42 protein-coding genes, 2 tRNA genes, 1 other RNA gene and 1 pseudogene (2 of these 46 only partly in view) are annotated in these 57671 nt (G+C 64.1%); 18 read left to right on the top strand and 28 right to left on the bottom strand.

Annotation, left to right across the window (positions count from 1 at the left end; all coding sequences use genetic code 11):
• Positions 1 to 228, bottom strand: partial view of a sensor histidine kinase gene (locus BE0216_RS08750; protein ID WP_158217247.1) — the 5' portion only. The gene continues 1065 nt to the left of window position 1, outside the view; only the first 228 of its 1293 coding nucleotides appear in the window; the start codon lies at positions 226 to 228; its stop codon lies beyond the left edge, outside the window.
• 139 nt (positions 229 to 367) lie between these two features.
• On the opposite strand from BE0216_RS08750, the gene BE0216_RS08745 reads away from it, so the two are divergent.
• Positions 368 to 934 carry a PH domain-containing protein gene (locus BE0216_RS08745; protein WP_158217246.1) on the top strand — a complete coding sequence of 189 codons (567 nt, stop codon included), beginning with the start codon at positions 368 to 370 and terminating at the stop codon, positions 932 to 934.
• Entirely contained in the window at positions 934 to 2601 is a 1668-nt protein-coding gene (locus BE0216_RS08740) for a PH domain-containing protein (protein WP_094637627.1), read from the top strand. The genes BE0216_RS08745 and BE0216_RS08740 overlap by 1 nt, the downstream gene beginning before the upstream one ends.
• A gap of 120 nt (positions 2602 to 2721) precedes the next feature.
• On the opposite strand, the gene BE0216_RS08735 is transcribed toward BE0216_RS08740, so the two are convergent.
• The 3 genes from BE0216_RS08735 to leuC all read right to left on the bottom strand — a co-directional run bounded on the left by BE0216_RS08735 (position 2722) and on the right by leuC (position 11111).
• Positions 2722 to 8202: a YDG domain-containing protein gene (locus tag BE0216_RS08735; protein ID WP_158217245.1), complete on the bottom strand. Its 5481-nt coding sequence runs from the start codon at positions 8200 to 8202 to the stop codon at positions 2722 to 2724.
• A 796-nt stretch (positions 8203 to 8998) separates the two neighbouring features.
• Complete coding sequence (gene leuD / locus BE0216_RS08730) at positions 8999 to 9679, bottom strand: 3-isopropylmalate dehydratase small subunit (protein ID WP_094637625.1); 681 nt, start codon at positions 9677 to 9679, stop codon at positions 8999 to 9001.
• A 28-nt stretch (positions 9680 to 9707) separates the two neighbouring features.
• Positions 9708 to 11111, bottom strand: coding sequence for a 3-isopropylmalate dehydratase large subunit (gene leuC, locus BE0216_RS08725; protein ID WP_094637624.1), 1404 nt, complete (start codon positions 11109 to 11111; stop codon positions 9708 to 9710).
• 296 nt (positions 11112 to 11407) lie between these two features.
• Between leuC and BE0216_RS08720 the strand changes: the two genes are divergently transcribed.
• Positions 11408 to 12196 (top strand): IclR family transcriptional regulator, encoded by a 789-nt coding sequence (locus BE0216_RS08720; RefSeq protein WP_094637655.1) that lies wholly within the window; start codon positions 11408 to 11410, stop codon positions 12194 to 12196.
• A 3-nt stretch (positions 12197 to 12199) separates the two neighbouring features.
• Here the strand turns inward: BE0216_RS08720 and BE0216_RS08715 are convergent, their stop codons facing one another.
• Positions 12200 to 13537 carry a metallophosphoesterase gene (locus tag BE0216_RS08715; RefSeq protein WP_094637623.1) on the bottom strand — a complete coding sequence of 446 codons (1338 nt, stop codon included), beginning with the start codon at positions 13535 to 13537 and terminating at the stop codon, positions 12200 to 12202.
• A gap of 238 nt (positions 13538 to 13775) precedes the next feature.
• On the opposite strand from BE0216_RS08715, the gene BE0216_RS08710 reads away from it, so the two are divergent.
• The 3 genes from BE0216_RS08710 to nrdF are packed head-to-tail and all read left to right on the top strand — an operon-like array spanning position 13776 to position 17940.
• On the top strand, positions 13776 to 14036 hold the full coding sequence (locus tag BE0216_RS08710) for a glutaredoxin family protein (protein ID WP_094637622.1): 261 nt from the start codon (positions 13776 to 13778) through the stop codon (positions 14034 to 14036).
• Between the two features lies 1 nt (position 14037).
• Positions 14038 to 16908, top strand: a complete 2871-nt coding sequence (gene nrdE / locus BE0216_RS08705) for a class 1b ribonucleoside-diphosphate reductase subunit alpha (RefSeq protein WP_094637621.1) — start codon at positions 14038 to 14040, stop codon at positions 16906 to 16908.
• 39 nt (positions 16909 to 16947) lie between these two features.
• The gene (gene nrdF / locus BE0216_RS08700; RefSeq protein ID WP_094637620.1) at positions 16948 to 17940 is read left to right on the top strand and encodes a class 1b ribonucleoside-diphosphate reductase subunit beta; all 993 of its coding nucleotides are present in this window, start codon (positions 16948 to 16950) and stop codon (positions 17938 to 17940) included.
• A 62-nt stretch (positions 17941 to 18002) separates the two neighbouring features.
• Here nrdF and BE0216_RS08695 read toward each other — a convergent pair.
• The 3 genes from BE0216_RS08695 to gltX all read right to left on the bottom strand — a co-directional run bounded on the left by BE0216_RS08695 (position 18003) and on the right by gltX (position 19899).
• Positions 18003 to 18074 (bottom strand) — tRNA-Gln (locus BE0216_RS08695).
• A gap of 39 nt (positions 18075 to 18113) precedes the next feature.
• Positions 18114 to 18186, bottom strand: a tRNA-Glu gene (locus BE0216_RS08690).
• 192 nt (positions 18187 to 18378) lie between these two features.
• A complete protein-coding gene (gltX, locus tag BE0216_RS08685) occupies positions 18379 to 19899 on the bottom strand; it encodes a glutamate--tRNA ligase (protein ID WP_094637619.1) in 1521 nt (506 codons plus the stop codon).
• Between the two features lie 354 nt (positions 19900 to 20253).
• Here gltX and BE0216_RS08680 point away from each other — a divergent pair, with 354 nt between their 5' ends.
• The 3 genes from BE0216_RS08680 to BE0216_RS08670 all read left to right on the top strand — a co-directional run bounded on the left by BE0216_RS08680 (position 20254) and on the right by BE0216_RS08670 (position 23628).
• A complete protein-coding gene (locus BE0216_RS08680; protein WP_094637618.1) occupies positions 20254 to 21306 on the top strand; it encodes an ABC transporter substrate-binding protein in 1053 nt (350 codons plus the stop codon).
• Between the two features lie 179 nt (positions 21307 to 21485).
• Positions 21486 to 22271 carry an ABC transporter permease gene (locus BE0216_RS08675; RefSeq protein WP_094637617.1) on the top strand — a complete coding sequence of 262 codons (786 nt, stop codon included), beginning with the start codon at positions 21486 to 21488 and terminating at the stop codon, positions 22269 to 22271.
• 97 nt (positions 22272 to 22368) lie between these two features.
• Positions 22369 to 23628 carry a DUF805 domain-containing protein gene (locus BE0216_RS08670; RefSeq protein WP_226805754.1) on the top strand — a complete coding sequence of 420 codons (1260 nt, stop codon included), beginning with the start codon at positions 22369 to 22371 and terminating at the stop codon, positions 23626 to 23628.
• Between the two features lie 89 nt (positions 23629 to 23717).
• Here BE0216_RS08670 and BE0216_RS08665 read toward each other — a convergent pair whose 3' ends face one another.
• Both BE0216_RS08665 and BE0216_RS08660 read right to left on the bottom strand, forming a co-directional pair.
• Positions 23718 to 24608, bottom strand: coding sequence for a hypothetical protein (locus tag BE0216_RS08665; protein ID WP_094637616.1), 891 nt, complete (start codon positions 24606 to 24608; stop codon positions 23718 to 23720).
• A 176-nt stretch (positions 24609 to 24784) separates the two neighbouring features.
• Positions 24785 to 25444, bottom strand: coding sequence for a histidine phosphatase family protein (locus tag BE0216_RS08660; RefSeq protein ID WP_094637615.1), 660 nt, complete (start codon positions 25442 to 25444; stop codon positions 24785 to 24787).
• A gap of 247 nt (positions 25445 to 25691) precedes the next feature.
• On the opposite strand from BE0216_RS08660, the gene BE0216_RS08655 reads away from it, so the two are divergent.
• Positions 25692 to 27116, top strand: coding sequence for an MFS transporter (locus BE0216_RS08655; RefSeq protein ID WP_094637614.1), 1425 nt, complete (start codon positions 25692 to 25694; stop codon positions 27114 to 27116).
• Between the two features lie 248 nt (positions 27117 to 27364).
• Here the strand turns inward: BE0216_RS08655 and BE0216_RS08650 are convergent, their stop codons facing one another.
• The gene (locus tag BE0216_RS08650) at positions 27365 to 27898 is read right to left on the bottom strand and encodes a GtrA family protein (RefSeq protein ID WP_094637613.1); all 534 of its coding nucleotides are present in this window, start codon (positions 27896 to 27898) and stop codon (positions 27365 to 27367) included.
• 205 nt (positions 27899 to 28103) lie between these two features.
• On the opposite strand from BE0216_RS08650, the gene BE0216_RS08645 reads away from it, so the two are divergent.
• Complete coding sequence (locus tag BE0216_RS08645) at positions 28104 to 28454, top strand: phenylpyruvate tautomerase MIF-related protein (RefSeq protein WP_094637612.1); 351 nt, start codon at positions 28104 to 28106, stop codon at positions 28452 to 28454.
• Between the two features lie 79 nt (positions 28455 to 28533).
• Here the strand turns inward: BE0216_RS08645 and BE0216_RS08640 are convergent, their stop codons facing one another.
• The 3 genes from BE0216_RS08640 to BE0216_RS08630 form a co-directional block, all read right to left on the bottom strand.
• The gene (locus BE0216_RS08640; RefSeq protein ID WP_094637611.1) at positions 28534 to 30051 is read right to left on the bottom strand and encodes a formate--tetrahydrofolate ligase; all 1518 of its coding nucleotides are present in this window, start codon (positions 30049 to 30051) and stop codon (positions 28534 to 28536) included.
• A gap of 167 nt (positions 30052 to 30218) precedes the next feature.
• Complete coding sequence (locus tag BE0216_RS08635) at positions 30219 to 31799, bottom strand: C69 family dipeptidase (RefSeq protein WP_094637610.1); 1581 nt, start codon at positions 31797 to 31799, stop codon at positions 30219 to 30221.
• Between the two features lie 72 nt (positions 31800 to 31871).
• Positions 31872 to 32426: a YbhB/YbcL family Raf kinase inhibitor-like protein gene (locus BE0216_RS08630; protein WP_094637609.1), complete on the bottom strand. Its 555-nt coding sequence runs from the start codon at positions 32424 to 32426 to the stop codon at positions 31872 to 31874.
• 132 nt (positions 32427 to 32558) lie between these two features.
• On the opposite strand from BE0216_RS08630, the gene BE0216_RS08625 reads away from it, so the two are divergent.
• Together BE0216_RS08625 and BE0216_RS08620 are read left to right on the top strand one after the other, a co-directional pair.
• Positions 32559 to 32870: a FitA-like ribbon-helix-helix domain-containing protein gene (locus BE0216_RS08625; protein WP_094637608.1), complete on the top strand. Its 312-nt coding sequence runs from the start codon at positions 32559 to 32561 to the stop codon at positions 32868 to 32870.
• Positions 32867 to 33304, top strand: coding sequence for a type II toxin-antitoxin system VapC family toxin (locus BE0216_RS08620; protein ID WP_094637607.1), 438 nt, complete (start codon positions 32867 to 32869; stop codon positions 33302 to 33304). The genes BE0216_RS08625 and BE0216_RS08620 overlap by 4 nt, the downstream gene beginning before the upstream one ends.
• A gap of 10 nt (positions 33305 to 33314) precedes the next feature.
• Here BE0216_RS08620 and ptsP read toward each other — a convergent pair whose 3' ends face one another.
• Positions 33315 to 34964 (bottom strand): phosphoenolpyruvate--protein phosphotransferase, encoded by a 1650-nt coding sequence (gene ptsP / locus BE0216_RS08615; protein WP_094637606.1) that lies wholly within the window; start codon positions 34962 to 34964, stop codon positions 33315 to 33317.
• Between the two features lie 208 nt (positions 34965 to 35172).
• On the opposite strand from ptsP, the gene BE0216_RS08610 reads away from it, so the two are divergent.
• On the top strand, positions 35173 to 35439 hold the full coding sequence (locus BE0216_RS08610; protein ID WP_094637605.1) for an HPr family phosphocarrier protein: 267 nt from the start codon (positions 35173 to 35175) through the stop codon (positions 35437 to 35439).
• 240 nt (positions 35440 to 35679) lie between these two features.
• On the opposite strand, the gene BE0216_RS08605 is transcribed toward BE0216_RS08610, so the two are convergent.
• The 6 genes and pseudogenes from BE0216_RS08605 to ffs form a co-directional block, all read right to left on the bottom strand.
• On the bottom strand, positions 35680 to 36834 hold the full coding sequence (locus BE0216_RS08605) for a DNA polymerase III subunit delta' (protein ID WP_094637604.1): 1155 nt from the start codon (positions 36832 to 36834) through the stop codon (positions 35680 to 35682).
• The gene (gene tmk, locus BE0216_RS08600; protein ID WP_094637603.1) at positions 36831 to 37493 is read right to left on the bottom strand and encodes a dTMP kinase; all 663 of its coding nucleotides are present in this window, start codon (positions 37491 to 37493) and stop codon (positions 36831 to 36833) included. The genes BE0216_RS08605 and tmk overlap by 4 nt, the downstream gene beginning before the upstream one ends.
• A 125-nt stretch (positions 37494 to 37618) precedes the next feature.
• The gene (locus BE0216_RS12225; protein WP_404801830.1) at positions 37619 to 38491 is read right to left on the bottom strand and encodes a topoisomerase C-terminal repeat-containing protein; all 873 of its coding nucleotides are present in this window, start codon (positions 38489 to 38491) and stop codon (positions 37619 to 37621) included.
• Positions 38482 to 40702, bottom strand: a pseudogene (gene topA, locus BE0216_RS08595) (type I DNA topoisomerase); the annotation flags it as partial. The gene BE0216_RS12225 and the pseudogene topA, both read right to left, overlap by 10 nt.
• 150 nt (positions 40703 to 40852) lie before the next feature.
• On the bottom strand, positions 40853 to 41818 hold the full coding sequence (locus BE0216_RS08590) for a phosphatase PAP2 family protein (protein ID WP_094637601.1): 966 nt from the start codon (positions 41816 to 41818) through the stop codon (positions 40853 to 40855).
• 206 nt (positions 41819 to 42024) lie between these two features.
• An RNA gene (gene ffs, locus BE0216_RS08585) (signal recognition particle sRNA small type) lies at positions 42025 to 42121 on the bottom strand.
• Between the two features lie 146 nt (positions 42122 to 42267).
• On the opposite strand from ffs, the gene glf reads away from it, so the two are divergent.
• Entirely contained in the window at positions 42268 to 43440 is a 1173-nt protein-coding gene (gene glf / locus BE0216_RS08580) for a UDP-galactopyranose mutase (RefSeq protein WP_094637653.1), read from the top strand.
• A gap of 164 nt (positions 43441 to 43604) precedes the next feature.
• Positions 43605 to 45950 (top strand): transglycosylase domain-containing protein, encoded by a 2346-nt coding sequence (locus BE0216_RS08575; RefSeq protein ID WP_094637600.1) that lies wholly within the window; start codon positions 43605 to 43607, stop codon positions 45948 to 45950.
• Between the two features lie 190 nt (positions 45951 to 46140).
• On the opposite strand, the gene BE0216_RS08570 is transcribed toward BE0216_RS08575, so the two are convergent.
• The 7 genes from BE0216_RS08570 to BE0216_RS08540 all read right to left on the bottom strand — a co-directional run bounded on the left by BE0216_RS08570 (position 46141) and on the right by BE0216_RS08540 (position 55634).
• Complete coding sequence (locus tag BE0216_RS08570; RefSeq protein ID WP_094637599.1) at positions 46141 to 47205, bottom strand: glycoside hydrolase family 43 protein; 1065 nt, start codon at positions 47203 to 47205, stop codon at positions 46141 to 46143.
• A 216-nt stretch (positions 47206 to 47421) separates the two neighbouring features.
• Positions 47422 to 48339, bottom strand: coding sequence for a carbohydrate ABC transporter permease (locus BE0216_RS08565; RefSeq protein ID WP_094637598.1), 918 nt, complete (start codon positions 48337 to 48339; stop codon positions 47422 to 47424).
• The gene (locus BE0216_RS08560; RefSeq protein WP_094637597.1) at positions 48336 to 49280 is read right to left on the bottom strand and encodes a carbohydrate ABC transporter permease; all 945 of its coding nucleotides are present in this window, start codon (positions 49278 to 49280) and stop codon (positions 48336 to 48338) included. The genes BE0216_RS08565 and BE0216_RS08560 overlap by 4 nt, the downstream gene beginning before the upstream one ends.
• A 148-nt stretch (positions 49281 to 49428) precedes the next feature.
• The gene (locus BE0216_RS08555) at positions 49429 to 50733 is read right to left on the bottom strand and encodes an ABC transporter substrate-binding protein (RefSeq protein WP_094637596.1); all 1305 of its coding nucleotides are present in this window, start codon (positions 50731 to 50733) and stop codon (positions 49429 to 49431) included.
• A 226-nt stretch (positions 50734 to 50959) separates the two neighbouring features.
• A complete protein-coding gene (locus BE0216_RS08550; protein WP_094637595.1) occupies positions 50960 to 52000 on the bottom strand; it encodes a glycoside hydrolase family 43 protein in 1041 nt (346 codons plus the stop codon).
• A gap of 367 nt (positions 52001 to 52367) precedes the next feature.
• Entirely contained in the window at positions 52368 to 53447 is a 1080-nt protein-coding gene (locus tag BE0216_RS08545) for a LacI family DNA-binding transcriptional regulator (RefSeq protein WP_094637594.1), read from the bottom strand.
• Between the two features lie 30 nt (positions 53448 to 53477).
• On the bottom strand, positions 53478 to 55634 hold the full coding sequence (locus tag BE0216_RS08540; RefSeq protein WP_094637593.1) for a family 43 glycosylhydrolase: 2157 nt from the start codon (positions 55632 to 55634) through the stop codon (positions 53478 to 53480).
• A gap of 125 nt (positions 55635 to 55759) precedes the next feature.
• Here BE0216_RS08540 and BE0216_RS08535 point away from each other — a divergent pair, with 125 nt between their 5' ends.
• Complete coding sequence (locus BE0216_RS08535) at positions 55760 to 57343, top strand: glycoside hydrolase family 43 protein (protein WP_094637592.1); 1584 nt, start codon at positions 55760 to 55762, stop codon at positions 57341 to 57343.
• 140 nt (positions 57344 to 57483) lie between these two features.
• Positions 57484 to 57671, top strand: partial view of a family 43 glycosylhydrolase gene (locus BE0216_RS08530; RefSeq protein ID WP_094637591.1) — the beginning only. The gene runs 1582 nt beyond the window's last position; 188 of the gene's 1770 nt are visible here — the first part of the coding sequence; its start codon is at positions 57484 to 57486; the stop codon falls past the right edge of the window.

The following is a 57671-nucleotide window of genomic DNA, read 5'->3' as shown; positions in this document are numbered from 1 at the left end:
GCACAACGGCAGACCGGCCGGCCCCAGCACCCTCGGCGCGTATGGCAGCAGCACGAGCATCACGATGCCGGCGAGCATCACCAGCATGTCGCCGGGCGTCTGCGGCGGCGCGAACACCATCAGCGGCAGCATCGCCACGATGCCGACCGCGCAGGCGTTGGAGAGGAAGCCGGTCTCATGCCACCATCGTTTGAACCGCCGCCAACCGTCCGCCACACGCACATCCATGCCGATCCTCCCGTCCTCGCGGGCGCGACCGCCCGTTCGTTCCCTCCACCTTATCCGCATGATGGGCGGCGGCCGAGCGCTGTACACGTGCGTGTACAACCGTGCAGCCGCGCCTCGGCCCGCACATACAGTGGAACGTATGGAGAACTCATGGAACACCGAGGGCGACGCCATGGAGAGGAACGATATGCAGGGCCCCTTCGCATCGCAGGCGCACCGGGAGACGCGTCAGTGGCGCGCGCTGCCGCCTCGGGTCAAGCGGGTGTGGATGCTCAACCAGGCGATTGCGACGGTTGTGGTATTGGCCTGTTGCGCCGCGGCGGTCGCGGCCTGCCTGGCCAATGATTGGTGGGGATTCTGGCCGGGGCTGATCATCGGTATCGTCGCCGCGCTGGATATCGTCTCGCTGGCCGTGCAGCCGCTGCAGACGGCCTACCAGTACGCATTCAACCGCTTCGCCATCGGCGAGCGCGAGCTGGTGCTCAAGAAGGGCTGGCTGCTGCGTTCGACCACCACGGTGCCGTTCAACCGCGTGCAGCATGTGGACACCAAACAGGGGCCGGTGCTGCGCACCTTCGACCTGATGGCGGTGATCGTGCATACCGCGGTGGGCGAGCACACCATCGAGGCGCTGGATGTCGACGAGGCGCAGCGGGTGGTGGAGCTCATCACCGCGCGCGTGCTCGCCGCGAAGGAGGACCTGTGATGAGCGGGCGGCTCGACTCCGCGTGGTGCCGTCTGCATCCGACCGCGCTGGTTGTGGAATTGGTCGATTCCATAACCACGATGGTGAGTCTGACGCTGTCGTTGCTGGTGGCGATTCGGATCATCGTGCGGGATTTCGGCCCGTGGGTGTGGGCGCTGCTCGCGTTGGCCGCGGTGGCGGTACTCGTCCGTCCGGCGATCATCTGGCTGAGCACGCGCTACCGGCTGGATGCCGACGGCCTGTCGTTCCGGTCCGGACTGTTCGTCCGCAAGCGCCGTGCGATTGGCTACGACCGGATTCACGCGATCAGCGCGACGACCCCATGGTATATGCGCCCGTTCGGCGTGGTGCGGCTCACCGTCGCGTCCGGCGGCTCGGCCGACGTCGACATCACGCTGGACGCGGTGCCCGTGGCGCTGCAACTCGAATTGGAACGGCTGCGCCAGACGGCGACGAACGGGGAGACTGCGTCTGGCGAAACCATCGGCAGTGGATCAATCGCTTCGAGCATCGCGGAAACCCATGTGTCCGATGCTCAGGCGCCCAATCGGCCGGTGTTCCGCGCGTCGGTGCGCGACATCCTCCTGTTCGCGACCACCGATATCGGCGTCTTCGCCGCCGCATTGGTCGTTTTGGGATTCATGCAACAACTGGAGGATCTTGTGCCGTCGCATTGGGTCGACGTGGCCACGGATTCCGTCGGAGGCTTCGTCGCGCGCGGCGCGTTCGCCATCGTGGCGCTGGCCTTGGCGGTGGTCGCGACCTTGCTGGCGGTCAGCATCGTCACCGCAATGCTGCGCTTCTACGGTTTCGAAGTATGGCGGCGCGGCGACGACCTGGTGGTCGCGCGCGGCCTGTTCACCCGCCGAACCATGACCATCCCCGTCAGCCGCATCCAGACCATCACCATCAAACAATCGCTGCCGCGCAAAGCGTTGCACCTGTGCTCGGCGGAGGTGGGGCTCAGCACCAACACCGCGGCGTCCGGCGACGCCGACGCCATGACGGGAACGAACGTGCTGCCCGTCATCAGCGACAAGCGGGTGTGGGACGCGCTGCGCGACATGCTGCCCGAATGGGATGTGCGCGAACCGAACGTCATCCGCACAGGCCGGGGACTGGAACGCTACTATCTGGCCACGCCGGCTGTGGTCGGCACGCTGGTCACGCTGGTGTTCCTCGCCGCCGCGCTGGTCACCTTCCCGGATCTGCCGGCATATGCCAATCCGTGGTGGTGGGCCGTGGCGGCCGGCGTGATCGCAACCGTCTGGTGGCTCGCCTGCCGTTGGCTCAAAGCCCGCACGGAGGGCTATGAGCTGCGGTTCAACGGCACGAGCACGCCGGATGGTGCGGAGAGCCATGCACGTCATGACCCCATGCGCATCACAGTCTCAAACGCACTGGATAGCGAAGTGAGCCACGTACGTCATGATTCCATGCGCATCGCGGTCACCGGCGCGAGCGCACTCAGCGAACGCACGATGTTCACCCGACGATCACGCGTGCAAAGCGTGAGCCGCACCACCACGCCATGGCGTATGGCAAGCGGCGTCGAACAGCTGTCCATGCCGCTGTTCGTGATGAACGGGCAAAGCGAATTGCGCTTCCACGCCATCCGCGGCAAACACGCCGCCGAACTGGCCGAATGGGCTGCGCCTGAAGCCTGAACGGATGCTGCCCTTCCTCCCATTGCATCATTCCGAGATGCTTCGACTCCGCTCCGCCTCCGCTCAGCATGACATACGTATCGTCATCCCGAGCGGAGGCGGAGCCGGAGTCGAGGGATCTCAAACCCTGCGGCGAAGGACGACCGCACCCAGACCGAGGCTCATCAGGACTATCACGGCCATAAGGGGCGCAGCCACGCCGATCCCGCTCTCGGACAGGTTCTCCGACTGCCCGTCCGACTTCTTGTTGTCCGAACCGCCGTCCTTCTTGTCATCCGAACCGCCGTTCTGGTCGCCGTCCGAACCGGCGTTGTCGCCGTCGCCGGGGTTCTCCGGGTTGTCGCCCGGCTTCTCGGAATCGCCCGGATCCTCCGGATTATCGCCCGGATTGTCCGGATTCTCCGGCTCCTCGATGACGGGAGTCCACACGCTGGTACCGTCCTTGTCGACCACGGTCCCGTCCGGACGGATCGTGCCACCCGCAGGCACCACGACCTCCACGCCGCTCTCCCCGCCGGCGATATCGGGGTTCGGGGTGAACGTGCCACCCTCGGGCAGGGTGATGGAACCGTCCGGGTTCACCACGACCGGCTTATCGCCGCCGGGCGCGACCGTGCCCTTGTCGTCGGGCAGACTCGCCGAACCGTCCGGATTCACGACCACACCGGCATCCGTCGACACGGCCTCGACCGAAACCGTCGCCATGCCGGTCGCCGTGCCCGTATAGTTCGCGGCGTCCGCGCTCGGAGTGAACGTCCACCACAGGGACACCGGCGAACCATCAGCGGAACGCAATGCGTGGGAGGCGTCCAACGGTGTCGCGTGTTCGGCGTCCGCGTACCAGGCGATCACGCCCGGCACCGCCTCGACCGTGCCGTCCGGCAGGGTCACGCCCACGCCCGAAGCGGCCACGGCCAGGTCGGCGAGGGTGGAGCCCGCCTTCACGGTCCGGTCCTCGACCGTGTACGAGAACGCGGCGGGCGTGATCGAGAAGCCCTGGGTCAGGTTCGCCGCGCCTTCCAACGTGTAGTTCGCGTTGGACACGCCCGTCACCGTCGCGGTATACGAGCCCGCGTCGCTCTGCACGCCCGAGACCGTCAGCACGCACTCGTCGCCGGCCACGAGGTTCGACACCGACGCCGTGGGCGCGTGCGCCGCGCCGTCGTATGCGTACTCGAACACGGACGAATCCACGGACACGCCATCGGACGCGGTCGCGGACGTGGCCTCGGCATCCCACACGACGCTCACGGGACGCGGAAGCACGCTCAACACGACCTCGACGCTCTTCGCCTCGAAATTCACGCTCGCCTCGGAACTCACAGTCAGGACTGCCTCTCCCGCGCCTGTGACGCTCACGCGGCCCGCCGCGTCGACCGTCGCCACAGCCTCATTAGAAGACGCGTAGCTGATCGTTCCCGCGCCGATGGACGCGAACGGCGCCAACACGAAGCCCGAATCGCCATAGACCGCGCCCACGGCCACCGTATCCAACCGGAACGCGTCACCGCTCTTGGAGACAGTCAACGACACCGACGCGGACGCGCCCGTATGATTCTGAGTCTCGGCCAACACGGCGGTGATCGTCGCCTCGCCCGCGCCCACGACCGACACGTTACCCTGCGCGTCCACCGTCGCCACGCCCGTATCACTCGACGAGAACGACACCACGCCACCACTGTTCGACACGGCCGTCAGCTTGAAACCCGCGTCGCCATAGACCACGGACTGGTCGGCGTCTGGCGTCAAGGTCAACACGCCCTGGGCGCGCGAAACCGTCACCGTGCCGGACTCAAACGACACCGCGTAATTCGACAGGACGTCCGGAGCCTTATCGGCCCACTTCGGTACGACTGCGTAACCGGTCTCGATGACGGGCGAGCCCTTCACATAACCGCAGTCGTAATCCAACGCGGCAAGCAACACCGACAACAACGAACCACCCTCACCATCGGCCCAACCATCGGCCACAACCGAATACGCGGGAGGCTCCGCCCCATACACCACCCCGACGTTCTCGGCCCTCACCGTCAGCGCGCGCTTGGCGATGCCCGACGCGACCATACCGGTCGCCTCCGTGGACTCCAACACATACCAATCGCCCCAACCATCCGACAGGGCAACCCCGGAGGCATTGACCCCCTTGGTGCCCGCCCTCGCCTCCGCGAACGCATACTCCGCCGCAGACGCCGACACCTTATCGCCCGTAAGCACATCGTCGGACAGGCCAATCCCCAACGAATGCCCATCAGGCACCGCGGTCGAACCATCGTACGTCTTGGACACGTCACCCTCAACGCTCGCCTTCAACACGCGCTTCGCGAGCGAGACCTCCACGTCCGCCTCCACATCCGACAGATTCGCATCCCGGGAGAAACGCACCGTCAACACCCGGGTGCCGGCGGGCATGAGCCTGAGCGCCGTGTCATACGACAGCACGACCGAATACGAGCCGTCGCCGTTATCCTCCGCCTCCGCGTCCCCGGTCAGCCTCGTCCCGTCGTAGTACAGGGCCGCGGTGCCCGACGCCGGATCATCCGACAGACCCGCCAGACCCGACAAGCGCGACAACAAGGACGCGCCAGCCGATTCGGACCTCTTGCCCGTCGCCTTCACGGTCGCCCTCACGATGATCTTCTCGCCATACGTGAACGAGGAGGACGGCTTGCCGTCGGCATCATAGGCGCCGATGTCGCCGTCCTCCACCACACCGGCGGAACGGACCACCGTCACCGTGCCCGACACGAACTCCACCGCGTAGTTCGACAACTCCTTGGGAGCGTCCGTCTTCCACTTCGGCGTGACCGCGTAACCACCGTCCTTGACGGGCGAACCCGCCGCATATTCGCACTCATAAGCCAACGCCTTGGACAACGTGTCGGACAACGAAGAACCCTCGCCGTTGACCCAACCGGACACCGTGGCCGAATACGCGGGATCAACCGACCCGTACGCCACCTCGACATCCTCGGCCGTCACGACCAGCCTGGCGGGCGCGACCGTCGCCTTGCCCGCATCGACCGTGACCGCAGCCGAACCATTGGCGAACGTGTAGTTCGACGCCGCGGCGGTGTCCTTCAACACGACCGTCGCCCGGGCGGTCCGCCCGCCCGCGTCGGCCTTGTCGAACACGGCCGAGACCGTGAAATCCTCACCCCGCTTCAGACTCTCGCCATCGGCCAGATTCTTGAACGACGCCGTATCGACCGGCGCGATGGTGGTGCCGTCATACGTCCTGCCCGACACCGTCACGGAAGCCGTCAGCACACGCTTGGCGATGCCGGACGTCACCGTATGCGGCGACGGCAACTCGGACGGCAGCGCGTACCAGCCGGACTGATCACCCGACAAGGCGATATCCGACACCATGACCGTCTTAGAACCCGCATTCGCGGAGTCGAACTCGTACTGCGCCGAAGCCGACACGTCGTCATCCTCGAGCACGCCGGACAAACCAATCCCAAGCGTATGTCCCGCAGGCACGGCGGTCGAGCCGTCGTACGTCTTTGACGCGTCGCCCGACACGGTCACGGCCACGGGCTTCGCCTTCAGATCGACCGTCACCGTCTTCTCGCAATCCGCGACATTGGCGTTGCCGGAGAACTTCACCGTCAACGACTGGCCGTCCTCGATGGGAACGCCCTTCCTCGACGTGTCATACTCCAACGCGAACGAATACGAGCCGTCCTTGTTGTCCGTGACCGTCATGTCACCGGTCAGCTCCTCCGTCCCCAGATACAGGGCCGCAGTGCCCGGCGAGGACGAATCCGACACCCCGGACGAACCAGCACCATCCGACAAACCGGACAGACCGAACCCCGAACCATCCGACAGACCACGCGGAGCGGCGAACACCACAGCACCCGGCTCATTGCCCGTGGCCGTCACCGTGGCCTTCACGGTGATCGTGTCGCCATACGTGAACGAGGACTCCTTATCCTCGCCCTTATACGAGTCGGCCGTCACCGTACTGGCGGACTTCACCACCGTCACCTTGCCCGGCTTGAGCGCCACCGCATAGTTCGCCAACTCCTTGGGAGCGTCCGTCTTCCACTTCAGCGCGACCTCGTAACCGCCGTCCCTGACGGGCGAACCCTTCGCGTATTCGCAGTCATAGGCCAGCTCCTCGAACAACGTGGCGGACAACGAATCCGCCTCGCCATCGACCCAACCGGACGCCTCGGCCGAATATATGGGAGCATCGGCACGATACGCCACCTCGAAACTCTTGGCCGTCACCGTCAGCGCCTTCCGCTCGATGGTGAACGTGCCCGTCTTCGTCACGGCCGCCCACTGAACACGCGAAGACCCCTTACCCGACACCACCGTGCTAGTCGACGCCTCGACCTCATACACGCCCGCGGCAGACGGAGCCTCATCAGTCCACGCGCTCCCACCCGCGCCCACAGGAACAAGACGATACCGCAACGACACCTTCACACCCGCTTTTTCGGCACCCTCCGACATGGACACCACATCAGAAACAGACACTGCGGAACCGTCATACACAACCGAATCCCTCAACGACAACGGATCACGACCGACAGCCAACGGATACGCCGAACTCGAGCCCTTGTCATCATTCGCATACACCACATGACCATCAGCGGGCGCCTGTCGATACACCTCCGTCGCCGACGAAGGATCCACCGTCTTATCCGCGAAAAAACCACCCGTAATGGACACCACAGCGTCAGGAACGCCCGACCCCTTACTGGCGCCGTCACCTATAGCGACATAGACACCAGAACCCGCAACGGCCGTAATCCTGCCACCCGAAACCCTGACATCGACCGGAGCCTCAGCCCAGTATCCGCCGCCGACACCAGCGGCATCGTTGCCGCCCGTCGCGGTGACCGTACCACCCGAAACCACAACATCGACCGAAGCTTGAGCAGAGTCTCCGCCGCCGACACCAGCACCTCCCCGGTCGCCCGTCGCGACGAGCGTACCACCCGAAACCACAACATCGACCGAAGCCTGAGCCTGAGCCACGGCTCCGCCGCCGATACCGGCAGCAGCCGTACCGCCCGTCGCGACGACCGTACCACCCGAAACCACGACACTGACCGGAGCGTCAGCAAGGACTCCGCCGCCAACACCGGCAGCAAAGATACCGCCCGTCGCGCTGAGGAAACCATCATCTTCTCCGGAGATGGACAACGACCGTCCCGCACTCTGCAAACCGGCACAATAACCACCGCTCTTGAGCACGCTATCACCCTTGAGCGTGAGAGACAACGAACCCGACTGCACCAACACGGCGGCTACCCTGGTGTTGTTACTTCGGTCGATCGCCACGCCGTCGAAGGTCACGTTCGCGGTCTTGCCCGCGCCCGGGTTCACGACGATCCTGTCGGTCTTGGTACCGTTGGGGACCGACTGGGGATCGCCATTGGCGTCCGTGTAATCGATCGTTTCCTGCGCCGCATCGGACATGCCCACCATCACGGGCTTCTCGGTGGTGATGGTCAATGTGTTGTTCTCATACGTGTAGTCGGCGTCCGCGCCCTCGAGCAAACCGCCCTCGTCGGTGGTGGACAGCGTGAACGCGCCTTTTGTCGCACTCGCATCCGCCGCCTGCGCCTGAGTTGGGAGCATGCCCAAAATGAATACCACAGCGAACGTGGCGAACGTCATCAATAACACGAATAACGCGGTCTTCGGAGCGGACTTTCGCAACGCTTCCACCATCATCAAACCTCTGTTCTCTCCTGCGCGCACAGCGGCATACGGCATAGTCCAGTTTCAACGTATCCCCCCCCCCCGGACTCCACCGACGCCGAAAAACAAGAACAGACAAGGCATCAGGAACCATCAACCGCCCGTAAATCCCCTTTGGGGTTGGCAGTGGCGAGTTGCGAGATCTGGCGGGTTGGCTGTACTTAGCCCTTTACCGCAGCAGGTGTGACAAGATCCCTCGACTACGAGCTACCCCCTCCGCCCAGGATGACGACGGCTATACGACGAACCGGCAATGACCATCATCAACGTCATGCTGAGCGGAGCGCAGCGAAGTCGAAGCATCTCCGAACGATTACCGCCACGAGATCTTTCGACTCCGCACTTCGTGCTCCGCTCAAGATGACGAAGAAGAGGACGCGACCGCGATCTTCGCGGCGATGCCCATACAGGCCGTGATACCATTCACCCGTACCCTTTGAGTTGAGGCGAAAGCCGATAACCAATCAAGGCCCGACATTGCCGTGTCGGGCCTTTTGTGTTCGGCGGCTACACCGAAACGAACCTGATCCGGCAATTGTGGCGACGGACCCGGTCCTGCAATTAAGGACGGCCTGCGGCCGGCTCAATATTGGCTGGGGCACCCGTTGCCACGGGTGCCCCAGCTCAGGACCTGCTGACAGCACACTGTGCTGTCAGCTAGCTCATCGCAACGCTAGTTGCGATGAGCTAATGGTCCTGACCATTCATATTCCACATCGCGGGCGGATTCGATGCGCTGCTCGGGCAGATGTTTGGCGGGAAGCGTCTTGGGTTTGAAGGGGAACTTTTCGGCGCGCATCGCCTCGTAGGCGGCGATGTCGTCCTCATGCTGCAACGTCAGGTCGATGTCGTCGTAGCCGTTCATCAAGCGCCAGCGGGTGTAGTCGTTGACTTCGAACGGCAGGGTCACGTCGCCGCAGGTCACGGTACGCTGCTCCAGATCCACGGTCATCTCGCGGCCGGGCTCCTCTTCGAGCAGCTTCCACAGCAGCTCGACCGACTCCTGCGGCATCAGGGCCGCCAGCACGCCGTTCTTGGCGGTGTTGCCGTAGAAGATGTCGGCGAAGCTCGGGGCGATCACCACACGGAATCCGTAATCGTGCAGCGCCCACACCGCGTGCTCGCGGGAGGAGCCGATGCCGAACTCCGGGCCGGCCACCAGAATCTGGCCTTTGGCGAACTCGTTCTGGTTGAGCACGAATTCCGGATCACGACGCCAGGCGTAGAACAGGGCGTCGTCGAAGCCCGTTTTGGTCACGCGCTTCAAAAACACGGCGGGGATGATCTGGTCGGTATCGACGTTCGAACGGCGCAGCGGCACGCCCACACCCGTCAACGTAGTCAGTTTTTCCATGGGTTTGTCCTTGCTTTCGATCGGGCGGTCACAGGTCGGCGGGGCTGGAGATCGTGCCGCGGATGGCGGTCGCGGCGGCCACCTGCGGCGAGGCGAGGTGCGTGCGCGAGCCCTTGCCCTGACGCCCCTCGAAGTTGCGGTTCGAGGTGGAGATGGAACGCTCGCCCGGCACCATCTTGTCCGGATTCATACCCAGGCACATCGAGCAGCCGGCGTTGCGCCATTCCGCGCCGAAGTCCTTGAACACCTGGTCGAGGCCCTCCTCCTCCGCCTGCAGGCGCACACGGCCGGAGGCGGGCACCACGAGCACGCGGTGGATCGACTCGGCCTTGTGGTGGCCCTTCATGATCGCGGCGGCCGCGCGCAGATCCTCGATGCGGCCGTTGGTGCAGGAGCCGATGAACACGGTGTCCACGGCGATGTCCTTGATGGCCATGCCGGGCTCCAAGCCCATGTAGGCGATGGCGCGTTCGGCGGCGGCGCGCTTGGTGGCGTCGGCGATCCGCTCGGGCACCGGCACGCTCGCCGTGATCGGCAGACCCTGGCCGGGATTGGTGCCCCAGGTCACATACGGCTGCAGGTCGGCGGCGTCCAGCGTCACTTCGGCGTCGAAGACGGCGTCGTCGTCCGTGCGCAGAGTCTTCCAATATTCGACGGCCTTATCCCACATCTCGCCTTCGGGCGCGTGCGGGCGGCCCTTCAGGTATTCGAAGGTGGTCTCGTCGGGGGCGATCATGCCGGCGCGCGCGCCCGCCTCGATCGACATGTTGCAGATGGTCATGCGCGCGTCCATCGACAGCTGGCGGATCGCCTCGCCGCGGTATTCGAGCACGTAGCCCTGGCCGCCGCCGGTGCCGATTTTCGCGATGATCGCCAGAATGATGTCTTTGGCGGTCACACCTTCGGGCAGCGCGCCCTCCACATTGATCGCCATGGTTTTGAACGGTTTCAGGCTCAGCGTCTGGGTGGCCATCACATGCTCCACCTCGGAGGTGCCGATGCCGAAGGCGAGCGCGCCGAACGCGCCGTGAGTGGAGGTGTGAGAGTCGCCGCACACGATGGTCATGCCCGGCTGGGTGAGGCCCAGGATCGGGGCGAAGGCGTGCACGATGCCTTGGTCGGCGTCGCCCAGCGGATGCAGACGCACGCCGAACTCCTTGCAGTTCCTCTCCAGCGTGGTCAGCTGCAGGGCGCTGGTCTCGTCCGGATTCGGGCGGTCGATGTCGACCGTGGGGGTGTTGTGGTCCTCGGTGGCGATGAGCTGGTCCACATGGCGCGGCGTGCGGCCGGCCAGCCGCAGTCCTTCGAACGCCTGCGGGCTGGTGACCTCATGCATGAGCATCAGGTCGATGTACAGCAGGTCGGGCGCTCCGTCGCTGCCCTTGCGTACCAGATGATCGGCCCAGACCTTCTCGGCCAGTGTCGTTCCCATACGGGTTCCTCCTCGATTTCTCGCGCGAGGTCTTGTGCTCACGCCTTGTTCGTGGTAACCAGCGTATTGGGCCGAACCGGAAACTTCATGCCGGGGCCGGTATATGAGATAGCATTGGCGCGCATCACACCGTTTCGTTGAAATCTCACCGTTTCATCCACTCAAGGCCACCATGACGGCATCTCAGACGTTGGATTCTCACCCTGTGGACATCTGCACGATTTGGTATTTCACAATGTGAGATGGCATAATCGTCGATTATGACTTCTCCCACCGAACTTGAGAATACGGACGATATGCCGCTTGATGACACACTTCCCGCCACCGATGCTCCCACCCCATCGTCCCCCGAGGACGATGGCGAGATCCATTCCGGCGTCGGCGTGCTTGACAAAACCGTGAAAATCCTCGACGCGCTCGAGTCGGGACCGTCCACCCTCGGACAGATGGTCGCGGCCACCGGGCTCGCACGCCCCACCGCGCATCGATTGGCCATCGCGCTCGAACGCCATCGCTTCGTGCTGCGCGACCAGCACGGACGCTTCGTACTCGGATCGCGCTTCGCGGAACTGGCCGCCGCCGCCGGCGAGGACCGTCTGCTCACCGCGGCCGGCCCGATTCTGCAGACGCTGCTCGACCGCACCGGCGAATCCGCGCAGATCTACCGCCGCCAGGGTGACCAGCGCGTGTGCATCGCCGCCGTGGAACGCGCCTCGGGCCTGCGCGACTCCATCCCCGTCGGCGCGATGCTGTCGATGGAGGCCGGCTCCGCCGCCCAGATCCTTCTGGCATGGGAGGATTCCGAACGCCTGCATCAGGGATTGCGCCGCGCGAAATTCACAGCCGCGAAACTCACCCAGGTGCGCAAGCGCGGATGGGCCGAGTCAATCAACGAACGCGAAGAGGGCGTGTGTTCGATCTCCGCGCCAATCCGCAACGCCTCCGGCCAGGTGATCGCCGCGATCTCCATCTCCGGCCCCACCGGACGCATGTCCACCTCACCCGGCCGCCGCTACGCGCCGCTGGTGATGGCCGCCGGCAAATACCTGACCGACGCGCTGATCAAGGCCTCATCCGGCCGCTAAACGTCAGCCGCGACGCGCCAGCCATGCGGTCACACGACGCCACAGGCTGGGTTTGCGCAGCAGATCGTCGCCCTCACCATCCTGCGGGGGCTTTTGATTCAATGCGTAGGTGTAGGTCTTCTTCGAACTGGGCTTGCCGACGATCTCCCCGAATTCCAGCAACTGCGTGCGCGGCTGGTATGGGTGGCGGATGTCGAATTCGATTAGTCGGGTGGCGCGTTTCGCCGGTGCCGGCCCATAGGTGTCGAATCCGCAGGTCGGCGTGGCGATGAGCAGCAGCCCATCCAACTCGCCCACAAATCCATTGCGGTGGTCATGCGCGGCGGAGACGCCGATGAAACCGCCGTGGCCGCCGCGCAGGATGTCGAATTCGCCGCAATCCGCATCCGGACAGCTCACGCCCTCGCCAAGATAGCCGCCGGGCTGCGTCTTCGTCTCATCCAGCACGAAATAGGCGTAATCGTGCGTGCGATACCCCTGCATGGCGAAAGCGGCCGTGGAGGGCACTTCAGTGAGCACGTCGTAGTACTGCGGCAGCGGCATATGCTGGAACACCAGCGAGGGCGCGCCTATTTTCGCCGGCACGTCGCGTAGGAACGCCAACGCCTCGTCCGAAGGCGAGGCGAATCCGCCGCCGTGCACGTAGTCGCCGGAATCGACCAATACCACGCCGAGCACGTTGCCGGCGCGCTCGATGCCGGCCACGGGCAGGGCGAGGGTGCCAGGCGCGCACGTATGCACGGTTTGTTCGGGCATGAGATGGTCAGGTGAGGGCGGCGCGTTCAGACAACCGGGGAATTCGCGGTAGATGGCGTCGAGTTCGGTGTTGTCGAGACCGCATTGGAAGTCATGGTTGCCGTAGGTCACGGCGAAAGGCACACCGCGCGAGACCAACGGTTCTAGGAATTGCGCCACGGCGCCGCGGACCAGATCGCGCGTGCGATCCAACGCAGCCTCATCCGGACCGCCCTCCCCACCCGAGCCGTTCGAGCCGTTCGCACTGTTCGAGCCGTCGGCATCGGCACGCACGCCGCTCCACCGACGCTTGCGAAAGGTTTCGGCGAAGGCGGAATCATAGCCGGCGATCTGGTTGCCGGTGAAAATCACCAGATCGGGACGCACGGTGTCGAGCGAGGCTTCGATCAGCGCGATGGTGTCTTTGGCGACCTTCGGCCCGTCTTGAATGTCGGAGATCTGCAGAACGCGGAATTTGCCGGAATTGTGGAATTGCAGCCGCCCCAGCCGCGCCGACACCGACACCGGCCGGGTGTCGCCTGCGTCGGCGGGCTTGATGCGAGGCTTGGACGATAGGCCTTCGGGCGCGCGCTGTGATTCCGTCATAGGCTCCACCTTAATGCAGAGCGGACCGATACGCGATTCCGCCGCCCCCGCGCGCGACACACGCCAAACGCCGACATGTCATCTGCATCACATCACCTCTAAAAGCGTGAAATCACTATATGTAGTGCATGCATGTGAGATTCGTCACCAGATATTGTGCCGGCGGGTCGCATACGGCATCGGTAGTCTGAACATCCGTCACCCATGCCGCATGGCATCGTCATCGAAAGGACCGCCCATGGCCGTCACCGTGTATTCCAAACCCTCCTGCCCGCAATGCGACGCCACAAAACGGCAGCTCACCGCCTTGGGAGTGCCGTTCGCCGTCGTCGACGTGACGCAGGACGCCCAGGCCGCCGAACTCCTGCGCACCGCCGGCTTCATGCAGGTTCCGGTGGTGCTCGCCGACAACGACATCTGGAGCGGCTACCGCCCGGACAAGATCAAACAGCTCGCCGCCACCGCAGGCGCGAACCGGCGCGAACCGGCGACGATCTGATATGGACGACGACACCCGATCGACGAGCCGCACCCAACCGGCCGAGCCGCCCCAGTCCGATTCGCCGCGCGCCTCCATCGGCATGGTGGTGTATTTCTCCTCGGCCTCCGAGAACACCGCGCGATTCATGGAACGCTGCCGGCTTGAGGACCTCGGCATCACCACACGCCGCATCCCGCTGCGCGCCGCCGACGCTCCACTGCGTGTGGACGTCCCGTATGTGCTGGTGGTGCCGACCTACGGCGGCGGCGACATCGATAAAGCCGTGCCGCCGCAGGTGCGCCGCTTCCTCGGCCAGCCGGAACACGCGCGTCTGCTGATCGGGGTCATCGCGGCCGGCAACACGAATTTCGGCGAGGCGTACGGCATGGCGGGCGACCTGATCGCCGACCGATACCATGTGCCGTTTCTCTTCCGTTTCGAACTGATGGGCACGCCCTCGGACGAACAGGCGATGCGGACGGGGCTTGTCCGCTTCTTCCGCGAAGTCCCGACGGCGGATGTCGCGCCCGACGCATCCGCGCAATCCACCCGACCAGCCCGATCCGCGCAATCCGTCCAACCCACGCAATCCACCCAATCCTTGGCGTCCGCGCCATCACCATCCGACCTATCCACACCATCCGCCACATCCGTCATCTCCACCACATCTCCCGGAGCCATTATGATGCCCATCGCCCACCACAATCCGTCCCGATCCCCCAAAAAAGCCGTCGCTCCGAACACCCCAGGCGAAGCCGGCGACCCGACGCGCGACCCCCACGCGCTGAACGCGATGCTGGGCCTCTACGACGCCGACGGCCGCATCCAATTCGACAAAGACAAGCAGGCCGAGCGCGCCTACGTCACCGGCCACGTCGCCGCCAACACCATGCGCTTCGTCTCCACGGCCGAACGCCTCGACTATCTGATCGGCCACGGCTATTACGAAGCCGACGTGTTCCGCGCCTACTCCCCCGACTTCCTCGACCGCTTCTACGCGCGCGTCGAATCCTGCGGATTCGAATTCGACACCTTCCTCGGCGCGTTCAAATTCGCCACTTCCTATGCGCTGAAAACCTTCGACGGCACGCAATATCTCGAAGATTTCCCCCAGCGCGCGGCCGCGGTCGCCCTGGCCTTGGCCGGCGGCGACGAAAAGCGTGCCACGGAGTTCTTCGAGGAGATCATCGCGCGGCGCTTCCAGCCGGCGACGCCGACCTTCCTCAATCTGGGCAAGGCGCAGCGCGGCGAGGCGGTCAGCTGCTTCCTGGTGCGCATCGAAGATAATATGGAGTCGATTTCGCGCGGCATCAACGCGGCCCTGCAGCTGAGCAAACGCGGCGGCGGCGTGGCGCTGCTGCTGAGCAACCTGCGCGAATTGGACGCTCCGATCAAACACATCGAACACCAGTCCTCGGGCGTGGTGCCGGTGATGAAGCTGCTGGAGGACTCGTTCTCCTACGCCAACCAGCTGGGCGCCAGGCAGGGCGCGGGCGCCGTGTACCTCAACGCGCACCACCCCGACATTCTGCGCTTCCTCGACACCAAGCGGGAGAACGCGGACGAGAAGATCCGCATCAAAACGCTGGCCTTGGGCGTGGTGGTTCCCGACGTGACCTTCGAATTAGCCAAACGCAAGCAACCGATGGCTCTGTTCAGTCCCTACGACGTGGAGCGCGTGTACGGCCTGCCCTTCGCCGACATTTCGGTGAGCGAGCGCTACGACGAGATGGTGGCCGACGAACGCATCCGCAAAACCTATATCGACGCGCGCAAGTTCTTCACCACGCTGGCCGAGCTGCAATTCGAATCCGGCTACCCCTATCTCATGTTCGAAGACACGGTGAACCGCGCCAATCCGATCGCCGGGCGCGTGACGATGTCGAACCTGTGCTCGGAGATCCTGCAGGTGCAGGAGCCCAGCGCCTACCATGAGGACCTCTCCTACGCGCATGTCGGACGCGACGTGTCCTGCAATCTCGGCTCGCTCAACATCGCCCACGCGATGGACGGCGATCTGGCCGCCACGGTCGAAACCGCGATCCGCGCGCTGACCGCGGTGGCCGAACGCACCAGCATCGACTGTGTGCCTTCGATCCGCCGCGCCAACGAGGAGGGTCATGCCATCGGCCTGGGGCAGATGAACCTGCATGGCTTCCTCGCGCGTGAGGGCATCCACTATGGCAGCGAGGAATCCATCGACTTCACGGATATGTACTTCATGACCGTCGCCTACCACGCCTACCGCACCTCCCACCTGCTGGCCGTCGAGCATGGCCGACCGTTCGCGCGTTTCGGCGAATCGGCCTACGCGCGGCCCGCCGGCGAGGGGAACTATTTCGACCGCTATATCGACGGCACCCAGCCGCTCGAACCGGCGACCGAGCGCGTGCGCACGCTGTTCGAGCGCTGCGGGGTGGCGATTCCCACCGCGGACGATTGGCGGGCGCTGCAGCGCGACGTACTGAGGGACGGCCTATACAACCAGAACCTGCAGGCCGTGCCGCCGACCGGCTCCATCTCGTACATCAACGGCGCCACCAGCTCCATCCACCCGATCGCCTCGAAAATCGAGATCCGCAAGGAAGGCAAAATCGGCCGCGTCTACTATCCGGCGGCGTTCATGACCAACGACAACCTCGAGTATTTCCAGGACGCCTACGAGATCGGCTGGAAGAAGATCATCGACGTCTACGCCGCCGCCACGCGCCATGTGGACCAGGGGCTGAGCCTGACGCTGTTCTTCCCCGACACCGCCACCACGCGCGACATCAACCAGGCGCAGATCTACGCCTGGCGCAAGGGCATCAAAACCCTGTACTACATCCGCATCCGCCAGCAGGCGCTCGCCGGCACCGAAACCGCCGGGTGCGTCAGCTGCATGCTGTGAATCGAACGAAGTGAAACGCACGAAAGGAAAGCACCCATCATGCCTCCCATCTCCATCCCCCGCCAACCGCTCAAACTCATCGACCGCGTCAGCGCGATCAACTGGAACCGCCTCGAAGACCCGAAGGACCTTGAGGTGTGGGACCGCCTGACCGGCAATTTCTGGCTGCCGGAGAAGGTGCCCATCTCCAACGACATTCCCAGCTGGCAGCGGCTCACCGACGCGGAACGCACGCTCACCATGCGCGTGTTCACCGGACTCACGCTGCTCGACACGATCCAAGGCACCGTGGGCGCGGTCTCGCTCATCCCCGACGCGCTGACCCCGCATGAGGAGGCGGTGTATACGAATATCGCGTTCATGGAGTCGGTGCATGCGAAATCCTATTCCGCGATCTTCTCCACGCTGTGCTCGAGCGAGCAGATCGACGAGGCGTTCGCGTGGAGCGAGCGCAACGAGTTTTTGCAGAACAAGGCGCGCATCGTGCTCGACTATTACGAGGGCGACAATCCCTACAAGCGCAAGGTCGCCTCGACGTTGCTCGAAAGCTTCCTGTTCTATTCGGGCTTCTATCTGCCGATGTATTTCTCCGCGCACGCCAAGCTCACGAACACGGCGGATGTGATTCGCCTAATCATCCGCGACGAGGCCGTGCACGGCTATTACATCGGCTACAAGTACCAGCGCGGCATCGAAAGCCTTGGGCAGGCGGCGCGCGACGAGCTGCGGGAGTACACGTATGATCTGCTGAACGAGCTGTATGACAATGAGGAGCGCTACACCGAAAGCATGTACGAGCCGGTCGGCCTGGTGGATGATGTGGAGCGGTTCCTGCGTTACAACGCGAACAAGGCGCTGATGAATCTGGGGTATGAGGCGCTGTTCCCGGCCGAGGCCACCGATGTGAACCCGTCGATTCTGGCCGCTCTCTCGCCGAACGCCGACGAGAACCACGATTTCTTCTCCGGTTCGGGCAGCTCGTATGTGATCGGCAAAGCGCAGGAGACCGATGACGACGATTGGGATTTCTGAGCCGGGCTGATCTGCGGAGGATATGAAAAATCCCTGCGGCATCCGCCGTAGGGATTCATTCGCTGGGGTGCCTGGACTCGAACCAAGAATGGCTGAACCAGAATCAGCTGTGTTGCCAATTACACCACACCCCAATTGGCATGGCGAACAGCTTCTGTGAAGTTGTTTCGTCGTACCCCCAACCGGATTTGAACCGGTGTTGGCGCCGTGAGAGGGCGTAGTCCTAGGCCGCTAGACGATGGGGGCGTATTCAGTTTTCACTGTGCTGCTTGGCTGTGTGCCGCGCAACGAGTGATTAATATACGCAACTCCAACCCCAAGTGCAAGCCCGGCGTGTCGCGCGCCGTCTTTCCCTTCGGGAAAGACATAAGCGCGCGACGCAAGGAGGTGACAGCCCAGTGGGCTGTCACCTGAAGAACCGCCCTGAGCCTCCGCTCGTCACAGATGCTCGCGCAGTCCCTTCAGGCGCGCGACGGTGAGCTCCTTGCCCAGGATCTCCATGGATTCGAACAGCGGCGGGCTCACGCGGCGTCCGGACACGGCCACGCGCACCGGGCCGAAGGCCAGGCGCGGCTTGTAGCCGCCTTCGTCGATCAGCGCCACGTTGAGCAGCTCGTGCAGCGGCTCGGCCTTCCAGTTCGCCTCGTCCGCGCCTTCGAGCGCGGTGATGGCCTTGTCGAGCACGTCGGCGGCGGAGTCCTTAAGCGTCTTGCGCGCGTCATCCTCCGGCTCGATGTATCCCTCCTCGCTGAGCAGCGAGCCGACCATGCCGGCCACTTCGCCCAGCAGGCGCACGCGCGGCTGCACGAGTTCGGCGGAGGCGGTCAGGATCTCGCGTTCACGGTCGGTGAGAGCGTCCCACGTTTCGGCGGACACCACGCCGTCACGATGCAGATAGGGCACGGAACGGGCGAGGAAGTCGGCCGGCTCGAGCATGCGGATATGCTCGGCGTTGATCGCGATGGCCTTGTCGATGTCGAAGCGCGCCGGGTTGGCCTTCACTTCGCGCACGTCGAATTTCGCGACCATCTCGTCCATGGAGAATACGTCGTTGTCGGGCGCGATCGACCAGCCGAGCAGCGCCAGATAGTTGAGCAGGCCCTCGCGGATGAAGCCGTTGTCGCGGTGGTTGAACAGGTTCGATTCGGGGTCGCGCTTGGAGAGCTTCTTGTTGCCCTGGCCCATCACGTACGGCATGTGGCCGAACACGGGCATCTGCTTGGCGATGCCGAGCTCCATGAGGTAGCGGTAGAGCACGATCTGGCGCGGGGTGGAGCTGAGCAGGTCCTCGCCGCGCAGCACGACGTTGATTTCCATCAGCGCGTCGTCCACCGGATTGGTGAGCGTGTACAGCGGGTCACCATTGGGCCGCACGATCACATAGTCCGGCACACTGCCGGCCTTGAATTCGATGGTGCCGCGGATCAGGTCGTCGAACACCACGTCCTCGTCGGGCATGCGCAAACGCAGCGCGGGCTGGCGGCCTTCGGCACGGAAGGCGGCCTTCTGCTCCTCGCTCAGGTTCCGGTCGTAGCCGTCGTATCCGAAGGCTTCGGGGCGGCCGGCGGCGAGGTTACGCTCCTTGATCTCATCCGGGGTGGAGAAGGATTCGTAGGCGTAGCCGGCCTCAAGCAGCTTGGCGGCGACGCTCTTGTACAGGTCGGAGCGCTGGGACTGGCGGTAGGGGCCGTGCGGGCCGCCCACGTCGATGCCTTCGTCCCAGTCGATGCCCAGCCAGCGCAGGGATTCGACGATCTGGTTGTAGCTGTCCTCGCTGTCGCGTTCGGCGTCGGTGTCTTCGATGCGGAAGACCATGGTGCCACCGGTGGCGCGCGCCTCGGCCCAGTTGAACAGGGCGGTGCGGATCATGCCGACATGCGGGGTGCCGGTCGGCGAGGGGCAGAATCGAACGCGGACGTTCTCGGGCAGTTCGGGTTTGGTGTTTTCAGCTTCACTCATAAGGCATATTGTGCCCCGTAGTTCGGACGCGCGAGCCAATGGCCGGGCCTTGCCTATAATGGGTTGCGTTCGCGCGGTTGGTGGCAGCAGCCGTGCCACACATCAGTAGATATTCAGGTGCGGAACTCCGTCGCCGCATGGCGACGTTCCGTGGGGAATCGGCCGGCCGTACCGGACGGAATGACCGCGAACGGCGGTTGGACGCGTAGCGTCCGGCCCGCTGCGGCATACGATTCGCCCGCAGAAGGTTCCGCCGCATGATGGTCTGATGCGCGCGCGGGCTCCTCACCTTCCCGTCGCTTCCGCCTCAGACCTTGGGATCGCGCTTGATCGCGCGGAAAGCAAGGTGAATAGATGAAGAAGATGGAATTGCGCAAGGCCGCGGCCATGGTTGGGGCCGCCTGCCTGATCGCCTCTCTTGCCGCTTGCGGCGGCGATGACACCGCCGGTTCGGCCGACTCCTCCACGGACTCCGTGTCGTTCATGTTGGATTGGACGCCGAACACGAACCATATCGGCCTGTATGTGGCGCAGGAGCTGGGCTATTACGACGAGGCCGGCGTGGATGTGACGATTCTGCCGACCGCCCAGGCCGGCGCCGAGGTCAGCGTGGAGAACGGCGTGGCGAACGTCGGCTTCACCACGTTAAGCAATGTGGCGGCGTTCAACGCGCAGGGCTCCGATCTGAAGTTCGTGTTCGACCTGACGCAGAAGCAGGTGGCCCGCTGGTGCGCGCTGGCCTCCCGCACCGACATCACCTCGCCGAAGGATTTCGACGGCAAAACCTTCGTGAGTTTCGGCTCGGCCGAACAGACCGCTGTCGTCCAGCAGATGATCAAGAACGCGGGCGGCACCGGTGAGTTCGAAACCGCCACGGCCGGCACCAGCACCTTCGAAACGCTCACCTCGGGCCAGGGCGATTTCGGCGGGTTCTACGCCACGTGGGAGAACGTGGAGTCCGAACTCAACGGCCCGGCGCTGAACTGCTTCGTGGCCGGCGACTGGGGTGTGCCCGGCAATCCTGACCAGCTCGGCTTCGCGGTGAAATCCTCCTGGCTGGACGACGCCGGCAACAAGGAGGCGCTGGGCAAGTTCATCGAGGCGACCAAGCGCGGCTACGATTACGCGCTCGCCCATCCGGACGAGGCCGCCGAAATCCTGGTGAAGGCCGCCTCCACCGCGCAGCTCGACGAAACGCTCGTCAAGGCTTCGATGCAGGAGATCCTCGACGGCGCCTATTGGACCGACGGCGACGCCACGTCGCTGCCCGGCACCGTGAACTTCGACGACGCCCAAGCCTATCTCGACTTCCAATACGAGGCCGGCACCTATACGGACGCCGACGGCGACCCCCTCGCCCAGGCCCCGCAGGCCGAGGATCTCGCCACCAACGAATTCGCGCAATAGCCCGCATTCCTGAGCGTTTTCGTCATCCTGAGCGGAACGTAGAGAGGCGCAAAAATCTCACTTGCATCCGTAATGGCGTGAGATCCTTCGACTCCGGCCTAACGGCCTTCGCTCAGGATGACGGAGAAAATGGCCGCCCCGCACAACATGACAAACGCACGCCCCGTAAGGAGAGACGTATGACCGCCCGCGCATCGCTTGCCGCCCGTATCGCCCCGCCGACGATCACCGTCGCCGTACTGCTCGGCGTATGGGAGGCGGCGGTGCGGCTCGGTCATGTCTCCGAACGGGTGCTCGCCGCGCCCAGCCAGATCGCGGCGTCCATCGTCGACACCTGGCCGGAGCTGATGGAGGCCTCCGCCATCACCGCCTACGAGGCGCTGACCGGCTTTCTGATCGCCGTGGCGGCCGGTTTGGCGATCGGTATCGGCCTGCATCTGTGGCGCACCTTCGACCGCGCGTGCATGCCGCTGCTGGTGGGCGCGCAGACGATTCCGCTGATCACCATCGCGCCGCTGTTCATGATCTGGTTCGGCTTCGCGACGTTCGGCAAAATCGTGATCGTCGCCGTGTTCGGCGTGTTTCCCGTGGCCGTGCAGACCGCGCGCGGACTGAACGCGGTGCCGCGCTTCTATGAGGATGTGGCGCTCACCTGCGGCGCGACCCGCGGCTGGACGCTGATCCATGTGAAGCTGGTGGTCGCCGCGCGCCAGATCTTCGGCGGCGTGCGCATCACCGCCGCCTACGTGTTCGGCACCGCCGTCACCGCGGAATATCTCGGTGCGATGAACGGTCTGGGCATCTGGCTGCAGGCCGCGTTCAACTCCTTCCGCATCCCCTTGATCTTCTCCGCCACCGTGGCGGTGGTGGCGATGACGGGCCTGCTGATCGGCGCTATCTCACTGCTCGAGCGCGTGCTGCTCGGCCCGGACGACACCATCGCCTTCAACGAATCCGGCGACTGACATTCCTCCTACGGGCAATACCCGTGGAAACCCGTGGGTCCCGGGCGGGATATGCGAGAATGGTGGAGACGCCATTCGTCTTGAGAAAGGGGAAGCAATGACTGATCCCAACCAAACCCCGCAACCGCAGGATCCCACGCCTGGCACCGAGGCCCGGTCGACGGAGGTCCCGCAGACGCCGCAAATGCCACAAGTACCGCAGGTGCCGCCGCTGCCGCAATATGACCAGACCGCACCGCAGGCGCCGCAGTACACGCAGCCGACCGGCCAGTACGGGCAGCAGACCGATCCGTCCGCACAATCAACCGACGCTTACGCGCAGGTGCCGCAATACCAGGCGGCCGCGCCCCAGCCTGATCAGTACACCCAGCCTGGTTCGTACACCCAGACCAACCCGTACGACCAGTCCAATCCCTACACGCAGCCCAACGCGTACGAGCAGCCCGCGCAACCATATGGCGGCGACCCGTACGGCAATCCCGCCAACGCGTATGTCCCGCCCGCGCAACCGTACGGCGCGCCCTCCGGCGCGTATGCCGGCGCTCCGTACGCGAGCGAGGCGGGTGGCGCGCCGCCGCTGAACAAGCCGTATTACGGCTGCCCCCTTCCCGAGGCGTTCCTGCGCTTCTGGAAGAAGTACGCGGTGTTCAAAGGCCGCGCCTCACGCAGTGAGTTCTGGTGGTGGGTACTGTGCGCCACCGCCATCGACGTCGTGCTGCAGATCATCACCGATGGCGGCGATAACGGACTGTCGTTCCTGAGCACCCTGTGGGCGATCGCCACGTTGGTTCCGGGACTGGCGCTGGCCGTGCGGCGTCTGCACGACACGAACAAGCCCGGCTGGTGGCTGGCCATTCTTTACGGCGTGATGTGCATCGGCATGATCATCATAGTGGCCGGCGGCGGCGCGTTCTTCTTCGGCGCGATGGGCAGCTATGGCAGCGCAGACTATGCCGACTTCGCAACCGGCGGCCTCGGTGTGATGTTCCTCGGCGGACTGATCAGCCTGATCGCGTTCGTCGTCTATATCGTGTTCATGGCGTCGGCATCCAAGCCCGAGGGCGCGCGCTTTGACGACGATTACATGCCGTATCAGCCGGCACCCCAGCAGCCTATGCCGGGAATGCCCGCGCAAGGAATGCCCACGCAGCCGATGGGCTACGACCAGCAGAACCCCTACGGCAGCTATCCCCAGCCGCCTCAGTCCGCGGCACCGGCCACCGCGGCGCAACCGGAATATGGCCAGACCTATCCCACAACGGCCCCGGGATACCCCCAGTCTGCCCAGTACGGACAGCCACAGGGCGACGGTGACAACGGCCAGTCCCCGTACGGACAAAGCCAGTACGGACGGTAGTCGTCGACATACGTAAAGCCCCCTGCCAGACCTACCTGCGATTCGTATGACAGTCGCAAGTACGGCCCGGGCAGGGGTCTTTTCGTTGATTAGAGTTCCACGTGGGGCTTGTTCGGATCGTCCTTGATATGCGCGAATTTGGCGGCGAGCGCCTCCTTGTTGCGCCGCTCATCCTCCTCTTTGGCACGCTTTTTCGCCTCGTCCGGATCCCACAGCACATCCTCGCGATGCTTGGCCCATTCCTCGCCGGCCAGAGGGGCGACGAATGCCACCAGGTCATCCAGCGATTCGCGCGTTGCGACCAGCGTGCGGATCTGTTCGGAGGTCAGACAGATGCGCGGAATCCCATAGCGCTCCCGCAGTTCGTTGACGAACAGCAGCACCGGCAGCACGCTCCGGGCGGCGTCAGCTTCATCAGCGACGGCACCCGCGCTCGAATTCGCATCCTCATCGTCACGCGACCCCGCAACGGCGTTCACCAACTGATGGCACGCGCACAGCGCCACCGCGAAACGTCGGGCCAGCGACGCCGCGCTTCCGGAGGCACCGTCATCCAACGCCTCCTGCGCATCGGCGATAATGCGGCCCACCGCATCGCGCACCGAAGCGTCCCACTCCACGCCCAGCAGACGCGCCGCCTCGTACAACAGCCCCGCATCCCCGCTATCCGAGAACTCCCCCATCGTGTCGTAGGCGTCGTTGGCGTCCAGCAGCGCGTCCACGATCTCCTGCGGGCGGCCCGGAATCTCGTCCGCGCCCTCATAGACGAATTCCGCGTCGGGCATGGTCACGTCGAGCCCGGTCATCACCGCGGCGAACGCGCGCGTGACGCGCACCTGCAGTTCCTCGGCGTATTTCGCGTCATTGTCCAACTGCCTCGCGTCGCTCAACGGCCACAGGTCCACCAGCGCGGCACCCGCCTCGGCGGCCTGCCGCACCGCGGGATGCGCGGCCACCTGCTCGATTTCTGCGGTGTTCATATCAGCTCCTTCGCCGCTTCCCTCGACGGAAGCGTTATGTCGGGTTTCCCGCCTTCGCTCGGCCAAGCCGGCCGTCACGCCGGTCATGTCGCGCACGTCGGTCACATCGGTCACGACGACGCAGGCCGCGCCCGCCCGAGCGGACGGCTCAAGTCGGCGCCGTCTCCATTCTCGCGCTATTTCACGTCGGCCGCAGGGTCGACATAGGTGATTGACATCACACGCCCGGTCTCGTTGTCGTAGGTCACGCTCGTCACGGAGGCGAGGGCCGTGCGCCGCAGGAACATCCAATGTTCGGGATGCCCGGTCTCCAGCATGTGCCGGTAGCTCCAGATGGGGGATTCATGGCTGACGACGACGATCTGTTGGCCCGGGTATTGCGCCACTTTCTCGCGCGCGAACGCGTCCATGCGCTCGGCGATATGCCGGTACGACTCGCCCCAGCTGGGCTTGTATAGGTTGCGTACGAGCTTCCAGTTGCCGTTGCGCCACAGCGCGCCCTCACCATGGCCGATGCGCTTGCCGCGGAATTCGTTCTCCGCTTCGATCACCCGCTCGTCGGTGATGAGTTCGAGCGCGTCCTCGCCGCGTTCGGCGCGCACGCGGTTAAGCGCCTCGAGGATCGCGCCCGCGGTCTCGCGCGTACGGTCGAGCGGCGAGGAGTAGACGGCCGCCACCGTGTTCATCTGCGGATTCGCGGCGATATAGGCGCCGGTGGCCTCCGCCATGCGCCGTCCGCGGTTCGACAGGTGGAAATCGGGCAGCCGCTCGTACAGCAGATGGTCGGGGTTGAACACCTTGCCGTGACGGACGAAATGAATGGTGGTTGCGCTCATCTGCCGACCTTCCTCGACGTTGCCCCTTCATGGGGAAAAACCTTGCTCCGATATACCAATGTACCGCGTGTCGTGACCGGTGCTGCGATTAGAGTTGTCTCGACGCAAATATGCGAAGAGGGGATCTCTCATTCACGCAAACTTTGCGCGACCATGGACACAGCACATCAGTATCGATGAGGGCTCCGGCGCGACGCCAAACGCCGGGGAACATCCAGTCGGGAGCGGAAAGGAGCGTGGATTTGTCATGTCACATGAGTCAGTAAACATCGTCAGGGATCTGGGACGCCGTCTGTTCGGCGGGTACGCGGAGCTGTTGCGCATACCGCATACCGCACGCTTCTCCATCGGCTCCGTGATCGCATGCATGCCGTTCCCGATGGTCGGCATGACCATCACCATTTCGGTGCAGCATTTCTACGGCAACTACTCGCTGGCCGGCGCGCTGACCGCAGTGCAGGCGATCTCGCTGGCCGTGGTCAGCCCGGTGCTCGGTAGGCTCGTCGACACGTTCGGCCAACGACGTGTCTCCATTCCCACGATTATCGTGTGGATGGTCGCCGCCACCGCGATGATCTCGAGCATCAACGCGCATGCGCCGGAATGGGTGCTGTTCTGCATCGTGCCGTTCCTGGCGGCGATTCCGCCGTGGGGTGCGATGAGCCGCGCCCGCTGGACCCGCCTGCTGAAAGGCGATTCCGAGCGCACGAACCGCGCGTTGAGCCTGTCGGGCGTATTCGACGAGTGCATGTGGGTGATCGGCAATCCGCTCGCCTCCACATTGGCCGTGATCTCCGGCTTGCTCGCGTTCTCGTTCACCGGCATGTGCGTGGTGATCGGCGCGCTGATGGTGCTCACCGAATTGAGCACCGAACCGCCGAGCCAGACCGATCTGGCGCGTGAAGCCGGCATGACCCGCAAGGAATACCGCGAGCATGAGGCGGCCAAGGCGGCGGCTCTGAAGACGGAGACCATCGCCGAAACCGTGCGTCGCGAGAAGCGCGCGCAGGGCGCTTCGGAGGATGAGATCCGCGCCGCGATCGAGGTGGCGTTGGCCGAGCAGGCGACCGCCGCCAAGGAGTCCATCTGGGGGCCGGGTCTGATCGCCGTGTGCGTCACCTGGTTCTCGCTGGGCGCGTTCCAGTCGGCCACCGGCATTTCGATCATCGCCTTCGCCACCGAGCAGGATATGAAGCAGTACACGGGCTTCGTGTTCGCCTGCTTCTCCTTCAGCTCGCTGGTGGGCGCGCTGCTGTACGGCGCGAAGAACTGGACGATTCCGCTGTGGAAGCGCTTCTACTTCTGCCTGGCCGTGGTGAACATCGGCATCGGCACGTTCATGTTCGCCCAGCATCTGTGGGTGATCATGCTCATCTATCTGGTGATCGGCGTCTGCCAGGCGCCCACGTGGATCAACGGCAACCAGCTGATGCTGCATCTCGTGCCGCCGACCCGCTTCACCGAGGGCGTGGCGTGGATGGGCGCGATGAACTCCATCGGCTCGTCGGCCGGTTCCGCGATCGCGGGCCAGTTCATCGACCGCTACGGCTCGCACGGCGGATTCACGGTGGTGACCGTGCTGGCGTTGGCTTCGCTGGTGATCGCGTTCATCGGCTTCAAGCAGATCAAGTCCAGCACCGAACAGCCCACCCTCACCGAAGTCGCCGTGTGAACTTCGTCATGCCGAGCGAAGCGCTTTTCCTCGGCATGCCATCCCCTCCTCCTTCGTCATGCCATACGAAGACCCCACTCTCCTTCGTCATGCCGAGCGAAGGCGAAGCCGAAGTCGAGGCATCTCAGTCCGCCGAGATGTCTCGACTCCACTGCGTTCCGCTCGACATGACGAATAAAGAAAAGCCCGTTGGAATTTGAACTGCATCCCAGTTCAGATTCCAACGGGCTTTTCGTATGTGTCGCCGCCTACTTCGGCCAGCCTTGGGGCGTATGCTCTAGCGACCACAGACCGAGCCGGTGCGAGAAGCTGTTCTCCCATTTGGCTTCGAGCTGTTCGGGGGTCAGGCGGTTGTCGGCGCGCTTGAGACGGTTCATCGCATTGGTGTGGGTGTCATCCAGCAGCCACTTGCGGATCAGGAAGTTCCAGACCATCACCACGGCGGTGGCGATGAGCTTGCCGATGTTGGTACGGACCATATATTCGGCATGCTGCGTGACCATGGCGTCATGGTTCATGCCGAATGTGGAGATGTAGATGATGAGCTCGTTGATGAACAGGCCGACCACCGACGCCGAGACGAAGATGAGGATCTCCATCCATCGGGCCATATCGGGGCGGTGCTTGAACACGAACTTCATGCTCGCCAGATAGTTGAAGGCCAGGGAGATCAGGAACGAGATGGTGCTGGCGAGGATGTTGTGCATATGGAACGCCAGCAGCAGGTTCATCAGACCGTAATCAATGACGAAGGCGATCACACCCACGATGCCGAACTTCATAAGCTGCTCAATCAGTTTTTTCACAATCGCCCATTAAACACGTCTCGTGCGACGCAGCCGCCCGATTCTCCCCCATTCACACAGAGAATCCTTTATTCCCGCGATTCCGCCGCCGGTCCGCCCGCACATCGCGTCAAGCGTGGCCGAGGCATTTGGCGCGGCCTATGATGGGTACGGAATATCGTCCGTAATCCAAGGAGGCATCATGCCCGTCATCCACACCCATGTGTCCGTCGCCACCACGCCCGAACAGCGCGAAACGCTGAAAGCAGCCTATGGCAAGGCGATCACCGCCGTTCCCGGCAAATCCGAGGGCTGGCTGATGTGCCCGTTCGAGGACGATATGCCGATCTACTTCGGCGGCGACGACAGCGCGCCCGCCGCCTATGTGGAGGTGAATATGCTCGGCCGTTCCGCCGTGCCCGGCTCCGTGTGGGAGGAGCTCACCCGCCAGATCATGGACGCGCTCGAATCCACACTCGGCATTCCGCAGGACCGCACCTACATCCGCTACACCGCCACCTCCGACTGGGGCTGGAACGGCGGCAATTTCTAAGTCTTCGCACCCACGCAAGAGGGGGCGTTGCGCCACTCGACGCAACGCCCCCTCATCATTCCAAACGGCCTGTCCCTCGTCAGACGATCTTCGGCATCGGCGTGGTCAGGCTGGTGGTGAGGTTCACGTGCACCAGGCCGGCGCCCGCATGCACTTCGACCTTCTTCAAGGTCACCGTGCGCTCATCCTCGCCGGCGCGGTCGTTGTCGGTCATCGTCGCGGGAGACTTGACCGCGACCACCGCCATATCGTCCAACGACACGCCAGCGCCCGCGCACAGCTCGTTCGCCTCGGTCAGGGAGGCGGCGAAACCGTCCTTAAGCACCACGCGTTCGGCAGGCACGCCATAGGCCTGCTCGGCGATCCACTTCACGTTCTCCACCAACGGCATGCCCTTGTGGCTATGGGGCGCGGCCGGCATCGCGCCGTTGAGCAGCGCGTCCACGAACTGGTCGAGCTGCGGAGCCAGCGCCTCGCCGCCGTCGCGGTACAGGTTGCCGATGATCGGCTCGCGGAATTCCAGCTCCTTGGCGGTGTCCCGCAGCGCCGGAATCTGATCGTCCTCGCCGTCCCACAGATTGACCAGCGGGAAGGTGGGGATGTCCAGCTTCTCCAGACGATCCACATGGAAGGGGTAGCGCCAGGCGAGTTCCGCGTCGTCGCGCCACGTGGAGGCGCGGGTCACGACGATAGCGGCGGACGGCCACTGCGCGCCGTACTCGCGGCATGCGATGTCCAGCCACTTCTGCGCGCCGGCGTCGGCGCCATACCCGGCCTCGACGATCACCACATCATGCAGCGAGCAGGCCATCTGCACCGAAGCGAGCGTCGGAATGCCGATGGACACGTTGGCGAAGGGACCGCCATGCACGTAGACGGGCGAGCCGTTCATGGTCTCCGTCTTAGCCGGCATCACGGCGCCGGCGAGCATGTCGGTGATGCGCCACAAGTCGATGAACTCGCCGAAGGTCACGGCCTTGCCGTCCTTGGTGCCGGCGATCATCGCGGCCACACGGCGTCCGATCTCGTCCATCGAACGCGACAGGCACACGATCTGCATAAGCTCGCAGGTCGGTGTGAGCACAACCTTCTCGGCCACGTTGTTCTTGCCGGCATCCACGGTGATCGCGCGCAGCGAGCGGCTTGGCACTTCGGAGACGCGCGGCACGAGGATGTCGTCGAGACGTCCCTCGTCGATGGCCTTCTCCGCGAAGGAGACGAGCAGGTTCTGCGCGGCGGCGATGGCGGCCATCTCGCCGGTCAGACCCCAGTCGATGAGTTCGGGATGGGTGAGCGAGGCCTTGCCGCCACCTGACGCGCCGCCCTTGGAACCGGCGGCGGTGATGCCCATGCTCGGCTGACGCAGCACGGCGGCCGCATCCACCCCACGCTTGTTAAGCGCGTCGATCAGGGCGATGGTGGTGGTGGTTTTGCCTTCGCCGCGGGAGGCCATCAGCGGGGTATCGGCCGTGACCAGCACGACTTTGCCGTGCTTGCGCGGGGCGTCCGGATTGGCGTTCAGCGCGTCGAGATAGCCGAAAGCGTCGATTTTCTCAACCAATCCGTATTGGCTGGTGAAGTCCTTGATATCGGTCATATCTGGTCCTTTCTTAGCGGACTATGTGGCGGTGTGGGTGATGAGTAAGCGTGAGATTCCTCGACTCCGCTCGGAATGACGAAACCACGTTTCCGGAAGAAATCCGTGCGACTCGCTCGGGACGACGAGGGGTATCTCTCTGTCATCCCGAGCGAGGCGCAGGGATCTCAGAAATCGGAAAGATGGAAGCCGTTGCTCATAGCCATGCTGCGGGTGAACAGCACGGAGTCGAGCAGCTTGTCGGTGTCGGCCTTGAGCTTGTCGGCCAGCTCCTGGTTGGCGGCGACGAGGAGGCCACGCGCCTGCGCGCCGGCCCGAATCTCCTCGATGATCCCGTCCGGATCCATCGGCTGCACGTCGCCATCCGTCTCGTCGGCGTCGAATTCGGCGTCCAGCGCGATGCCGGTGAGCTGAGCGATCTTCTCATCCGTGGCGGCGAGCATCGCATGGCCGTACGCGCCCGTCTTCTCCTGGTAGCGCGCCACCGCGTTGGAGGTGTCGGCGAACGCACCGTCGCACAGGGCGGCGATCACACGGTTGGCCCAGTAGAAGTTCTCGGTGGTCACGCGCGTGGTGGTGTCCGCCAGATACTCCGGCGTCGTGTCCACATTCGCATAGAACGGCACCAGCGTATTGAACGGATTGGAGCCGTACGCCATCCACTGGATCGCTCGCGAGACCTGCGGGCGGTACGGGCGGATCTGCAGCACGGCGAGCTGGCTCTGGCGGTTGATGCCGATCGGACGGTACATGTGGCGGGTGCGCTCGTCGCCGAGCTTGCCGTACGGATCGTACGGCGTGCCCTGATAGTGGCCGGAGAGCACGTATTTGATGTCTTCGATCGTCACCTTGCGTTCGGGCTGGCGGGCCCACGGAATGTCGTTGCTTTCCGGCTTGTGTTCCGCGTCGGGGCCGTCCCACACCTCGTCGTAGGGGTTGAGGAAGCGCTGCATCCACCACGCGCGGGGCGTGTTGTACACATGGTCGGCGTCGGAGTGCGAGCCGAAGGCGTCACGCGGGTTGAACGGCGAGGCGGGTTCGACCGACAGGTCCAGATGGTTGCGTTCGATCCATTCGCCCAGATCGGCGGAGCACATATGCTCCTCCTGCTCGCCCAACGCGTCGTCCAGATCGAATTCGTCGATGCCCAGCTGGTTGGGCATGGTCACATACGCCTCGTCGGGCACGCGCTTGGCGATCCAATGGTGGCCGCCCACGGTTTCCATCCACCAGATCTCGTCCACATCGGAGAAAGCGACGCCGTTCATCTCATAGGTGCCGTATTCCTCGAGCAGCGCGCCAAGACGCTCCACACCCTCGCGGGCGGTGGTCACATACGGCAGCACCAGGGTGAGGAAATCCTCCTCGCCGATGCCGCCGGGAATCTCCGGATTCCTGCCCTCGGCGGGCACGAGCTCCACGAACGGATCCGCGCCGAGCACGCGCTCGTTGGTGGTGAGGGTTTCGGTGGCGCTCATCGCCACATTCGCCTCGTTCACGCCGGCCTCGCCCCAGATGCCCTCCTTGAGATCGGCGTTCGGCACGGCGGTGTACCGCATGGGATCGTCCGGCAGGTCGATTTCCACGTGGGAGATCACCGCGCGGTAATGCCGAGGCTGTTCCTCGGGCGTGACGACGACGAAACGCTTGGGGCAGAACTCGCCGTTCGCGGAATCCTCGTTGCGGGCGATGATGGTGGAGCCGTCATAGCTCGCGTCCTTGCCGACCAGAATCGTGGTGCAGGCCATGAAATGCACGTCCTTTCTGACGAAAACAAACCTCTACGAGTGTATCGTGGCGGCGGTAAGTCCGCGCCGACGTCACGCCTCGCCGGTCAGGAAGATGCCGGTCTGGTCGGGAACCTCATCGAGTCCACGCAGAGCGTGGTGCATCTCGTTGAGCCAGAAGCCCTGGTTGAGTCCCGGCAGCGGCTTCTTGGTGGCCCACACATGCAGGTAGTAGTCGTGGTCCTTGTCGGGCGGCTGCGGCCCGTTGTAGCGCATGATCACGGCGGGATCGTTCTCGCGCCCCACGAATTTCGAGGCGGACGAGTTGCGCCCCTGTACGGCCTCGGGAATCATCGCGGGCATCTGGCGGGAGAAATCCGGCGGGATGGCGAGCGCGTGCGAGTCGTTGAAGTCGAACATCAGCGCCTCGATCGGCAGATTCGCCACGGACCAGTGGATCCATTCGAACCCGCAGACGGGAATCGAATCGGGATCGGTGAATTCCCAGTGCAGATAGCGGGCCTCGGGCGACACATCGTCGATATAGAACGGAAAGGAGATGACGGGTACGCCGCCCGCACGGTATTCCGGTGCCGCCGCCTTGGCGAAAGCGTCCGGGATCACGGTGAAATCGGCTGAGATCTTCATTGCTGGCCTTCTTTCCTTTGCCTGTCGCCCATCCGCAGGTCCTGTTCCATCATACGTCGCGTATGTGACAGCATTATGCTAGCATTGTTGGTATACGGTTCGACGAAGGCACTTGGCCCGCAAGGAGGCACCATGGCGACATTCACGCTGCGCAAACTGGATGATGAGGTGGCCGAGCAGTTCAAGCAGATGGCCAAGGACCACGGCCGGTCCGCCGAGGCCGAACTGCGCTCCGTGGTCGAAGAGGTCACGCGCAGGTACATCGAGGAGAAAGACCGGACCGTCGCCACCGGCGCGGATTGGCTGGCCGACATCCGTCGCATCATGAGCGATAACGGCATCACCGAAAACGACGAGCCGCTCCCCCTGCCGGATCGGGATTTCAGCCAACCCCACCCTCCGTTCGCGGATTCGGCCGCATCAAGCGGAGGTGAGCAATCATGAGACGGCCCGTCATTCTCGACACCAACGTCGTCTCCGAGGCCATGAGTCCGAGTCCGAACCCCAATGTGGTGGATTGGCTGATCTCGACCCCGGTCGACCGGCTGCATCTGACCGCAATCACCGTGGGAGAGCTGCTGTTCGGCGTCGCGCTGCTGCCGGAGGGGCATCGCAAGCGGGCATACTGCGAAACCATCGCGCGCACGATGGAGTACTACCAGAGCCGCACCTTTGCCTTCGACGCCGCGGCGGCCATAGCCTACGCCGACATCAGGGCGAAACGGCAGCGCATGGGCCGGCCCGTCAGCACACAGGATGCGCAGATCGCCGCCATCGCGCGCGCCAACGGATGCGCGGTGGCCACACGCAACGTCAAGGATTTCGAAGACGCGGGCATCCCCCTGATCAACCCATGGGAAACGCCCGCGTCATCTTGAGAGGCACCGTCTACTGGGCGGGCTGGTAGCAGTCGCCGTTGAGCGCGGCAGCGGCTTTGGCGCGGGCTTCGTCGATGGTCACATCGGCGAGCGCGGCGCGCACGTCGTCCAGTGCCACCGGGGTCATCGACAGCGAGTTGACGCCCAGTCCGGCCAGCACGACGGCCAGATCGGGGTCGGCCGCGGCCTCGCCGCATACGCCCACCGGCATGCCGTGCGCGTTGCCCGCGTCGCAGATCAGCTTGATCGCGCGCAGCACCGCCGGATGCCAGGCGGTCTGATAGCCGGCGACCGAGCCGAGCGTGCGGTCGGCGGCCATCGTGTATTGGGTCAGATCGTTGGTGCCGATGGAGACGAAGTCCGCCACTTCGGCGACTTTGTCGGCCATCAGCGCGATCGACGGCACCTCGGCCATCGCGCCGACCTTCTTAAGTCCGAAGCTTTTGCCCAACTTCACGAAGTAGTCGGATTCCCACTGGTCGGCGACCATCGGGGCCATCACCCACAGGTCGGCGTCGGTTTGCGCGTCGGCCGCGGCCAAGGCGCGCAGCTGCCCTTCGAGCACGTCCTTATGCGCGCGCAGGGTGCGCAGACCGCGCAGACCGAGCGCCGGATTCGGCTCATCCTCGGGGGTCAGGAACGGCAGCGGCTTGTCGGCACCGGCGTCGAGCAAGCGGATGACCACCTTCTTGCCGGGGAACTGCGAAAGCAGTTCGGCATAGGCCTTGGTCTGCTCCTCCACGCTCGGCGGCTCGCTGTTGCCGATGAACAGGAACTCCGTGCGGAACAAGCCCACGCCTTCGGCGCCGTATTCCAAGGCGGAGGCGGCGTCGGCGGGCTTGCCCACGTTGGCGAGCAGCGGAATATGCGTGCCGTCCTTGGTGCCGCCCGGCTGGCCGCGCAACTCCTTGGCTTTGGCGGCCTGCGCCTTGGCGGCTTCGGCGGCGGCGATCTGTTCGTCGGTCGGATCGACGGTGATCTCACCGTGCGCAGCGTCCACGATCACGGTGGCTCCATCGGTCAGATCGGCGGCTTCGGCGGCGGAGACGACGGAAACGATGCCGAGGGCGCGGGCGAGGATCGCGGTATGCGAGGTGGGGCCACCCTGAGAGGTGACGATGGCGAGCGTTTTATCCATATCAAGTCCGGCGGTGTCGGCGGGCGAGAGATCCTCGGCCACGAGCACGAACGGGGTATCGCTCACCGGCACACCCGGAGCGGCCACGCCCATCAGATCGGCGATCACACGCTGGCCGACGTCGTGCAGGTCCGCGGCGCGTTCGGCCTGATATCCGCCGATCATGCGGAACATCTCCTCGACCTGGCCGAAGCCTTCAAGCACCGCGCGTTCGGCGGTTTTGCCGTCTGAGATCAATCCTTCAATGGAGGTGGCCAGCGCGGGGTCGGAGGCGAACATGGCGATCGCCTCGAGAATCGGGGCCGCCTGCTTGGCGCCTTCGTCGCCTTGGGCCGCTTCGGCCGCACGGCGGTTCAGATCGGCGTTCACGCGGGCCAGCGACTCGCGCGCACGCGCGATCTCACTCTCGGCCGTAACGCCCTCCGCACGCGGCGCATCCGCCGGCTCCGCCAACGGCGGCGCCATACGAATCACCGGACCAACCGCAACACCACGTCCAATACCAACACCCTTGATTTTCATAAGAGGGCTCCTTTTTTATCACGGTCGGTACAATCCGGCCAATTTCAACGGGTATCCACTCCCTTGCCGACACCTCGTCATGCGCGCATACGCAATTTGTTAATAGTATATACTTAAAAATGTTGAACGCCAGCCAACGCGACCGTCGCGTTGCGCATTCTCGGCAGCGCCAACGCCGGCGCCGCATCCAGACCCAAGGAGGCCACCCATGGCAACAGCAACCCGCACCACCACCATCAACGATCCCGTGGGCATTCACGCCCGTCCGGCAGCGGAGTTCTCACGCGCCGCCACGGCCTCCGGCTGCACGGTCACCATCGCCAAGCAGGGCGGGTCACCGGTTCCCGCGGGCTCGATCCTGTCGGTGATGGGATTGGGTATCAAGCAGGGCGACGCCGTCGAACTTGTCGTCGAAGGCGATAACGCCGAATCCGTGGCCGACGAGCTCATCGCCACGCTCACCAAAGCCGAGTAGGCCGACACCCCCAGCGGAAGCCTCCCCCGTCATCCCAGGCGGAAGCCACTTCCATCATCCCAAATGGCGGCGCCTCTCCCCGTCGTCCTGAGCGGAGCGTAGCGAGGCGCAAGGATCTCTGATCGAACAATCGTCACGAGATCCTTCGACTCCGCCCTACGGGCTCCGCTCAGGATGACGTGGAGAGGCGCCGCCGCTTATGAGACGGGAGAGCATGGCCTTCCGTTGGGCGCGGGACGCCTACGGCATCAGCGCGCAGAAAAGGGCTTCGAACACCAGTGTGGGATTGCCGTTGCCGGCGAGACGTCTGCGCGCTGTGGACACCTCATCGAGCCGCGACACCACCGCCGAACGGCTCAACCGCGCCGACAATTCGGTGATTGCCGTGCGGTTCTCCAGATTCACCAACCCGACCGAATCCTCGGCGTTGTTCTGCAACACGGCCACATCGCGATACACCGAGGCGATGGAGTTGAGCGCCCGGTCGAGCACGTCGCGCGTGCGCCGCGTGACGAACCGTTTCGTATCATCCTTCTTGCCGACGGCATCGTTGTAGGCGCCGCGCAGTTTCGGCGGAATGCGGTCCTTTTCCCCCAAACCGTTCACGCGGCGGAACTCCGCCTCCGCCCGCCCCAATCGACGTTCGGCATCCGTCTCGGCCTGCGCCTTGGCGTTGTCGATAAGATCGCCGGCCAACAACACGGCGTCCGAGGCGCGCGACAGCCGCAGCACACCCGAAACCAATTCGTCACGGTCCGACATGGCCCGCTCGTCGGTGGCGTACATGCGCGCGATGCCGATATGGCCTTCGGCCAGCCGCGCGGCACGGCGGGCGATATGCGCGTCCACGCCAGTGTCGGCTTCCAGGAATTCCGCGACGGCCTGCGCGCTGGGCACCGCGAGGTTCACGATGCGCGTGCGCGAGCGGATGGTCGGCAGCACATCCTGCGCGCTTGGGGCGCATAGCAGCCAGATGCAATGCTCGGCCGGCTCCTCGATCTCCTTGAGCAGCACGTTGGTGGTGCGCTCGAGCATGCGGTCGACGTCCTCGATGATGATGATGCGCCACGGCGCGGTGCTGGGCATCTGTTCGGAGACGGTGATCAGATCGCGCACCTCGTCGATGCCGATGGTCACCTTGTCGGTGGCGAGCACGGTCACGTCGGGATGGGTGCCGGCCAGCACCTGGCTGGACACGCGTGTCATCTCCTCGCCCAGGCCATGGTCCGGGCTTTCCAACGCGGCCGCGAAGGCGCGCGCCATATTGGATCGCCCCGACCCGGGAGGGCCGCAGATCAGCCATGATTGGGTGATCTGCTTGGGATCGCCGGATGCGACATGGCTGAGCATATCGACCACCGGCTTCTGCCCGATAATGGAATCCCATACGCTCATCGCACGCCGCCGTTCTCAGTCTGGCCCGGCAGGTCCGGATCCAACAGCTCACCGCAATCCTCGCGGATCGCCGCCCACACCTCGTCGATGCTCCGGCCCGCGTCGACCACGCGGAATCGGTTCGGTTCGGCGGCGGCCAAATCGAGAAACGCCTGCCGCGTACGCGCTTGGAAGCCGTCGCCGGCGGATTCCATGCGATCCTCGTCATGCCGCAGTCTGGCGTGCGACGCGGCCGGATCCATATCCAGCAGATAGGTGCGCGCGGGCAACAGCTCACATGTGGCCCACATGCTGAGCGAACGGATCTCCTCAGCAGTCAGTTCACGCCCGCCCGCCTGATAGGCCAGCGACGAGTCGAGATACCGGTCGGTGATCACCACCGCGCCGCGATCCAGAGCCGGGCGGATCACCTCGGCGACATGCTGCGCTCGGTCGGCAGCGAACAGCAGTGCCTCGGCACGCGGGGAAATATCCGCGGCCGCGCCGTCGACGCCGTGCAGCAGCATACGGCGGATGGCCACGCCAAGCGCGGTGCCGCCCGGCTCGCGCGTCACCACGACCTCACGTCCCAGGGATTCGGCGAAGGCGCGCAGACGCTCGACTTGGGTGGATTTGCCTACGCCGTCGATGCCTTCCATCGAGATGAATAGTCCGCACATCTTTACCTCATTGCTTCCAACGATCAACGGTTTGGCGATCTACGCTCGCTACGCTATCGCTGCTCGCTGTCACGAACAGCCCACTGGGCTGTTCGTCCTCGAAGGAGATGGACAGTCCGCTCATTTTACTTCTTGCTGCTCGGGGCCTTGGCCACCACGGCGGGGCGCGTGTAGCCTTCGTTGGCGGTCAGCCAATCGATGTCGCCCTTCACGGTCGCCGCGGTGGAGCCGATCTTCTCGGCGATGCGCGTGTTGGCCCATCCCTTGTCGGCGAGCTTCCTCACCTCGGCGCGACGCTCGGCGCGTTTCGCCTCCGCGGCGTTCACCTTCGGCGCGGCTTTCGTGCCTTTCGCACCCTTCGCCGAGGCGGCGCGACCACGACCGCCTCGCCCACGGGTCGAGGGTCCCGCCGCGCGCTTCTCCGCCAGCAGGCGGAACGCGTCGGCCGGTTCGATCGTCTCGGGCGCATACTGGCGCGGCAGCGTGCGGTTCGTCTCGCCATCGGTGATATACGCGCCGAACCGCCCGTCCTTGATGGTCACGGGCTTGCCGGTTTCCGGATCCGCGCCCAACTCGCGCAGCGGCGGCTTGGCCGCACCGCGTCCGCGTCCACGCCCGTATTTCGGCTGGGAGAACAGTTCCTTGGCCTTGTCCACGTCCACGGTGAAGATCTCGTCCTCCGAGCCCAGCGAGCGCGTCTCGGACTTGCCGTCGGGCGTGGTTTTCGTCAGATACGGGCCGTAGCGGCCGTTGTTGGCGGCGACGGTCACCTGGCTCACCTCGCCGGTTTCGGCGTTGGCCTCCTCATACGTGCCGACCTCGCGCGGCAGGCTGAGCAGACGCAGCGCATCCTCCAAAGTCAGCGATTCGGGGCTCATCGTCTTGAACAGGCTCGCCATCTTCGGACGCGGCGCGGCATCGGCCTTCTTCGAGCCTTTCTTCGCGCCCGCAGAGCCCGCAGTGCCGGCCGCAGCGGTCTCGCCTTCGCCGGCGGGCATCACCAACGCCACATACGGACCAAACCGCCCGTTGCGCACCTCGACCGTGCCGCCGGTGGCCGGATCCACACCCAGCTCGCGCGGGCCGCCGGAATGGTTCTCGATCAGATCATGTCCCACTTCGACGGTGAGTTCGTCGGGCGCGAGCGTATCGGGCAGGGAGGCGCGCTTGGGGTTGCCTTCGGCGTCCGTATGCTCCATATCCTCCAGATACGGCCCGTAGCGGCCCACACGCACATGCAGGCCGTCGCCGATGTCGATGGTGTTGATGGCGCGGGCATCGATCTCGCCCAGCTGCGCGACCTGCTGCTGCAGGCCCTCATGCGCCTCGTCGGCGTTCGAGGCCGCGCCTTCGCCGGTGCCGAAGTAGAAGCGGGTGAGCCATTCGCGGCCGGTCTCCTTGCCGTGCGCGATCTGGTCGAGCCCGTTCTCCATATCGGCGGTGAACTGGTAGTCCACCAGCTTGGGGAAGTTGGTCTCCAAAAGCTTGGTCACGGAGAACGCGAGCCAGCTGGGGATCAACGCCCTTCCGCGCTCATACACGTATCCGCGGTCCATAATCGTCGAGATGATGCTCGCGTAGGTGGAGGGGCGGCCGATTTCCTTGGCTTCCAATGTTTTGACCAGCGAGGCTTCGGTGTAGCGCGCGGGCGGCTGGGTCTCATGGCCGTCGGCCACGACCTCGGAGGCGTCCAGCCGCTGCCCGGTGGTCATCGGCGGCAGCGAGGCGTTGTCGTCGGCGCTGTTGCCGCCCGATTTGCTTTTCGCGGCCGAATCCGACCCGTCGGCGGAGGCGTCGGTGCCGCCCGCAGCGGATTTCGCCGCGCCGGACGCACCCGCCCCACCGGTGGCCTTCATGAATCCGGGGAATTCGATCACGGTGCCGGAGGCTTGGAACACCGCCTCGCCGGTCTCGCCCGTGGGGGCGGACAGCTTCACGGTGGCGGTCGAGCCGGTGGCGTCGGCCATCTGCGAGGCGAGTGTGCGCTGCCAGATCAGCGTGTACAGGCGCAACTGGTCGACCGGCAGTTTCGAGGCGAGTTCGGCCGGATCATGGAAGCGCGATCCCGCGGGGCGGATGCATTCGTGGGCCTCCTGCGCGCCGGCGGTTTTGGTCGCATACTGCTTGGGCGCATCGGATAGGAAGGCCTTGCCGTAGTGGTATTCCACGCTGGCGCGGGCGGCGGCGATGGCCTCTTGGCTCAGCGTCACCGAATCGGTACGCATATAGGTGATGTAGCCGTTCTCGTACAGGCCCTGTGCGGCGCGCATGGTGGCGCGCGAGCTCATGCCGAGCCGGTTGCCCGCGGTCTGCTGCAGCGTGGAGGTGGTGAACGGCGGCTGCGGACGGCGGCGGTACGGCTTGGTCTCCATCGACATCACCGTGAACGCGGCCGACTTAAGCGCGTTGGCCGCGGCGGTGGCGCCGGCCTCGTCAAGCTGCAGCACATTGTCGGAGAATCCCGCGGGCGTCAGCTGCCCGTCGGGGCCGAAATCCTTGGAGACGGCGAGACGCTTGCCGCCCAGCGAGACCATGCGCGCGTTGAATTCGGTGCGCTCCCCCAGCGCATCGGGCGCGCCGAGCGTGGCGACCACATCCCAGTAGGGCGCGCGGCGGAAGGCCATACGTTCGCGCTCGCGCTCCACGATCAGACGCGTGGCCACCGACTGCACACGCCCCGCGGACAGGCCCGGTCCCACCTTGCGCCACAGCACCGGCGACAGCTCGTAGCCGTACAGACGGTCGAGCACTCGTCGGGTCTCCTGCGCGTCGACCATATGCCCGTCCACATCGCGGGTCTGGCTCAACGACGCGTTGATCGCGTCCTTGGTGATCTCGTGGAACACCATGCGCTTGACGGGAACCTTGGGTTTGAGTGTCTGCACCAGATGCCACGCGATGGCCTCGCCTTCGCGGTCCTCATCAGTGGCGAGGTACAGCTCGTCGGCGTCCTTCAACGCGGCCTTCAATTCGGAGACGGTGCGCTTCTTGTCGGCGCCCACCATGTAGTACGGGCGGAACCCGTCGTTGACGTCCACACCGAACTTGCCGAACTTCGCCTTCTCCTCGGCGGGGACCTGGCTGGGCTGCGCGAGATCGCGGATATGGCCCACCGACGCCATGACGGTGTATCCCTCGCCCAAGTAACCGCCGATCTTACGGGCCTTGGTCGGGGACTCCACTATAACGAGCTTGGTGCCGGTTGCCATGCTTGCTCCTTCATTCTCCCCACGGATGCGGGGTTCTTGGCGTCATCTTACTCATGCGATGCCGCCAAGCGTCAAATCGGGTGCGTCTGTTGCGCCCGGCCGCAGCCCGTTTTCGGCATAATCGCATCGTCCGGACGCTCCGACCGCGACTTAGCGCGACGTTGGGGCGGGAGGCGCGGGAGGCGCGCCGATCAGGCCGATGCGGGTCAGCGGTGAGGCAGTGACCTGCCGCATCGCCAGGGCGGAGGCGAACACCACGGCCGCGCAGGCCGCGACCAGCACCATCGAGGAGACCACCGCGCCGGACAGCGACCACGAGGCGCTCACTGACAGGCCCGGCAGCACCTGCCACACGATATACGCGGCGTAGACCATGGCCATCAGCCCGGCGGTGAGCAGCACGCTGCCCACGATCTGCACACCGGCCGATGAGGCGCGGGAACCCATCGCGTCCATGCCGGAACGTCGGGTGAACGCCATCGTCAGCATGGCGATGCCGCCCACCAACAGCAGCGCCATCACCACATCGCAGGGACGATGCCATTGGGCCACGATGACGGACGCGCCCACCAGAGCCGACCATACAGCGGCGAGAAGGGCGGCGAGCGCACGGCAGACGCGCGGCACCGCCAATACCAGCAGCATGCCTGCGGCGGCGGCCAGAATGGTATGTCCCGAAGGGGCGGAGTTCAGCGCGCGCGATTCGGTGTTGATCAGGAAGGGCCGGGGCAGCAGATCCTTGAGCAGTTCGGCCGCGGCGCAGAAGGCGGCGAACACGGCCATCTGTCCCAGCAGCCACCAACGGCGACGCACGGCGGCGCAGACCAGACCCGATACGCCCAGTACGCAGCTGATGGCGATCACCACCCAGGATCGGCCCACCACATCCAGCAGGACGCCAAGCCATCCGGTCACGGGTTCGTCGAAGAAGGTCCAGACCATATCCTCATAGGATTGGCCTTCCGCCGTGCACACGCCCAGCCACCATATGCCGAACGCGGCGGCCAGAAACACCGCCGCCAGCACGAGGCATCCCACACGGCCGGAGAGACGCGGCCGTATGGCAAGCGGATCGAGTCTCGTCAGTCCGCGGTCGAGTTCTTGTTCGTCGTTCATAGCTCAAGACTCTACGGCCGAGCCCCAGACAGCCGCCGCAGGCATGCCCGCTCACGGCAAAACCCGCACAACCCACGTGGTCTTCCGAATCATGGAAAACCGCCCGCCAATCCCCCTGAATGTATTTTTTGTACATTCGATGCACTATTTTTTGTACATCCGATGTGCAAAACCGCGACATGGAGTCCCAATGCCTTCGTCGGCGCATAGAAAAACCTCCACGCACCCGTCAGAGGCCACTTACCCTTGCTGCATTCCTGCCCTGGGGGAGTTGGGTGACATAGCGCCGCGTGGAGGCTCTCACTAGTGTACAGCACCCCTGGTCATCGCCGTGTCGCGCGGCGGATCTCCGCATGTTCCGCCGCGTCAAGCGGGGCTCGGGCGGGTTCGGAACGCATGCGGGTACTATGAGGAACGAAACGAACATCTGCGATGAAAGGTTGCGTTCCATGGCTGTGGATTATCCGGATTTGGTTGTTGTGGGTGCGGGCCTGTTTGGCCTGACGGTGGCGCAGCAGGCGGCGGAGCTGGCGGACGCGCGCGTCGAGGTGATCGACATCCGCGACCATATCGGGGGCAACGCGTACAGCTATATGGACGAGGAGACGGGAGCGGAGATCCACAAGTACGGGGCGCACCTCTTCCACACGTCGAGCAGGCGGGTGTGGGAGTATGTGAACAGGTTCACCGAGTTCACGGACTACGTGCACCGCGTGTGGGCGACCCACGACGGGGAGGTGTATCCGCTGCCGACGAATCTGGGCACGATCAACCAGTTCTTCCGCGCGCATATGACGCCGGCCGAGGCCAAAGCGCTGATCGCCGAGCAGGCGGGCGAGCTGGCGGGCCAGGACCCGCAGAACCTCAACGACAAGGGCATCTCCCTGATCGGCCGCCCCCTGTACGAGGCGTTCATCAAGAACTACACGGCCAAGCAGTGGCAGACCGATCCGGCCGAGCTGCCGGCGTCGATCATCAACCGCCTTCCGGTGCGTTTCAACTACGACAACCGCTATTTCCAGGACACGTGGGAGGGCCTGCCGAAGGACGGGTACACCAAGTGGATGGAGCGCATGGCCGCCGACGAGAGGATCCATGTGAGCCTGGGCGTGGACTTCTTCGACGCCTCGCAGCCGTACAGCAAGGACGCGCTCAAGGCGGCGGGCGTGCCGGTGGTGTACACGGGTCCGGTGGACCGTTATTTCGACTACGCGTTGGGCGACCTCAAGTGGAGGACGGTGGACTTCAAGGAGGTGCGCTACGACGAGGGCGACCATTTCGGCTGCCCGGTGATGAACTTCTCGGACGCGGACGTGCCGTACACGAGGGCGATCGAGTTCAAGAACTTCAATCCCGAGCGCCGCGACGCCCAGAATCCGGACAAGACGGTGGTGTGGGAGGAGTACAGCCGTTTCGCCGAGCGCGGCGACGAGCCGTACTATCCGGTGAACACCGAGGCGGACAAGGCCCTGTACGCGAGGTACGAGGAGCTCGCCGCCGGGGAGGACAAGGTCGTGTTCGGCGGCAGGCTCGGCACGTACAAGTACTACGACATGCACCAGGTCATCGCCACCGCGTTGGACGCGTACGAGAAGCGGATCGCGCCCATGCTCGCCAAGTGAGACGGGCCGCGCCGTCCCGTATTTGAGCGGGTGTTCAGCCGGTTTCCAGACAAGAACCGGAGGACCGTCTAATTGTGAGGGTTCGGGGAAAATCAGTTCCCCGAACCCTTGTTTTACGCACTTAACGCTCCCCTTGTTCGGGGGCAGCGGTTACGGTGGAACGTATGGCTTCATACACACGTCGCGCCCGCAATACCGCCGGCGCCGCACAGTCGGGCGCCGCCTCGACCCACGGCCCCCGCACCGCACGCACCGCCACATCCCACCGGAGGGTCAGTGGCGGCGCGAAGAAGACGGGCGCATCCGGATCGCATAAGTCACACAAAAACGGCAAGAACGGCAAATCCGGCAAGCGTCGCATACTCAAATGGACGCTGGGCATCATCGGAGGCCTGATCGGCGCCGTGCTGCTCGCCGGCATCGGACTGTTCGTCTACCTGTACGCCACCACGGAAATCCCCCAACCGGAGAAATTCGCGCTGGCGGAGAAAACCACCGTCTATTACGCCGACGGCACCACGGAGATCGGCTCCTACGCCGAGCAGAACCGCGACATCATCAGCTGCGAGTCGCTGCCCGACTATGTGGGCCAGGCCATCGTCGCCTCGGAGGACCGCACCTTCTACAGCAACTCCGGCATCGATCTGAAGGGCATCGCCCGCGCCTTCATCACCAACGTGACCACGGGAACGCGCCAAGGCGGTTCCACCATCACCCAGCAGTACGCGGAGCGCTACTACATGGGCGAAACCACCTCGTATATCGGCAAGGCGCGTGAGGCGGTGCTCGCCATCAAAATCGCCCAGTCCGAAAGCAAGGACGAGGTGCTGTGCAACTACATGAACACCATCTATCTGGGCCGCAACTCGTACGGCATCCAGGCGGCCTCGCAGGCGTACTTCGATAAGGACGCCGCCGACCTGACGCTGTCGGAGGCCGCCATGCTGGCCGGCATCATTCCCGCGCCCTCGACCTGGGATCCCGCGGTGAACGAGGAAATGGCCCAGCAGCGTTTCGAGCGCGTGCTCAGCATCATGCAGGAGGACGGATACATCACCTCCGAAGAACAGAGCGAGGCCGCCTTCCCCACCACCATCGACAGCACGCAGCAGAACGTCTACCAAGGGCCGAACGGCTACCTGCTCACCATGGTGCAACGCGAGCTCATCAACGCCGAGGCCTTCACCCAGGAGGATCTCGACACCGGCGGATACAAGATCGTCACCACCATCGACAAAACCAAGCAGGACATCATGCAGACCGTGGGCGACACCCGCCCCGACGACATGCCCGATTCCATCCAGGTGGGCGGCATCGCGGTCGATCCCGACACCGGTGCGGTGCTGTCCGTGTATGCGGGATCCGACTATCTGACGCAGCAGCTCAACAACTGCGACCAGGCGGTGTTCGAGCCCGGCTCGACCATGAAGCCCTTCGCCCTGTTGGGCGCGGCGCAGGAGGGAGTGAGCTTCAGCACGCTGTTCAACGGCAATTCCCACCAGCATTTCTCCGGCATCACCGCCGAGGTGAACAACGCGTTGGAGAACAACTGGGGCAATATCGACCTGTATCAGGCCACCGCCAACTCGGTGAACACGGTGTTCATGGCCGTCAACGAGAAACTCACCCCGCAGCGCACCGCCGAAATCGCGCATGAGGCGGGCATCACCGGCGAGATCGACGAGGATTCCCCGTACAACGTGCTGGGCATCAACGCCATCACCGTGTGGGATCTGGCGCAGGGGCACACCACCATCGCCAACGACGGCGTGAAGAACACGCTGCATATGGTCGAATCCGTGCAGGATTCCGATGGCAACGACCTGTACAACTCGCCCGCCGAGAACGAGCAGGTGTTCGACTCCAACGATTGCGCGCTGGTGCAGAAGGCCATGCAGGGCACCACCTCGTACGGCACAGCCGCCGGCGTCTCCACGCTGCTGGGCCGCCCGGTGGCGGGCAAGTCCGGCACCGCGAACGATGAGAACGCCGCCTCCTTCGTGGGCTACACGCCGAATCTGCTCAACGTGTGGGCCATCTGGAATCCGGATGAGAACGGCAATCCGCAGGTGGTGCCGGAATTCGCCGGATACGGCGTCTCCTCCACCGGATATCCCTCGCATCTGTTCAGCGAATACATGAGCCAGGCTTTGGTCGGCATGGAGGTCGAGCAGTTCACCACCGCCACGGATAACGGCAAGGTCGGCGGCTCCGACGGCACCTGGGGTCTGGGCACCTCCGTGGCGCAACAGCAGCAGGAGGCCGAGGAACAGAAGAAGGCCGAGGAAGAAGCCCAAAAGCAGGCCGAGGAAGAGGCGCAGAAGCAGGCCGAAGAGGAGGCCCAACGGCAAGCCGAGGAGCTCGCCGCGCAGTGCGCCGCCAACCCCAGCTATTCCACCGAATGCCCGAACTATCCCACCACGGGAGACGGCGGCGATGGCGGGAATGACGACGGTTCCTCCACCACCGGAGGCAACTCCGGCGACGGCTCCTCCAGCAGCACCAACTAACGCCGTCAATTGGCAACACCACGGCCTCCCCGCCATCACGGGGAGGCCGTTTTCATACGTTCATCGCCACTCAGGGCGCTTATCTCCGCGTCGGACAGACGAATCGCCCGATCCCTTTCCCGTCATTCCGAACGGAGGGCGCAGCCCGAAGTCGAGGAATCCCTCCGACGCGTCGCTCGCTGGCTGTCCATCAGGACAATCGGTCGTATTCTTCGCGGGTGAGCGAGACGACGCCGCCATGCTTGGTATGCGCGGCGAGACTGAAGTCGGCATCATCCAGCAGACGCCAGCCCGCGTCCAGATCATTCGTGACCATCGGCCGGTAGCCGACCGAGGGGATCACATCCACCAGCAGATACCATTCGTCGCCGGCGCCTCCATCGTTGTGATGGTTGGCGAACACGGCCGGGCCCTCCACGCCGCCCGGCTCGCCGCCGGCGTATTCGGCGCCGATACGCGTCTGGATCGTGGTCCACTGGGTTTCCGGCATCCACCAGCGCTTCGCGTCGGTGCGCTCCATCCAGATGCCGTTGCCATGGCTGTTGTCTTTGGTGATGCGGTAAGTGCGCGTGCCGCCGTCCGGCAACGGTCGTTGGATCATGGTGGTATCGATGGAGTTGCCGCCGGTGTCGATGAACACGCCGCCGTATTCGTACGTTTCGTTGGTGAAATCGGTGGTCGCGCCCCACAGCACGGTGTCGTGGGATTCCGGATCGGTGTGTTCGGGGTCGTCGTCGGCGAACGGACGGGACGACCAGTACATCACGAACGCGCCGCGCCCGCCGCCATGGCCGGCCGCGCGATCCTCGTCGTAGTAGTCCGGCACCCATAGGCATTCGCAGGCCCAGGCCATGCCGAGCTCCATGCGTGAGCCGTCGGCCCTGCGCGACACATCGAGCGTGCGGGGGCCGCGCCAGTGCAGCAGATCATCGGATTGCCAGATGATGAGGTTGGTGCTGCCGTGGTGGCTCCAATACCCCCAGTTGTCGTTGCCTTCCTCGGCGTCGCGCCCGCCGAACACCCGCAAGTCGGTGGCGATGATATACCACACGCCGGTTTCCGGATTGCGGATGATGTGCGGGTCACGCACGCCCGTGGTGCCGATGGTCGAGGTGAGCACCGGCTCGCCGCCGTTGAGGGGGATCCAGCGGCGCGGGTCGTCACCGTCGGATCGGTCCAGATAGATGCGTTCGGCGTATCCGTGCGGGGCCTCGCGGAAGTGGACCATCAGGTAGCCATAGGATTTACCAGCCATGGACGCATATTCCTTTCTCCAGCCAGCGCGCGCCGTTAGGCCGCGCCCACGTATCTCTAACGATGAAATCTCATTTCAGCATAGCCGGGATTCTTCGCCCCACCACGAACGATTATCGCCCCGTCTGCGAATACGATCGGGCCGCCACTGCATGACGACACAGTGGCGGCCCGATCGCAGCGCCGATCAAGCGCTTGAAGGAGGAGAGAACGGATCTTACTTCATGCCGGTCATCGCGATGCCTTCGACGAAACGCTTCTGCACGAAGAAGAACACGATGAGCAGCGGGAGGGCGGAGATCAGGGCGCCGGCCATCACCACGCCGTACGGCGTGACCGAGGAGCCGTGACCGGTCAGCATGGCCAGACCGGCGGTGATGGTGCGGGTCTCCGGCTTGGATGTCATGATCAACGGCCAGAGCAGGTCATTCCAGTTGCCCATGAAGTTGAACATGCCCACGGTGAGGATGGCGGGGATGGAGTTTGGCAGGATGATCTGTGCGAAGATGCGGAACTCGCCGGCACCATCGATGCGGGCCGCGTTATCCAGATCCTTCGGGATGGAGATGAAGAACTGGCGCAGCAGGAAGATGCCGCCCACATCGGCCATACGCGGGATGATGATGCCGAGGTAGCTGTTGACCAGTCCCATGTTGGCAAGCAGCTTGTAGACCGGGATGAGCAGGGCCATGGCCGGAATCATCATCGTGGCGATCAGCACGCCGAGCAGGATGCCGCGGCCCTTGAAGTCCACGCGGGACAGACCATAGGCGGCCAGTGAATCGAAGAACACCGAGATGATGGTCACGGCACCGGCGAACACGACGGTGTTGAGCAGCTCACGGCCGATCGGCAGGCGTTCGAACAACGAAACGTAGTTCTCGAGCGTGAATTCGGAGGGGATCAGCTTCGGCGGCCAGGTCTGGGTGATCGCATTCGGGGTGAAGGAGACCAGCACCACAACGATCAGAGGGAACACCATGAGGATGGTGATGAGGACCAGCGCCAGGTAGCTGAAGAACAAGCCGACGCGACGACGGGTGGTGGCCTTGCGGCGCAGACGTTCGTTCTCGTCGTTGATGCGCTTGTTCTCCGCCTCCTGGGCAGATGTGAGGGTGACGGTCGCGGCGCTCATGCGATCTCCTCCTTCTCATGCTTGTTGTTGGTGTACAGCTGGATCAGGCCGACGATGAGGGTCATGATGAGCAGCACGTACGACAGGGCGGACGCGTAGCCGAGCTTGCCGTTGCCGAACGCCTCGGTGTAGATGCGGTACACGATGGTCTCGGTGGCGCGGTCGGGGCCGCCGGAGGTCAGGATGAACACCTGATCGAAGACCTGGAAGGAGCCGATCAGACCGAAGATGACGATGTAGTTGAAGGTCGGGCGCAAGGCCGGAAGAGTGATGTAGCGGAATTTCTGCCAGGCGCTGGCACCGTCGAGCGAGGCGGCCTCGTAGAGCTCCTGGGAGATGCCTTGCAGACCGGCGAGGAAGATGACCATGAAGTAGCCGAAATTCTTCCACACGGTGATGGCGACGATGGTAGCCATGGCCGTCTCGCGGGTGCCGAGTAGGTTGACGCCATCGATGCCGAAGTATTCACTCAGCCAGTAAGGCACCAGACCGAGGGAAGGCGAGAGGATGAAGTTCCAAGCGATCGCGGCCACAGTCAGCGAGATCACGAAGGGCAGGAACATGCAGGTGCGGAAGAAGCCGACAAACTTGAGGTCCTTGCGGTTGAGCAGCAGCGCGAACGCGAGGGCCACGATCACGACGAGCGGGGCGTAGAACACTGCGTAGACCAGCGTGTTCTTGACGTCGGTCCAGAAGTCGGCGTTGGTGAACAGCTTGATGTAGTTGTCGAAACCGACGAACTTGCCGGCGCGGTTAATGCGGTCGGATGTGAGCGACGTGATGAACGTCTTGACGGCCGGGTAGAAGACGAAGATGGCGAGGACGATCAGTGCGGGGGCGGTGAACGCCAGGCCGGTGATCAGATTGCGGCGCGCGATGGCTTTTTTATTCTCCTGCGCGACCGCATGCGCCCCATCAGGCGACTTGATTGCTGTGGTCATTGCTCCTCCAAATTGATGAACGGTTGGTGATGAACCGGTCGGGACGGCAACGGCCACGCTGACGATGGAACCTTGTATGGCCCACGGTGTCGGCGTGGCCGTTATCCGTCTGATCGACCGACCGACTCATTCGGTCGGATCCGTGGGATCAGTCCTCGGCGTACTCGTCGAGGTAGCCCTGGATCTTGGTCTCGGCCTCATCCAGCAGGCTTTGGATGTCGTCATCCGTACGGGCGGTGTTGGAGGTGAGGGTATCAAGGGTGGCGGAGATATCGCCGAAACCACCCTTCAGACCGGCGATGCCGATGAAGGACTTGTCGGTGTTCTCGGCGACCTTGGCGATCAGCGGACGCTCGGAGAGCTCGTCGGAGGTGACGGTGGTGTTGTTCGGCGGGTAGGCGGAGCCGAGGGACCAGGTCACCTGGTTGTCGTGGTTGTTGTACCACTTGAAGAACTCGTAGATGCCGGGGAGCTTCTCGGAATCGCCGACCTGCGAGGTGACCCACCAGTACAGGCCGGTGGAGCCGGTGTTGGAGCCGGAGGTGCCGTCCGGGTAGACGTAGGTGCCATCGCCATCCGGCACGGCGAACAGGTCATGGTTGATGCCCTTGTCGGTGGCGGCCTGGTCCTCCCACGGGCCGACGATCACCATGGCGGACTGGCCGGATTCGAAGGACTCGCGGGCGGCAGTCTCATCCATGCCGGTCAGGGAGTAGCCACCGTTGTAGAATTCGCGCATCTTCTCCAGGAACTCCTTGTTCTGTTCGGAGTTGACGGAGACCTCGCCATCGGTGGTGTACAGGCCAGTGCCGTTGCCCTTCATGAACGGGGCCCAGCCCACGTCCGGAAGAGCGATGCCGTACTGGGTATCACTGATGGTGAGCTTCTTGGCCACCTCGAGCAGCTCATCCCAAGTCTGCGGAATATCGGCATCGGTCAGGCCAGCGGCCTCCCACATGTCGGTGTTGTACCACACGGAGGTCGGGGCATAGCCCATCGGAACGCCGCACTTCTCCTCGGAACCATCGATGTTGAAGGTGATCTGCTCAACCACGTTCTCGATGTAGTTCTCGGTCTCGTACTGGGAATCGTCATAGAAATCGGTGACGCACTGGAAGGTGCCGTCGATGGACCAGCCCTGGCCGTTGTCGGCACCGGTGGTCACGAAGTCGGGACCATCGCCAGAGGTGACCTTGGTGACCATGGTCTCGCCGATGGTGCTCCACGGCTGAAGCTGGGCGTCAATCTCATACTCGTCCTGGCTGGCGTTGAATTCATCGACGATGGCCTGGAGGGTGTCGCCATCGGCCTCGGAGAAGCCATGCCACATTGTGATCTTGATCTTGCCGTCGGCGGTGGTCTCCACGCCGCCGTTGTTGCCGCAGCCGGCGAGACCGACAGTGCCGAGCATCGTCAGAGCGACGCCCGCGACGAGGGCTTTCTTAATCTTCATTGGAGTATCTCCTTTTGTCTCCTGTTGGCGCCCGGACGGGCCGTTGCAGACGAACCGCCCAGGGCTTGCGCCTCAAGCGATTCTCGCGTTGGTGGTGCGTAGCGGAGGATCTTGTGGAACCTCGTTGTACTCAACTCTCCAGCGGAGCTTCACTGCTCGTTTGCAACGTTGTAATTTTTATTATAGCGATTTTTCCATCGTTGCACAAATGGGGACACGCCGTGTCTCACGCTTGTTTCGCCAACTCCGGAAGGGTTTCGGCCGGCGTACCCGCCTGAGGGCCGCCGTCCGCGGGCAGCACATCGGTGGTGGCGGGACTCCACACCACATCCGGCTCGGGAACGCCGAAGTCGGGGCCGGATTCGGTCCAGTTGACCACGCCGACGCGGGCATGGCGGTTCGGATCGAACAGCGGATCACCCTTGATGTCGGTGTAGTTGCGGCAGTGGTAGATCATCAGATCGGTTTCGCCGTCCTCCGCCTTGACGAAGGAGTTGTGCCCGGGGCCGTACTGGCCGTTCTCGGCGCAGGTCTTGAACACGGGGACCGGGCTTTTGGTCCAGCTGGCCGGGTCAAGCAGATCGGCGTCGCGGTCGGCGGTAAGCAGACCCACGGCGTACGGCACGCCGGTGCCGGAGGCCGAGTAGGTGATGTAGATCTTGTCGCCATGGAACAGGAAGGCCGGGCCTTCGTTGACGAGGAAGTCGATGCACTCCCAGTCGTATTCGGGCTTGGTGAGCATCACCGGCTCGCTTTCCAGCGTCCACGGATTGGCCATTTTGGCGATGTACAGGTTGGAGTTGCCAGGGATGTCGTAGTCCTTCTGCGCCCAGACGAGGTACTGCACGCCGTCGATCACCTCGGTGGTGGCGTCCAACGAGAACGAATCCATCGGGGTGACGATCCGCCCCTTCTCCACCCAGTTGTCGGTGGTGGGATCGGCGTCGGTGTTCTCCAGCACGTACATGCGGTGCGTCGGCATGCCGTTGGGCTCGAACTCGCGTTCGGCGGCCGCGAAGTAGATGTACCACGCGCCGTTCACACGATGGAGCTCGGGCGCCCAGATGTACTTGCTCATCGGACCGGTCTCATGCTTGCGCCACACCACGGTTTCCGGCGCCGATTGCAGATCGTTGATCGTGGAGGCGTGACGGATCGCGATGCAGTTGTACTCGGGGTCGGAACCGGTGAAGTAGTATTCCCCATCCACCTTGAGCACCCAGGGATCAGCGCGCTGCAGCACTACCGGATTGTTGTAAACAGCCATGTTCTCCCTCAATCCTTAGCGTTTCAGTGTTTACAACGTTGAATATATCAGGTTTACAACGTTGGAACAAATCGGCGCGTTGTTTTCCATCACATCGCCATAACGCTATAACGCCCCACGACGCCACAATGCCCCACGACGCCACAACACCGTCGTGGCAACGACCGAAAATGACGCCCGCGTAAAAACCATCACTGAGCCGGCGTCAGCGGCGCAAATTACGGAAGTTTCCCCGTTCCACGCGTAAAAACCATCACTGACTTCATCTCAGTGACGCAAATTACGGAAATCCCCATTCCCGAGTAAAAACGCCGTTGGCGTCGGTCCAAGACCGACGCCAACGCAACGACCACCGCCGGTGGCACCGTCAGTACTGCACCGCCCCGTCCGGCAGCGGCCGGGTGGACTGTCGCACCACCAGACTTGACGTGACCTTGCGGAACACCGGAGCGTCTCCGGACGCTCCACCGAACGGTGCGACGCCGTCGATGCGGTCCTTGAGCACCTTCACCGACAGTCTCGCCACCGCCTCCAAACCGGGGGAGATCGAGGTCAGAGCGGGGGTGAGGTATTGGGAATCGTCGGAGTTGTCGAAGCCGATCACCGAAATATCGTCGGGAATCTTCAGATCATGCATCTGGATCGACTGCATCACGCCGGAGGCCAGCATGTCGTTCAACGCCACCACGCCGTCGGGGCGGACCCCGCTGTCCAATAGGGCGTTCATCGCGCTCACGCCGTCGCTTCTGTGCCACATCACCGACGGAACCACCAGACGTTCGTCGAATTCGACGCCGGCCTCGTCAAGAGCCTCCTTATATCCTTGGAAACGCAATGCGGCGGATCCGACCTTCTCGCCGGGGTGCACGCCGACCACGGCGATATGCCGGCATCCGGTCTGCAGCAGATACGTCGTGGCGCGTTTCGCGCCCTCCACGTTCTCCGTGGCGATATGGTCCACCGTGTCGGTGAAGATGCGTTCACCGAGCAGCACCAGTGGGTAGTCCACGTTCAGCTGGTCGATGTCCTCCTGCCCCAACTCCAAGGGGCTGAAGATCAGACCGTCCATCATGGTCTGCTGCGAGCCGTGCAGCGCGTTGATCTCGCCGTCGCGCGAGTACAGCGTCGGCTCCACGATCACGCGCATGCCCAGCTTCTTCGCCTCCTCGATCACCAGCGAGCTGAGCTGTGAGAAATACGGCATGGTCAGATCGGGAATCGCCAGAGCGATCACCCCGGTCTGGCCGGTGCGCAGATTACGTGCGGAGACGTTCACGGTGTATCCCAGCTCGGCGATGGCCTGATTGACCTTATCGCGTGTGGAGGCGGAGACGAATTCGTAGTCGTTCACCACATTGGACACGGTTTTGATGGATACGCCGGCGGCCTTGGCCACCTCACGCATCGTCACGACGCGCTGCTCGCCGGAACTTTTCTTCCTCGGCATACGTATTCGTCTCCTTTAACGTCTCTTCACTCACAACAGGGTGATATTCATCGTTATACAAGCATAGTCCGGATGCAGCTCCTCGGCGGACTGCATATCCAGGATCGGCATGCCCTCCGCGGACCAGTGCACGCGGCGGACCTGCGCGTCGCGGCCGCCATACCGCCCCTCCTCGCACTCGGCGTTGTGGAACACATAGATGAGATTGCCGTCCTCGTCGTGGGACCACATGCCATGTCCGGTGCCAAGCTGCCATTCACCGTTGTACACACCGGATTTCTGCAACGGATAGGCGAGTTTGGTCCAAGTCGCGGGGTCGAGCAGGTCGGCGTTCTCCCCTGCCGGAGCGGTCACCAAACCGGTGGTGTAGTCGATGCCGACCAACGATCCCGAATAGATCAGGAAGATGCGCCCGTCATGCACCACCGCGTTCGGCCCTTCGGCGATCGCGTTATCCCATGCGTATTCCGGCACGATGATCTGCCGCGGCGTGGAGGTCAGGCGGTTCGGCCGCTTGGGGTCGAAACTCGCGATCCACACGCTGCCCACCTGCTGCCATGCGTAGTACCAACGACCGGAATCGGCGATCACGGTCATGTCGAGCGATATGCGCTGCACAGGGTTGAGCGTCTCACCCGCAGCCCCCAGAATCGGTTCGGGAACCGTCCAATTGCCCGGCTCGCGCGGGTCGAGGTCACGTCCGTCGGCATCCTGTTTGAGCTGCATGATATGGCAGCTGCCGGTCCACATATCCGGCTTGCCGGCGCGGTCGTTGGCCGAGCCGTCGGGGTTGGCGTCCGGCCCGTCGAAGCAGGGCATGAACAGGATGGACAGGCGTCCGTCGATCACATGCAGTTCCGGCGCCCAGAAGCAGCCGGTCATCGCCCGGCCTTCGGAGTTGAGGTCGCCGCGCACGAGCAGGTCGACCTCGCGCTCGCGCCCGCCGGCCGCGTCGGAGAGCTCGGCGATGGAGGATGCGACACGCAACGGCATATGGGTGTGTCCGCCGCGCGGGTCGATGCAGTTGCCGTCCTCGTCCTCGGTGGCGATGAACAGGAACAGCGGCTCGCCGTTCCAGTTCCAGGCGAACACCGACGGATCGGCGCGCTCCACGGCGAACGGAACGGGGTAGATGGTTTGGCGGACGCGTCCGTGGATGGCGCGACGCTCCCCCGCGACCAGTCGTCCGTCGGCGAGGTCGTCGGCCAACCGTCCGATTTCGTCGGCATCCCAATCCACCGCCCGCATGGCCGTCGAACCGTCCGAGTATGCGAGTTCCGCGCGCACGTTGCGCAGGCCCGCCACCGCGTCGCGGGCCTCATCGCCACGCAACGAGGATTGCATCGTATATGGGCGCACGGATGCGCCGGTGTTATAGACACGGCCGAAGCGCGCGATCAGCGCATGCGCCTCCTGCTGCGTGATGGCGATGCTGTTGCCGGGCACCACGTCGGCGATGCCGTAGGCGTCGAGGTCGTCCGTGCACGCATCGACCGGACCGAGGCCGACAGTCTCAGCATCCGGCGATTCCGTATCATCGGCCACGGCAAGCGTGTGTCCGGCGGCCGCGGTGATATCGTCCACCATCGCGAGGCGCGCGACGCCGTCATCCGAGCGCCAACGGATACGGTATTCTCCGGCGTTTTGGTCGAATTCCACACGTGGCTTGTTCACGCCGGCGTCGGTGTCGAGCACCACCTGGCCGAGCTGTTCGAAATCGGTCAGATCACGGCTGATGGCCAGCAGAAAGGACGAGCGTTCCGACCCGTCCGGATCACCGCCGCGCGCGGTGCGCGTTGCCACGATGCCGAAACCGCCGTCGGCCAGACGGAACAAATAGGGGTCCCGCAGGCTTTTGAGCACGATGTCGACTTCCGGCATCACCGCGCCGTAGGCGACGGCGGGGCTTGCCTCACGGCCGTCGTCGTAGGGATCCACGCCGAGGCGGGCGGCCGCCACGCAGGCGGCGCGCGCGTCTCCCGCAGGAGCCCCGTCGGCATGCGAACAGGCGGCGCTCGGCACTCCGGCCGCGAAGAAGATGCCGTAGTTCTCGTTCAACGGCATCCAGTCGCCGCTGACGTGTGAGCGCAGCGCGAGATGCATACTCAGCGCGATATCGGCGTTATTCGCCTCTTCGCGCCTGGTGGGCTTGCGGGTATAGCACAGCAGAGAGGTGGTGCCCAACATTGCGACATCCTTCCGGAGTGGACATTTCTTTACAACGATGTACACTATACCGTGTATTACATCGTTGTACAAACCGCGGGCACGATCCCGTCTCACAGCGGAGAAACAAGAAGGGGCATACTTCCATGACTTTCACTACTACACTGATCGCCCGCGCGCGGCGCGCCGCAGCAGGCATTCTCACCGCGATCCTGCTCGTCGGCACGATCGCCGGCTGCTCGACCGCATCTTCAACCACCGGTGAAGCCGCCGGCGAATCGTCCAGCGAAACGGAATCCATCAAACGTGGAGAGTCGCACGATCCGTCCATCGTCAAGGCGGACGGCACGTACTACATCTTCGGATCGCACCGTGCCTGGCTCAAATCCGACGATATGGTCAACTGGACCGCGTTCGAGAACAACCTCAGCACCGACTACGAATCGATCCTTGGCGACATCTGGACTGAATGGGCCAAGCAGTCCACCAATCCCGACATCACCGGTAACATGTGGGCACCCGACGTCGTGTGGAACGAAACCATGGGCAAATGGTGCATGTACATGTCGGTGAATGGAGACAACTACCGTTCGGTGATCGTGCTGCTCACCGCCGACGACATCGAGGGTGACTGGACCTACGTGGGACCGGTCGTCTACTCCGGCTTCGAAAAGGTCAATGCCGCCAAAACTGACGTGTGGCAGGTGCTGGGCGAAGGCGCGGACCTCACACGTTACGCCTCGCAGACCGACACCGGCATCAACGCCATCGACCCCTGCGTGAAAACCGACGAGAACGGCGACATGTGGATGACGTTCGGATCGTGGTTCGGCGGCATGTGGATGTTCAAGCTCGACCCTGCCACCGGTCTGCGCGACTACACCACCACCTACGAAACCGTCGAGAACCAGTCCGACGCCTACTATGGCGTCAAACTCGCCGGTGGCTTCGGCAACTCCGGCGAGGGCTCCTACCTCATCAAAATCGGCGACTACTGGTATCTGTTCGCCTCCTACGGCAACCTGCAGCAGACCGGCGGCTATCAGATCCGTATATTCCGCTCCGACAAGATCACCGGACCATACGTCGACGAGTCAGGCAACACCGCCGTCTCCACCCGCGCCGTGGGCAATAATTGGCAGAGCGAAATCGGCATCCGCCTGATGAGCTCGATCCAGTGGAGCGGCAACGACAACGCCAACATCGAAGTGGCCCAGGGACACAACTCCGTTCTTGTGGACGACGACGGCACCGCATGGCTCGTCTATCACACCCGCTTCTCCGGCCGAGGCGAAGAGCATGAGGTGCGCGTGCGCCAGCTGATGAGCACCTCCGACGGCTGGCTGGTCGCCGCCCCATACGAGTACACCGGAACCAAGGCCGACGAGGCGGGCTACGACGCCGCCGATCTCGCCGGCGACTACGAGCTGGTGACCAACGAGCAGAACACCTCGTTCAAAGGACCGAAGAAGGTGACCGACAAGGACAGCACCGACTACCGCGGCGTCAACAAGCCCATAAACATCACGCTGAACGCCGACGGCACCGTCTCGGGCGATCAGACCGGCACGTGGGAGGCCACGGACGGCTCAAACCAGGTGACCCTCACCCTCGGCGACGTGGTCTACACCGGCGACTTCGCCAAGCTGCCGCGCGATGTGGACGGCAAGGAGGTCATGACCTTCACCGCTCTCGGCGACAACATCACCATCTGGGCCTCCCAGCTCTAACCAACCACGGCCAGGTTGGACCAGCCCGCACGCCGACCCAGCCTGGCCGCACATTCGCCCCCGTCTTACGGTCCCTTCTGACGGTCGGACGTCAGAAGGGACCACGGGCCGATGTCCAAGCACTTCCAAGGAACCATCCCATGCCAGAGCACACCAGCGAGACCGCCGTCAAGACCGTCGCCGAAACCAACAAGCCTCCAGCCGAATACCCGCTGGCAGACGGCCGTGTCGCCATCCACGATCCCGCCATCGCCGAAGAGAACGGCGTCTACTACATCTTCGGCACGCACCGCCGCTTCGCGAAAAGCCGCGACCTCGTGCACTGGGA

It is taken from the genome of Bifidobacterium eulemuris, from assembly GCF_014898155.1.
Taxonomy (GTDB): Bacteria; Actinomycetota; Actinomycetes; order Actinomycetales; family Bifidobacteriaceae; genus Bifidobacterium; species Bifidobacterium eulemuris.
The sequence above is the reverse complement of the archived record's forward strand: the minus strand, read 5'-3'. Positions and strand labels throughout refer to the sequence as shown.

What these genes read in the sequence shown, in the direction of transcription:
- BE0216_RS08745 (WP_158217246.1), top strand. Translation starts at nt 368, where the DNA reads ATGGAGAACTCATGGAACACCGAGGGCGACGCCATGGAGAGGAACGAT.
- BE0216_RS08740 (WP_094637627.1), top strand. Translation starts at nt 934, where the DNA reads ATGAGCGGGCGGCTCGACTCCGCGTGGTGCCGTCTGCATCCGACCGCG.
- BE0216_RS08735 (WP_158217245.1), bottom strand. Translation starts at nt 8,202, where the DNA reads ATGCTCCCAACTCAGGCGCAGGCGGCGGATGCGAGTGCGACAAAAGGC.
- leuD (WP_094637625.1), bottom strand. Translation starts at nt 9,679, where the DNA reads ATGGAAAAACTGACTACGTTGACGGGTGTGGGCGTGCCGCTGCGCCGT.
- leuC (WP_094637624.1), bottom strand. Translation starts at nt 11,111, where the DNA reads ATGGGAACGACACTGGCCGAGAAGGTCTGGGCCGATCATCTGGTACGC.
- BE0216_RS08720 (WP_094637655.1), top strand. Translation starts at nt 11,408, where the DNA reads ATGCCGCTTGATGACACACTTCCCGCCACCGATGCTCCCACCCCATCG.
- BE0216_RS08715 (WP_094637623.1), bottom strand. Translation starts at nt 13,537, where the DNA reads ATGACGGAATCACAGCGCGCGCCCGAAGGCCTATCGTCCAAGCCTCGC.
- BE0216_RS08710 (WP_094637622.1), top strand. Translation starts at nt 13,776, where the DNA reads ATGGCCGTCACCGTGTATTCCAAACCCTCCTGCCCGCAATGCGACGCC.
- nrdE (WP_094637621.1), top strand. Translation starts at nt 14,038, where the DNA reads ATGGACGACGACACCCGATCGACGAGCCGCACCCAACCGGCCGAGCCG.
- nrdF (WP_094637620.1), top strand. Translation starts at nt 16,948, where the DNA reads ATGCCTCCCATCTCCATCCCCCGCCAACCGCTCAAACTCATCGACCGC.
- gltX (WP_094637619.1), bottom strand. Translation starts at nt 19,899, where the DNA reads ATGAGTGAAGCTGAAAACACCAAACCCGAACTGCCCGAGAACGTCCGC.
- BE0216_RS08680 (WP_094637618.1), top strand. Translation starts at nt 20,254, where the DNA reads ATGAAGAAGATGGAATTGCGCAAGGCCGCGGCCATGGTTGGGGCCGCC.
- BE0216_RS08675 (WP_094637617.1), top strand. Translation starts at nt 21,486, where the DNA reads ATGACCGCCCGCGCATCGCTTGCCGCCCGTATCGCCCCGCCGACGATC.
- BE0216_RS08670 (WP_226805754.1), top strand. Translation starts at nt 22,369, where the DNA reads ATGACTGATCCCAACCAAACCCCGCAACCGCAGGATCCCACGCCTGGC.
- BE0216_RS08665 (WP_094637616.1), bottom strand. Translation starts at nt 24,608, where the DNA reads ATGAACACCGCAGAAATCGAGCAGGTGGCCGCGCATCCCGCGGTGCGG.
- BE0216_RS08660 (WP_094637615.1), bottom strand. Translation starts at nt 25,444, where the DNA reads ATGAGCGCAACCACCATTCATTTCGTCCGTCACGGCAAGGTGTTCAAC.
- BE0216_RS08655 (WP_094637614.1), top strand. Translation starts at nt 25,692, where the DNA reads ATGTCACATGAGTCAGTAAACATCGTCAGGGATCTGGGACGCCGTCTG.
- BE0216_RS08650 (WP_094637613.1), bottom strand. Translation starts at nt 27,898, where the DNA reads ATGAAGTTCGGCATCGTGGGTGTGATCGCCTTCGTCATTGATTACGGT.
- BE0216_RS08645 (WP_094637612.1), top strand. Translation starts at nt 28,104, where the DNA reads ATGCCCGTCATCCACACCCATGTGTCCGTCGCCACCACGCCCGAACAG.
- BE0216_RS08640 (WP_094637611.1), bottom strand. Translation starts at nt 30,051, where the DNA reads ATGACCGATATCAAGGACTTCACCAGCCAATACGGATTGGTTGAGAAA.
- BE0216_RS08635 (WP_094637610.1), bottom strand. Translation starts at nt 31,799, where the DNA reads ATGGCCTGCACCACGATTCTGGTCGGCAAGGACGCGAGCTATGACGGC.
- BE0216_RS08630 (WP_094637609.1), bottom strand. Translation starts at nt 32,426, where the DNA reads ATGAAGATCTCAGCCGATTTCACCGTGATCCCGGACGCTTTCGCCAAG.
- BE0216_RS08625 (WP_094637608.1), top strand. Translation starts at nt 32,559, where the DNA reads ATGGCGACATTCACGCTGCGCAAACTGGATGATGAGGTGGCCGAGCAG.
- BE0216_RS08620 (WP_094637607.1), top strand. Translation starts at nt 32,867, where the DNA reads ATGAGACGGCCCGTCATTCTCGACACCAACGTCGTCTCCGAGGCCATG.
- ptsP (WP_094637606.1), bottom strand. Translation starts at nt 34,964, where the DNA reads ATGAAAATCAAGGGTGTTGGTATTGGACGTGGTGTTGCGGTTGGTCCG.
- BE0216_RS08610 (WP_094637605.1), top strand. Translation starts at nt 35,173, where the DNA reads ATGGCAACAGCAACCCGCACCACCACCATCAACGATCCCGTGGGCATT.
- BE0216_RS08605 (WP_094637604.1), bottom strand. Translation starts at nt 36,834, where the DNA reads ATGAGCGTATGGGATTCCATTATCGGGCAGAAGCCGGTGGTCGATATG.
- tmk (WP_094637603.1), bottom strand. Translation starts at nt 37,493, where the DNA reads ATGTGCGGACTATTCATCTCGATGGAAGGCATCGACGGCGTAGGCAAA.
- BE0216_RS12225 (WP_404801830.1), bottom strand. Translation starts at nt 38,491, where the DNA reads ATGCCCGCCGGCGAAGGCGAGACCGCTGCGGCCGGCACTGCGGGCTCT.
- BE0216_RS08590 (WP_094637601.1), bottom strand. Translation starts at nt 41,818, where the DNA reads ATGAACGACGAACAAGAACTCGACCGCGGACTGACGAGACTCGATCCG.
- glf (WP_094637653.1), top strand. Translation starts at nt 42,268, where the DNA reads ATGGCTGTGGATTATCCGGATTTGGTTGTTGTGGGTGCGGGCCTGTTT.
- BE0216_RS08575 (WP_094637600.1), top strand. Translation starts at nt 43,605, where the DNA reads ATGGCTTCATACACACGTCGCGCCCGCAATACCGCCGGCGCCGCACAG.
- BE0216_RS08570 (WP_094637599.1), bottom strand. Translation starts at nt 47,205, where the DNA reads ATGGCTGGTAAATCCTATGGCTACCTGATGGTCCACTTCCGCGAGGCC.
- BE0216_RS08565 (WP_094637598.1), bottom strand. Translation starts at nt 48,339, where the DNA reads ATGAGCGCCGCGACCGTCACCCTCACATCTGCCCAGGAGGCGGAGAAC.
- BE0216_RS08560 (WP_094637597.1), bottom strand. Translation starts at nt 49,280, where the DNA reads ATGACCACAGCAATCAAGTCGCCTGATGGGGCGCATGCGGTCGCGCAG.
- BE0216_RS08555 (WP_094637596.1), bottom strand. Translation starts at nt 50,733, where the DNA reads ATGAAGATTAAGAAAGCCCTCGTCGCGGGCGTCGCTCTGACGATGCTC.
- BE0216_RS08550 (WP_094637595.1), bottom strand. Translation starts at nt 52,000, where the DNA reads ATGGCTGTTTACAACAATCCGGTAGTGCTGCAGCGCGCTGATCCCTGG.
- BE0216_RS08545 (WP_094637594.1), bottom strand. Translation starts at nt 53,447, where the DNA reads ATGCCGAGGAAGAAAAGTTCCGGCGAGCAGCGCGTCGTGACGATGCGT.
- BE0216_RS08540 (WP_094637593.1), bottom strand. Translation starts at nt 55,634, where the DNA reads ATGTTGGGCACCACCTCTCTGCTGTGCTATACCCGCAAGCCCACCAGG.
- BE0216_RS08535 (WP_094637592.1), top strand. Translation starts at nt 55,760, where the DNA reads ATGACTTTCACTACTACACTGATCGCCCGCGCGCGGCGCGCCGCAGCA.